Annotated in this window: 60 protein-coding genes, 2 pseudogenes and 3 riboswitches (2 of these 65 cut by a window edge); of the genes and pseudogenes, 20 read left to right on the forward strand and 42 right to left on the reverse strand. The window is 43.7% G+C overall.

The genetic code is table 11. From position 1 onward, the window contains the following. From thrS to helD, 6 genes are all read right to left on the reverse strand, one after another. A protein-coding gene (thrS, locus tag ACFO0S_RS11135) for a threonine--tRNA ligase (protein ID WP_378142222.1) crosses the window boundary here: on the reverse strand, positions 1-643 show its start. 1,274 nt of this gene lie to the left of the window's left edge; the window shows 643 of its 1,917 coding nt (coding positions 1-643); it begins with the start codon at positions 641-643; the stop codon falls past the left edge of the window. Positions 644-1,256: 613 nt separating this feature from the next. Beyond that, a complete protein-coding gene (locus ACFO0S_RS11140) occupies positions 1,257-2,078 on the reverse strand; it encodes a GNAT family N-acetyltransferase (protein ID WP_378142135.1) in 822 nt (273 codons plus the stop codon). Next, entirely contained in the window at positions 2,079-2,624 is a 546-nt protein-coding gene (locus ACFO0S_RS11145) for an NUDIX domain-containing protein (protein WP_378142138.1), read from the reverse strand. It abuts the gene before it with no gap. A gap of 381 nt (positions 2,625-3,005) precedes the next feature. After that, on the reverse strand, positions 3,006-3,410 hold the full coding sequence (locus ACFO0S_RS11150) for a GNAT family N-acetyltransferase (protein ID WP_378142139.1): 405 nt from the start codon (positions 3,408-3,410) through the stop codon (positions 3,006-3,008). A 181-nt stretch (positions 3,411-3,591) separates the two neighbouring features. Next, a complete protein-coding gene (locus ACFO0S_RS11155; RefSeq protein ID WP_378142140.1) occupies positions 3,592-3,969 on the reverse strand; it encodes a nuclear transport factor 2 family protein in 378 nt (125 codons plus the stop codon). A gap of 117 nt (positions 3,970-4,086) precedes the next feature. Beyond that, positions 4,087-6,390 (reverse strand): RNA polymerase recycling motor HelD, encoded by a 2,304-nt coding sequence (gene helD / locus ACFO0S_RS11160; RefSeq protein WP_378142142.1) that lies wholly within the window; start codon positions 6,388-6,390, stop codon positions 4,087-4,089. A gap of 245 nt (positions 6,391-6,635) precedes the next feature. Between helD and ACFO0S_RS11165 the strand changes: the two genes are divergently transcribed. Beyond that, a complete protein-coding gene (locus ACFO0S_RS11165) occupies positions 6,636-7,418 on the forward strand; it encodes an SDR family NAD(P)-dependent oxidoreductase (protein ID WP_378142143.1) in 783 nt (260 codons plus the stop codon). Between the two features lie 71 nt (positions 7,419-7,489). On the opposite strand, the gene ACFO0S_RS11170 is transcribed toward ACFO0S_RS11165, so the two are convergent. The 5 genes from ACFO0S_RS11170 to ACFO0S_RS11190 all read right to left on the reverse strand — a co-directional run bounded on the left by ACFO0S_RS11170 (position 7,490) and on the right by ACFO0S_RS11190 (position 10,832). Next, on the reverse strand, positions 7,490-8,233 hold the full coding sequence (locus ACFO0S_RS11170; protein ID WP_378142144.1) for an ABC transporter permease: 744 nt from the start codon (positions 8,231-8,233) through the stop codon (positions 7,490-7,492). Then, positions 8,230-9,159 (reverse strand): ABC transporter ATP-binding protein, encoded by a 930-nt coding sequence (locus ACFO0S_RS11175; protein ID WP_378142145.1) that lies wholly within the window; start codon positions 9,157-9,159, stop codon positions 8,230-8,232. Before ACFO0S_RS11175 ends, ACFO0S_RS11170 begins: the two co-directional genes overlap by 4 nt. Before the next feature lie 17 nt (positions 9,160-9,176). After that, positions 9,177-9,590, reverse strand: coding sequence for a DUF3021 domain-containing protein (locus ACFO0S_RS11180; protein ID WP_378142146.1), 414 nt, complete (start codon positions 9,588-9,590; stop codon positions 9,177-9,179). Then, positions 9,580-10,059: a LytTR family DNA-binding domain-containing protein gene (locus tag ACFO0S_RS11185; protein WP_378142147.1), complete on the reverse strand. Its 480-nt coding sequence runs from the start codon at positions 10,057-10,059 to the stop codon at positions 9,580-9,582. The genes ACFO0S_RS11180 and ACFO0S_RS11185 overlap by 11 nt, the downstream gene beginning before the upstream one ends. A gap of 359 nt (positions 10,060-10,418) precedes the next feature. Beyond that, positions 10,419-10,832: an Ohr family peroxiredoxin gene (locus ACFO0S_RS11190; RefSeq protein ID WP_378142149.1), complete on the reverse strand. Its 414-nt coding sequence runs from the start codon at positions 10,830-10,832 to the stop codon at positions 10,419-10,421. 103 nt (positions 10,833-10,935) lie between these two features. Here ACFO0S_RS11190 and ACFO0S_RS11195 point away from each other — a divergent pair, with 103 nt between their 5' ends. From ACFO0S_RS11195 to ACFO0S_RS11210, 4 genes are all read left to right on the forward strand, one after another. Continuing rightward, positions 10,936-11,382 (forward strand): MarR family winged helix-turn-helix transcriptional regulator, encoded by a 447-nt coding sequence (locus tag ACFO0S_RS11195; RefSeq protein ID WP_378142150.1) that lies wholly within the window; start codon positions 10,936-10,938, stop codon positions 11,380-11,382. Between the two features lie 143 nt (positions 11,383-11,525). Beyond that, positions 11,526-12,107 (forward strand): transposase, encoded by a 582-nt coding sequence (locus ACFO0S_RS11200; RefSeq protein WP_378142151.1) that lies wholly within the window; start codon positions 11,526-11,528, stop codon positions 12,105-12,107. A gap of 235 nt (positions 12,108-12,342) precedes the next feature. Then, the gene (locus tag ACFO0S_RS11205) at positions 12,343-15,111 is read left to right on the forward strand and encodes an EAL domain-containing protein (protein WP_378142152.1); all 2,769 of its coding nucleotides are present in this window, start codon (positions 12,343-12,345) and stop codon (positions 15,109-15,111) included. 16 nt (positions 15,112-15,127) lie between these two features. Continuing rightward, the gene (locus ACFO0S_RS11210) at positions 15,128-16,774 is read left to right on the forward strand and encodes a thiamine pyrophosphate-binding protein (protein ID WP_378142153.1); all 1,647 of its coding nucleotides are present in this window, start codon (positions 15,128-15,130) and stop codon (positions 16,772-16,774) included. Between the two features lie 50 nt (positions 16,775-16,824). Here ACFO0S_RS11210 and ACFO0S_RS11215 read toward each other — a convergent pair whose 3' ends face one another. The 9 genes from ACFO0S_RS11215 to ACFO0S_RS11255 all read right to left on the reverse strand — a co-directional run bounded on the left by ACFO0S_RS11215 (position 16,825) and on the right by ACFO0S_RS11255 (position 23,881). Next, positions 16,825-17,403, reverse strand: a complete 579-nt coding sequence (locus ACFO0S_RS11215; RefSeq protein ID WP_378142154.1) for a hypothetical protein — start codon at positions 17,401-17,403, stop codon at positions 16,825-16,827. Between the two features lie 90 nt (positions 17,404-17,493). Next, the gene (locus ACFO0S_RS11220; RefSeq protein WP_378142155.1) at positions 17,494-18,054 is read right to left on the reverse strand and encodes a DUF4256 domain-containing protein; all 561 of its coding nucleotides are present in this window, start codon (positions 18,052-18,054) and stop codon (positions 17,494-17,496) included. 296 nt (positions 18,055-18,350) lie between these two features. Next, positions 18,351-19,541, reverse strand: a complete 1,191-nt coding sequence (locus ACFO0S_RS11225) for an MFS transporter (RefSeq protein WP_378142157.1) — start codon at positions 19,539-19,541, stop codon at positions 18,351-18,353. A 139-nt stretch (positions 19,542-19,680) separates the two neighbouring features. Then, positions 19,681-19,887, reverse strand: coding sequence for a hypothetical protein (locus ACFO0S_RS11230; RefSeq protein WP_378142158.1), 207 nt, complete (start codon positions 19,885-19,887; stop codon positions 19,681-19,683). Positions 19,888-20,032: 145 nt separating this feature from the next. Further along, complete coding sequence (locus ACFO0S_RS11235) at positions 20,033-20,911, reverse strand: MetQ/NlpA family ABC transporter substrate-binding protein (protein WP_378142160.1); 879 nt, start codon at positions 20,909-20,911, stop codon at positions 20,033-20,035. 12 nt (positions 20,912-20,923) lie between these two features. Beyond that, positions 20,924-21,586 carry a methionine ABC transporter permease gene (locus tag ACFO0S_RS11240; protein WP_342527255.1) on the reverse strand — a complete coding sequence of 221 codons (663 nt, stop codon included), beginning with the start codon at positions 21,584-21,586 and terminating at the stop codon, positions 20,924-20,926. Beyond that, positions 21,576-22,601 carry a methionine ABC transporter ATP-binding protein gene (locus ACFO0S_RS11245; RefSeq protein WP_342527256.1) on the reverse strand — a complete coding sequence of 342 codons (1,026 nt, stop codon included), beginning with the start codon at positions 22,599-22,601 and terminating at the stop codon, positions 21,576-21,578. The genes ACFO0S_RS11240 and ACFO0S_RS11245 overlap by 11 nt, the downstream gene beginning before the upstream one ends. A gap of 94 nt (positions 22,602-22,695) precedes the next feature. Continuing rightward, a riboswitch (SAM riboswitch) is annotated at positions 22,696-22,798 on the reverse strand. A gap of 261 nt (positions 22,799-23,059) precedes the next feature. Beyond that, complete coding sequence (locus tag ACFO0S_RS11250) at positions 23,060-23,545, reverse strand: peptide-methionine (S)-S-oxide reductase (protein ID WP_342527257.1); 486 nt, start codon at positions 23,543-23,545, stop codon at positions 23,060-23,062. A gap of 162 nt (positions 23,546-23,707) precedes the next feature. Next, the gene (locus ACFO0S_RS11255) at positions 23,708-23,881 is read right to left on the reverse strand and encodes a hypothetical protein (protein WP_342527258.1); all 174 of its coding nucleotides are present in this window, start codon (positions 23,879-23,881) and stop codon (positions 23,708-23,710) included. A 357-nt stretch (positions 23,882-24,238) separates the two neighbouring features. Between ACFO0S_RS11255 and ACFO0S_RS11260 the strand changes: the two genes are divergently transcribed. The 3 genes from ACFO0S_RS11260 (at position 24,239) to ACFO0S_RS11270 (ending at position 26,882) form a co-directional block, all read left to right on the forward strand. Then, positions 24,239-25,564 (forward strand): alkaline phosphatase, encoded by a 1,326-nt coding sequence (locus ACFO0S_RS11260; RefSeq protein ID WP_342527259.1) that lies wholly within the window; start codon positions 24,239-24,241, stop codon positions 25,562-25,564. A 225-nt stretch (positions 25,565-25,789) separates the two neighbouring features. Next, positions 25,790-25,990 (forward strand): cold-shock protein, encoded by a 201-nt coding sequence (locus ACFO0S_RS11265; RefSeq protein WP_204589995.1) that lies wholly within the window; start codon positions 25,790-25,792, stop codon positions 25,988-25,990. A gap of 379 nt (positions 25,991-26,369) precedes the next feature. Next, complete coding sequence (locus tag ACFO0S_RS11270; protein ID WP_378142162.1) at positions 26,370-26,882, forward strand: GNAT family N-acetyltransferase; 513 nt, start codon at positions 26,370-26,372, stop codon at positions 26,880-26,882. A gap of 220 nt (positions 26,883-27,102) precedes the next feature. Here the strand turns inward: ACFO0S_RS11270 and ACFO0S_RS11275 are convergent, their stop codons facing one another. Both ACFO0S_RS11275 and argS read right to left on the reverse strand, forming a co-directional pair. Next, positions 27,103-27,519 (reverse strand): GNAT family N-acetyltransferase, encoded by a 417-nt coding sequence (locus ACFO0S_RS11275; RefSeq protein ID WP_378142163.1) that lies wholly within the window; start codon positions 27,517-27,519, stop codon positions 27,103-27,105. Positions 27,520-27,650: 131 nt separating this feature from the next. Beyond that, positions 27,651-29,339 (reverse strand): arginine--tRNA ligase, encoded by a 1,689-nt coding sequence (argS, locus tag ACFO0S_RS11280; protein ID WP_378142165.1) that lies wholly within the window; start codon positions 29,337-29,339, stop codon positions 27,651-27,653. 450 nt (positions 29,340-29,789) lie between these two features. Between argS and ACFO0S_RS11285 the strand changes: the two genes are divergently transcribed. The 6 genes from ACFO0S_RS11285 to ACFO0S_RS11310 all read left to right on the forward strand — a co-directional run bounded on the left by ACFO0S_RS11285 (position 29,790) and on the right by ACFO0S_RS11310 (position 34,356). Continuing rightward, entirely contained in the window at positions 29,790-31,235 is a 1,446-nt protein-coding gene (locus ACFO0S_RS11285) for a DEAD/DEAH box helicase (RefSeq protein WP_378142166.1), read from the forward strand. 65 nt (positions 31,236-31,300) lie between these two features. Next, entirely contained in the window at positions 31,301-31,786 is a 486-nt protein-coding gene (locus ACFO0S_RS11290; protein WP_378142167.1) for an HIT family protein, read from the forward strand. Positions 31,787-31,819: 33 nt separating this feature from the next. Next, on the forward strand, positions 31,820-32,248 hold the full coding sequence (gene hepT, locus ACFO0S_RS11295; protein WP_378142168.1) for a type VII toxin-antitoxin system HepT family RNase toxin: 429 nt from the start codon (positions 31,820-31,822) through the stop codon (positions 32,246-32,248). A 199-nt stretch (positions 32,249-32,447) separates the two neighbouring features. Next, entirely contained in the window at positions 32,448-32,825 is a 378-nt protein-coding gene (locus ACFO0S_RS11300; RefSeq protein WP_378142170.1) for a hypothetical protein, read from the forward strand. 165 nt (positions 32,826-32,990) lie between these two features. Further along, positions 32,991-33,515 (forward strand): RNA polymerase sigma factor, encoded by a 525-nt coding sequence (locus ACFO0S_RS11305; protein ID WP_378142171.1) that lies wholly within the window; start codon positions 32,991-32,993, stop codon positions 33,513-33,515. Continuing rightward, the gene (locus ACFO0S_RS11310; RefSeq protein WP_378142172.1) at positions 33,505-34,356 is read left to right on the forward strand and encodes a hypothetical protein; all 852 of its coding nucleotides are present in this window, start codon (positions 33,505-33,507) and stop codon (positions 34,354-34,356) included. The genes ACFO0S_RS11305 and ACFO0S_RS11310 overlap by 11 nt, the downstream gene beginning before the upstream one ends. A gap of 118 nt (positions 34,357-34,474) precedes the next feature. Here ACFO0S_RS11310 and ACFO0S_RS11315 read toward each other — a convergent pair whose 3' ends face one another. The 3 genes and pseudogenes from ACFO0S_RS11315 to ACFO0S_RS11325 all read right to left on the reverse strand — a co-directional run. Next, the gene (locus tag ACFO0S_RS11315) at positions 34,475-35,407 is read right to left on the reverse strand and encodes an aldo/keto reductase (RefSeq protein ID WP_378142174.1); all 933 of its coding nucleotides are present in this window, start codon (positions 35,405-35,407) and stop codon (positions 34,475-34,477) included. Between the two features lie 7 nt (positions 35,408-35,414). Beyond that, entirely contained in the window at positions 35,415-36,131 is a 717-nt protein-coding gene (locus ACFO0S_RS11320; RefSeq protein ID WP_378142176.1) for an SDR family oxidoreductase, read from the reverse strand. Between the two features lie 84 nt (positions 36,132-36,215). Beyond that, positions 36,216-36,497, reverse strand: a pseudogene (locus ACFO0S_RS11325) (DJ-1/PfpI family protein); the annotation flags it as partial. 57 nt (positions 36,498-36,554) lie between these two features. Here ACFO0S_RS11325 and ACFO0S_RS11330 point away from each other — a divergent pair. The 4 genes and pseudogenes from ACFO0S_RS11330 to ACFO0S_RS11345 all read left to right on the forward strand — a co-directional run. Next, a pseudogene (locus ACFO0S_RS11330) lies at positions 36,555-36,779 on the forward strand (winged helix-turn-helix transcriptional regulator); the annotation flags it as partial. A gap of 212 nt (positions 36,780-36,991) precedes the next feature. Continuing rightward, entirely contained in the window at positions 36,992-38,467 is a 1,476-nt protein-coding gene (locus ACFO0S_RS11335) for a spore germination protein (protein ID WP_378142177.1), read from the forward strand. A 4-nt stretch (positions 38,468-38,471) separates the two neighbouring features. Then, on the forward strand, positions 38,472-39,602 hold the full coding sequence (locus ACFO0S_RS11340) for a GerAB/ArcD/ProY family transporter (RefSeq protein ID WP_378142179.1): 1,131 nt from the start codon (positions 38,472-38,474) through the stop codon (positions 39,600-39,602). Continuing rightward, positions 39,589-40,677 (forward strand): Ger(x)C family spore germination protein, encoded by a 1,089-nt coding sequence (locus ACFO0S_RS11345; RefSeq protein WP_378142181.1) that lies wholly within the window; start codon positions 39,589-39,591, stop codon positions 40,675-40,677. The genes ACFO0S_RS11340 and ACFO0S_RS11345 overlap by 14 nt, the downstream gene beginning before the upstream one ends. Positions 40,678-41,148: 471 nt before the next feature. Here ACFO0S_RS11345 and ACFO0S_RS11350 read toward each other — a convergent pair whose 3' ends face one another. The 12 genes from ACFO0S_RS11350 to ACFO0S_RS11405 form a co-directional block, all read right to left on the reverse strand. Next, complete coding sequence (locus ACFO0S_RS11350) at positions 41,149-41,883, reverse strand: Fic family protein (RefSeq protein ID WP_378142182.1); 735 nt, start codon at positions 41,881-41,883, stop codon at positions 41,149-41,151. A gap of 122 nt (positions 41,884-42,005) precedes the next feature. Further along, positions 42,006-42,170, reverse strand: coding sequence for a hypothetical protein (locus ACFO0S_RS11355; protein ID WP_378142184.1), 165 nt, complete (start codon positions 42,168-42,170; stop codon positions 42,006-42,008). A 170-nt stretch (positions 42,171-42,340) separates the two neighbouring features. Further along, the gene (locus ACFO0S_RS11360) at positions 42,341-43,993 is read right to left on the reverse strand and encodes a b(o/a)3-type cytochrome-c oxidase subunit 1 (RefSeq protein ID WP_378142186.1); all 1,653 of its coding nucleotides are present in this window, start codon (positions 43,991-43,993) and stop codon (positions 42,341-42,343) included. Then, the gene (locus tag ACFO0S_RS11365) at positions 43,990-44,466 is read right to left on the reverse strand and encodes a cytochrome c oxidase subunit II (RefSeq protein WP_378142187.1); all 477 of its coding nucleotides are present in this window, start codon (positions 44,464-44,466) and stop codon (positions 43,990-43,992) included. The genes ACFO0S_RS11360 and ACFO0S_RS11365 overlap by 4 nt, the downstream gene beginning before the upstream one ends. A gap of 18 nt (positions 44,467-44,484) precedes the next feature. Then, positions 44,485-44,607: a cytochrome C oxidase subunit II gene (locus ACFO0S_RS11370; RefSeq protein WP_378142189.1), complete on the reverse strand. Its 123-nt coding sequence runs from the start codon at positions 44,605-44,607 to the stop codon at positions 44,485-44,487. A gap of 413 nt (positions 44,608-45,020) precedes the next feature. Then, positions 45,021-45,716, reverse strand: coding sequence for a Crp/Fnr family transcriptional regulator (locus ACFO0S_RS11375; protein WP_378142190.1), 696 nt, complete (start codon positions 45,714-45,716; stop codon positions 45,021-45,023). 168 nt (positions 45,717-45,884) lie between these two features. After that, entirely contained in the window at positions 45,885-46,352 is a 468-nt protein-coding gene (locus ACFO0S_RS11380; protein WP_378142191.1) for an RNase adapter RapZ, read from the reverse strand. A 9-nt stretch (positions 46,353-46,361) separates the two neighbouring features. After that, positions 46,362-46,751 (reverse strand): hypothetical protein, encoded by a 390-nt coding sequence (locus tag ACFO0S_RS11385; protein ID WP_378142193.1) that lies wholly within the window; start codon positions 46,749-46,751, stop codon positions 46,362-46,364. 38 nt (positions 46,752-46,789) lie between these two features. Next, positions 46,790-47,497, reverse strand: coding sequence for a hypothetical protein (locus ACFO0S_RS11390; RefSeq protein WP_378142194.1), 708 nt, complete (start codon positions 47,495-47,497; stop codon positions 46,790-46,792). A gap of 35 nt (positions 47,498-47,532) precedes the next feature. Beyond that, positions 47,533-48,015 (reverse strand): GNAT family N-acetyltransferase, encoded by a 483-nt coding sequence (locus ACFO0S_RS11395; protein ID WP_378142196.1) that lies wholly within the window; start codon positions 48,013-48,015, stop codon positions 47,533-47,535. A 106-nt stretch (positions 48,016-48,121) separates the two neighbouring features. Then, positions 48,122-48,691, reverse strand: a complete 570-nt coding sequence (locus tag ACFO0S_RS11400) for a VanZ family protein (RefSeq protein ID WP_378142197.1) — start codon at positions 48,689-48,691, stop codon at positions 48,122-48,124. A gap of 359 nt (positions 48,692-49,050) precedes the next feature. Continuing rightward, the gene (locus ACFO0S_RS11405) at positions 49,051-49,770 is read right to left on the reverse strand and encodes a VCBS repeat-containing protein (RefSeq protein ID WP_378142198.1); all 720 of its coding nucleotides are present in this window, start codon (positions 49,768-49,770) and stop codon (positions 49,051-49,053) included. A 160-nt stretch (positions 49,771-49,930) separates the two neighbouring features. On the opposite strand from ACFO0S_RS11405, the gene ACFO0S_RS11410 reads away from it, so the two are divergent. Then, the gene (locus ACFO0S_RS11410; RefSeq protein ID WP_378142199.1) at positions 49,931-50,995 is read left to right on the forward strand and encodes a DmpA family aminopeptidase; all 1,065 of its coding nucleotides are present in this window, start codon (positions 49,931-49,933) and stop codon (positions 50,993-50,995) included. 122 nt (positions 50,996-51,117) lie between these two features. Here the strand turns inward: ACFO0S_RS11410 and queC are convergent, their stop codons facing one another. The 5 genes from queC to ACFO0S_RS11435 all read right to left on the reverse strand — a co-directional run bounded on the left by queC (position 51,118) and on the right by ACFO0S_RS11435 (position 55,477). Further along, on the reverse strand, positions 51,118-51,771 hold the full coding sequence (gene queC, locus ACFO0S_RS11415; RefSeq protein ID WP_378142200.1) for a 7-cyano-7-deazaguanine synthase QueC: 654 nt from the start codon (positions 51,769-51,771) through the stop codon (positions 51,118-51,120). A gap of 122 nt (positions 51,772-51,893) precedes the next feature. Beyond that, entirely contained in the window at positions 51,894-52,394 is a 501-nt protein-coding gene (queF, locus tag ACFO0S_RS11420) for a preQ(1) synthase (protein WP_378142201.1), read from the reverse strand. A 120-nt stretch (positions 52,395-52,514) separates the two neighbouring features. Next, positions 52,515-52,561: riboswitch (PreQ1 riboswitch) on the reverse strand. 151 nt (positions 52,562-52,712) lie between these two features. After that, the gene (queE, locus tag ACFO0S_RS11425) at positions 52,713-53,441 is read right to left on the reverse strand and encodes a 7-carboxy-7-deazaguanine synthase QueE (protein WP_378142223.1); all 729 of its coding nucleotides are present in this window, start codon (positions 53,439-53,441) and stop codon (positions 52,713-52,715) included. Continuing rightward, positions 53,434-53,904, reverse strand: coding sequence for a 6-carboxytetrahydropterin synthase QueD (gene queD / locus ACFO0S_RS11430; RefSeq protein ID WP_378142202.1), 471 nt, complete (start codon positions 53,902-53,904; stop codon positions 53,434-53,436). Before queD ends, queE begins: the two co-directional genes overlap by 8 nt. 151 nt (positions 53,905-54,055) lie before the next feature. Next, positions 54,056-54,102: riboswitch (PreQ1 riboswitch) on the reverse strand. Between the two features lie 277 nt (positions 54,103-54,379). Continuing rightward, entirely contained in the window at positions 54,380-55,477 is a 1,098-nt protein-coding gene (locus ACFO0S_RS11435; RefSeq protein ID WP_378142203.1) for an L-dopachrome tautomerase-related protein, read from the reverse strand. A 203-nt stretch (positions 55,478-55,680) separates the two neighbouring features. Here ACFO0S_RS11435 and ACFO0S_RS11440 point away from each other — a divergent pair, with 203 nt between their 5' ends. Continuing rightward, positions 55,681-55,972, forward strand: partial view of a hypothetical protein gene (locus ACFO0S_RS11440; RefSeq protein WP_378142204.1) — the 5' portion only. Its footprint extends 53 nt past the window's final position; 292 of the gene's 345 nt are visible here — the first part of the coding sequence; its start codon is at positions 55,681-55,683; its stop codon lies off the right edge, out of view.

A 55,972-nucleotide genomic window follows, 5' to 3' on the forward strand; every position in this document is an offset into this window, starting at 1 on the left:
TTTGATTTTGACTATCGCCTCGCCAGTAAGCACCGGACACGTGCGTCAGCTTGAAGGCTTTCAAGAAATGTGTGGAAGGCACATGGGGTCCTCGGCATAAATCCATGAATTCACCTTGATGATACACGGAGAGAACCATTTCTTCCGGAAGGCCCTGAATCAATTCCTGTTTCAGCGGGTCCTTAGCAAATCGACGGTTGGCTTCTTCTCGTGAGATCTCCTCCCGGCGAAATGCGAGATTCTCTGAAACGATCTTGTTCATCTCTTTTTCAAGTCGTTCGAGGTCTTTTTCTGTCAAAGAAACTTCTACATCCACGTCATAATAAAAACCGTGTTCAATGACCGGACCGACACCGAACGAAGCGTCCGGATACAGGCGTTGGATGGCCTGCGCGAGGATGTGCGCAGCGGAATGCCGCATGACGTGAAGACCTTCTGCTGAATCTAGATCGTAAAGGATCAGGTCTGCATCTTCTACGACAGGTTTCTCAAGATCGACGAGGACGCCATTCAATTTCGCTACGACGCTTCGTTTCTTCAGGCCCGGACTGATGGCTCCTGCAATTTCTTTGATTGTACTGCCAAGTGCAAACGATTTGTGCTCTCCGTTTGGCAAGTTTACTTCGATTTCTTGTTGGTTGATCATCTTTCCCACTCCTCGAGTAATTAAAATAGACACACGCATCCCAATAAGGGACGAGTGTGTCTTTTACCCGTGGTTCCACCCAGCTTCCCGTCATCATGACGGCTCTGTTCCGCTTTATCGCAGCGTCTACGGTACTCATTACTATACCTTCACAAGTACACCTCAGAGGTGGTAAATGGTTCGTCAGTGTTAGGAAGCTCGCAGCATTCGCTTCCCTCTCTGAAACCTGGTCAGAACCATTCTTGTCCTCATCTTCGTCTTCTTTATTCGATTCCATACAAAAAGACACACGCATCCCAATAAGGGACGAGTGTGTCTTTTACCCGTGGTTCCACCCAGCTTCCCGTCGCAATGACGGCTCTGTTCCGCTTTATCGCAGCGCCTACGGTACTTATTACTCTACATTCACAAGTACTACTCAAAGGTGGTAAATCTCTCCGCAGCGTTAGGAAGCTCTCAGCTTATACTTCCTTCTCTGGAAACCTGGTCAGAAACATTCATGTCCTTCTCTTCGCATCTCAAATTGCTTTCCGTTACTATATAGTTTTTTTGACGGTGTTGTCAATTACCTTTTTCATTTTCAGAGAGTTCAATCCTTTGATCTGTGTGGTTAAGCTGTGTAGGTGTAATAATCCTGCGCATGGTGCACTTCAAATCCGACCGATTCATAAAGGCGAAGGGCATGGGCGTTCGTCGCTTCGACTTCGAGGTGAACGGAATAGCCAGCTGCACTTTGTTCTTTGACGATGCGCTGCAGCACCTTGCGTCCGATGCCTTTTCCCTGATACTCGGGTAAAATGGCGAAGCCATAGATCCACGCCTGTCCGTCCTCCCGCTTCACACGCAACTTCCCTACAGGTACCTCTTCTACTTCAATCATCCATAGATCCGTATCAGGTTCTGCTGTAATACGACCTTCTGTTGCGATGGAGTCTTCTCGTGTCAGACCGAAGGCTTCGACATCGAGCTGGATGCGCAGTTCATTATCTTTCGTTTCGGCAGGCCGGAGTAAAAAGCCGCTTGCTTCTTCCAGTTCTCGTGAGCGCCACTTCATCTGATGTTCTGAAAAGGCATAGTCAGCTCCCTGTTTCTTAAGGAACTGTTTCGCTGCTTCTGAACTTGCCGGAGCATTTAAGAGAATCTTCGTAAATCCGAGTTCGTGAACGGTTGCCATTCCGTCCTGAAACACTTTCGTGAAGTGCCCTTTCCATCGTTCAGACGGTTTCACCATTCCCGTCACTTCCACCGTCGAACCAAATCCATAGAGACCAAGGAACGCCACCAGTTCGTCTCCTTCGTAATGAAAGAAATCCATCCGGTCTGACTCCCTCTCCCGGAGCATCTCCCAGTTTAGTTTTATCTCCAATCCGTCATGGTCTTCGACTTCTTTTTGTAAGTGTTCAATGGCTTTTAAATGCGTATCGAGTAACATCTATTTCTCCTTTAGAACGTGTATCGTTCGTTGTTTAATGATTTCCGCCATGACCCGGTTTTCGCGTTCAATATAAAAATTCATGTTTGGGTCGAGCGGAATCGTCTCATTGATAGCGATCGCCTCTTCCGGGCGGATCCAGACGGCATGAAACCCTTGATCAATCTCTTCTTCCGTCAATGCTATGGGTTGCTGTTTCTGTGTGGGAAGCGATACATAATAATACGGCGAAGTCTGGCAGTACCAAGCCCCTTTTTGAACCCGGTCCGGATGAGACTGGATGACCGTTCCGGCAAGCTCCCCGATGGTTGCATCGACATAGCCGGTTTCTTCAAGCACTTCCCGCTTGAGTGCCGTGCGTTCATCTTCCCCAGCTTCCATCCCCCCTCCCGGAAACTTATAGTCCCCACGGATAGACTTCATCATCAATAGCTCTTCCCCGGATTCCATAATGGCGCGGACACCTGTACGTGTGATAACAGGAACACCATCTGGCACAGGCTCTCCTAGATGGATATAAAACGGTTCCTGAATTCGTTGTGACACGATGATCCCCTCTTTCTTATGACCTGTTCCTAAGTTCCACGGGGAACACGGGTTAGTCTTGTTCATTAGCTCGCGGAACATTTAAAATTTTCACAAGCTGTTCCCTCTTCTGCCCACTCATTGTATTCATCAGCAGACAAACCCTTATTTTTTGATGATTGCGACATTTCTTTCCCCTAGTATACTTTTTGTTGAACGGGTGTTCAATAATGGTCTGTGAATAGGATTAGGGTAGACTCATAGGCCTCCACACGACAAAGAAGCACCGTCTTTTATTCCCTCGGTTCCTCGTTTGGTGCCCCTAGTTGAATATGGGAACTACTTCATTCCCGACCGTATAAAAAAGCACCGAATCATTGACGATTCGGCGCTTATCTATTCTTATTCTCCCGCTTGGCGGTCGTAATTGCGGAAAATCATGCTGTTTCCGCGAACCATGCCGAACTTTTCGTAGTACGCGACCAGGTCATCGTCACACGCAAGGTCGATCATGTAGAGATGACGAAGCTCTGCGAACATTCGCTTCACAAGTTCGGTACCAATCCCTTGTCCTTTGTAGGACGGAACCACTTCCAAGAACGGAATGTAGGCGGACAATACCCCGTCACTGACTGCCGTGATAAAACCAATTACGCGATTTGTTTCCGGTTCGATGGCTACCACCACATGGCTACTGTTCTTTAAGAGTTTCAAGTGCGTTTCCGGGCTAGGCGGGTTGGGCCAGCCGTCAAAGAATTCCGTGAGCTGGGCAGGTGTGATGTCGTCTACTGTATTTTGATAGTGCATAGATAATCTCTCCTTTTCATGTGATTTTGAAAAAGAGAGAAACTCAATTGTACAACAACATGGGCAAAACCCTTTCTATGGCTATGTCGATATTGGTTTGATACGTTTCTACATCCTCTTGCTACGTGTGTAGACTAGGATGCCTCATTTTTCCTTATGTTACCACAACATACGAATCAATCTAAAACATGCCTTCCTCATTCACCATCTCATCGCCTTCTGGAACAGCCTGTCCAACGTCCCATAGTTCAGCAATCCGGCCATCTTTGAATCGAAAGAAATGCACAACCGCGTAGCCTGAATGGTTTTCATCTGGCTTCACATGAGAATAGACAGATACGTGATTGCCTTCCTCTACGGCAAGCTGTACTTCTAGGCTCTTTGTCGGATTCATCGCGGACGCTTCTTTCATGCCTTCTTTAAGAGACGTCGCGTCTCCTTTGTAATACGGGTTATGGTGACGAAACCCTTCTGCGACGTAAGTTTTATACACTTCTTCTACATTCCCTGTTGCTGCTCCTTGCAAGAAGGCAATGGCTTTGTCTTTTAATGAATTCATATTGAGGTCCCCTTTCCCGTTTCCTACTTTAAGCAATCGACCTATTCTCTTCACTGTGCCACGAATCCGTACGTCCGGCAACCTTTAGAAGGTATCTTCTTAAGAGCACCCCATCGCCTAGATTCCGTTATTCGCAAGCAAGTGGGTCGGCTCTCCCACGGAAAACAAGGTGAGTTCATGCATCGCACGTGTACACACCGTGTAAAACGTACGTCTGTGGAATTCATCCGAATACACGTCAGCACTGGCATTGTAGACAATGACCGCCTCGTATTCCATTCCTTTCGCAAGATACGACGGGATGATGACGACACCAGGTTCTGCCGCGGTCGACGTCGTCGTTATAAGCTGAGCTCCACATGCCTCTCCGATAGCCTCAAAAGCTGCAGAGCTTTCTCCTGCAGACAAGCAAATGATGGCGATGGTCGTGTAACCCTGGGCTTGATAGCGTTCCACTTGGTGCGTAATTTGGGTATGCAAGTCTTTCACGTTCTCTACTTGAACGAGTTGGGGCTCGCTTCCGGACCGGTCGAACGGAATGATCTGATCACCGTTTGGCACAAGCTTGCGGGTGAATTCAACGATTTGGCGGGTCGAACGATAGCTTCGTGCCAAATAGTACACACGAGTCTCTTCCGGACCGTAAAGTGTTGTCACGCCTTCAAAGTCTTCCGTCGTACGGGCATGAGCAAAAATAGCCTGATTGAAGTCTCCAAGAATCGTGAGCTGGGCGTTTGGATAGAGCTGTTTGATCATCTCAAACTGGAACGCGGAATAGTCTTGTGCCTCATCAATGACGACTTGGCGAATCGCTCGGTTCGCATCGATTCCGAGGATATGCTGCTTGATGTAGATGTACGGCGTCGCATCTTCATAAAAGAGGTGGCCGCGGTCCAACGTCTCTAACGTCATGGCGCAGATTTCCTTCCACTCTTCTGGGCCGTCTGCAGTGGATTGTTCAAACAGTTGACGGTAGAGGGCGACGGTATCGACGAAAGCGAACTTTCGAATCGCTTTCGCTACTGCCGTCAGTTGTTGCCGGACGATGAACTGCGCGAGCGCTTTTGGCGTCATGTCAAAATCCGCCGCCTCACTGCGGGTGAAGCCTGCTCGTTTCGCGAGTGTCTGATGGGCTTTGTGATACTGCTCGTCAGTTAACAAGTCCATCTTCTCCTGCACCCAATCGGCCTTCCACTCGCCGGTCAGTTTCTGTTTCACTGACTTGACCAATTCTTCCGCGAGCCATTCCAGACGATTGGCAATCGACTGAGACCGAAAAGAGGCTTCCGTATAAAAATGGTTTGCGATGTCTTCTGCGGTGATCAAGACGTCCCCCCGGAAGCGAATCGGACGAAACACCATTCCCTGCGCTTTCAACTCATTCAAGTAGGCGGTGATGCGTTTCATGAAGGAAGTCGTCGCTTTCCACTCAATGCCCTGCAGGCGTGCTCGGTACCCGCCTGCTTGTTGTTGCGTATACACGTACTCCAGCTGTTCAAATGGAGTCTCCGACGTCAGTTCTGGATGGAGATGTTCATTCACATATTGTTGGAATGTCACTTGGCGCATATTTTCTTCCCCGAGTTCCGGAAGTACGTTAGCTACATAATGCGCGAATAAGGCGTTGGGAGAAAATAGCAGGATCTGGTCGCTCGTTAGTGTGTCGCGGTAATGGTAAAGCAAATACGCGATGCGCTGCATGGCCACTGACGTCTTCCCGCTTCCCGCGGCCCCATGCACAACCAGGACTTTTCCGCCGTCATGGCGAACGACTTGGTTTTGTTCCTGCTGGATGGTCGCAACAATCGAACCCATTTGTTCGTTCGGCCCGTGCCCGAGCACTTGCTGAAGGACTTCGTCGCCAATCGTCAAGCCGGTATCAAAGACGGATTCAAGTTCCCCGTTCTTGATCACATATTGCCATTTCTTCTCGAGCGTCCCGTCGACTTTCCCACCTGGCGTCTGGTAATGGGCCTCTCCAGGTTGGTAGTCATAGTAGACACTTGAGATCGGTGCGCGCCAGTCGTAGACGAGAAAGTCTTCACCTGAATCGTCCCGCAATGTGCCAATGCCTATATAGACGACAGCTGTTTGGTCCGAACCGGACTCCCGGAAATCAATTCGCCCGAAATACGGTCTGCCTTGCATCCGGTCGAGGACGCGCAGACGTTTCGCCGCTTGGCCGTGAAGGGTCTGATTGACTGCCAGTTCCTGCGCTTCTTGGCGAAGCCCAATGATCGTCTCGAGATAATCGTCAAATGAATCGGTGTTGACGCGTACTTCGTCCCAGAAATGCCGACGGATGCGCACCACTTCATCTTTTAAACGTGTCGCGTCCCCGTCGAGTAAAAAGCGTTCTTTGGCTATGGCTTCTTGCACCTCTTGTAATCGTTGTTGTTCGTGCTGCATTTGCTGCTCCATCGAATCGCCCCTTTTCTGAAGTAAAAATGCTTGACACTTGCCAAATGAATATAGTATGATTAATATAAGGAAAAATATATTCATTTAATTAATCAAGCGTATCTTTCTAATTTTAGCACGAGGACGCTTGTTTGTCACGTCGATGCCTGAGGTCTTTTCCAGACTTCAGGCATTTTTTATGTCCTCATAACTTTCAGTCTGCTATAGTATTATCTAAGTAATCAAACAATTTCAGGAGGTTGGACATGAACTTAGGACTTGAAAACAAAGTGGCATTGATCACAGGCGGTAGCAAAGGAATTGGATTCCAAACAGCGATGGATCTTTCACGTGAAGGAGCATCGGTAGCAATTGTGGCACGTAATCAGGATGCGCTTAATGAAGCGAAAGAACAGATTCGCCAAGAGACAGGAAAAGAAGTTCTCGCGATTTCTGCAGACGTCTCAAAGGAAAGTGAATGTAAGCGAATTGTAGAGGAAACGGTAGCGCACTTTGGAAAACTACATATTTTGGTGAACAATGCGGGGACGGCAGCGGCCAACTCGTTTGAAGACGTCGACGGCGAAGCGTGGCAAAAAGACCTTGACCTGAAGCTCGGCGGGACGATCCATACCTCTCGCTACGCGATTCCTCATATGAAAGAACAAGGTGGTGGTTCAATCGTCAACTTGGCGGCAGTTGTCGCCAAGACACCACCTGCAAACAGCCTCCCTTCTTCCGTGAGCCGCTCTGCAGGACTGGCTTTGACGCAAGCGATGAGCAAAGACCTTGGAAAGCATAACATCCGTGTCAATGCGGTATGTATCGGCCTGATTCGCAGTGATCAAATCGAGAAGATGTGGCAGAACAAACGCCCAGACCTGACGTGGGACGAGTTCTCTGCAGAAACCGGAAAAGGGATTCCACTCGGACGCATCGGAGATACACACGAAGCTTCGAATGTCATCACATTCCTCGTTTCAGATGCCGCTTCTTATGTAACGGGTACTTCCGTCAATATTGATGGCGGTTCAGGAAACGCCTTGTAAAAAGTGAAACCCCAGGGGTTGTTCCAATATCAAGTTAACTTGGTATTTGGAATAACCCCTGGGGTTTAGTTTTAACTTTTAGCCTGGCGCAAGTAGCGTGGGTAAAGGACGAGCGCAAGTATGATGCATGCAGCACCAAAGGCAACCAACACTGCAAGTGAGGACCATACATCTAGGAGTGTCCCTTGTTCAAGCAGCACGGTCTTGTATCCTTCAAGCGCCCAGTAGTGCGGCAAGAAATGGGCAATGTTCTGCATCACTCCCGGCATGAATTCGACGGGCATCCACAGACCACCGAGCATCGCGCCACCGAGGGCAATGACTTGTGTGAGGGCGATTCCCATGTTTTCCGTCTTCGCGAGCACCGCCATCGCCATCCCGCATCCGGTTGCGACAAACGCGAGACCGATCGAGAGGACAGCAAGAGCCACTGGGTCTCCTAGAGGCAAGTCGTAGGCGACGACCCCAAACCCGAAGAGAACAATGATTTGCAGTAAGACGACGGCAACAAACGGTAGCCACTTGCCGAGGAAGTACTGCATGCGAGACAACGGCGTACTTGCCATGCGGGCCGTCATTCCGCTATCGCGGTCTTTAATAAACGCAATGACGATGGAAATCATGATATAGAATGAGAACATGACGGTGTAACCCGGTACAATTTGGACGACGAGCTGTTCCGGGTCTGCGCCCATACTCTCTCCAAACAAGGAAAGGAAGCCAACGATAAAAATGATCGGCAACAGGAACGTCCAAAACCATAATCCCTTGTCTTGTGTCTTCTTTTTCAGTTCCAATAAGGCAACAGCGCTCATTGAATCCCCTCCTGTCTCGTGTCACGTAGAGGACTTCCGGTCAGTTTAAAGAAAATATCTTCGAGCTTCGCTTGGCTGAGTTCAAGGCGTTCCGGCACGATGGCTTCGGCTGCGAACTGATTTGCCAAACGTTCGAGGAGACGCAAAGGTTCTGCACTTTCAATCACAAATCCTTTATCACGCACGGTGACCCCCTCGTATCCATTCAACCTTTCGCGCGTCACCTGTTGACCTTCCAAGTAAATTGCAGCGTGACGATGTTTCGTCAGAACCTCTTGCATTGTGCCGCACTCTACAACATTTCCTTGATCAATGAAGCCAATGGTGTCACACAATTGCTCGACTTCTTCCATATAGTGGCTGGAATATAAGATGGTTTTGTCCTGTGCTTTCAAGTCGTGAATCAGTTTAAAGATGGCGCGGCGTGACTGGGGATCGACACCGACTGTCGGTTCATCCAACACAATGATGTCCGGGTCATGCAGCAAGGCACAGCCAATGTTCAACCTACGCTTCATACCTCCGGAGAATGTTTTGACCAGTGTTTTCTCCCGGTCTTCCAATCCAATCAATGCCAACACTTGTTGCATGCGCTGCCGAAGCTTTGCTCCTTTTAAGCCATACAACCTACCGAAGAAAAGCAAATTGTCACGTGCCGTCAACGTTTCTTCTAGACAGATATCTTGTGGTACATAACCGATTCGACGCTTGATAGCGAGTACATTATGCTTGAACGGCGCGCCGTGAACGAGGACCTCTCCTTCATAGTCTTCCACCACACCAACTAAAATCTTCATGAGCGTTGACTTCCCCGCTCCGTTCGGTCCGACTAACCCGAAACAGCTCCCTCTTGGAATGTCGAGACGCACCGATTCGAGAGCTTGTCGTTTTCCATAGGTCTTCCGGACATCTTGGATTTGAATCATGCTGTTTCCTCCTTCCGTTAGTTTCTTTGTTTTAAAGAGGCATTCATTCGTTTTTCCATTTGTTTAAAATACGTAAACCAGCCGAGCCAGTTGATGACGTAGGTTCCTGTAAAAAAGAGCAGTCCGATCAACAGTGAATGTGGGTTCAGCGGTACCCATCCTGTCAGTAGTGTAAATACCGGAAACAATACGATAAGCGACAGGGTATAGTGAATCAGCGTCTGCTTCAACATACTCCATTCTTCGATTTCGAAAAGCAAAGCCGACACACTGAAATACCCGCCGATCAACATGCTGCCGAGTAAGTTAAGCGCAATCAGGTGGGCAGAAACGGTATCCCCATTGTCATTGAATAGGACCAAGGCAAGAAGAGTCACGACTGCTCCAACGCCAAATCCTCCAAAAATTCGTATCACCAGTTTACTCACCACGTCCTCCACCTCCTTCAACTAACTGTTTCCGCAAGTGCTGCACATAACTGCGCGTCACGTATTCTTTGTTGCCCGATTTGAAAAAAACACACAAATTCCCGTTAAAGGACAGTTCGAAACGGACGATACGGTCCATGTTGCCAATGACTGATTTGGAAAAGCGAATAAAACTGTGGTTCGCTAAAAACTCTTCCAGTTCGTAGAGTTTTAACTTGAGCTCAAGAGATTTAGTTTGCGTCTGCGCATAGACTTTACGGTTCGCCGAATACACAAAATCAATCTCGTTTGGCTGCAAGATGACCGAACCCTCTCCTTCCACCGCCACGAGTCGCTTCGGTGCAGCTTCTGCTTTCTCAAGTTCTTTTAAATGGCGCACAATCGCCTCTACTTCTTCATTCCAATCGTTTGCCTGAATGGTCACCACTGGGGTGTCCGCATGGGTAGGGTCAATATCAATTTTGATTTTCATGGGGCCTCCCTTTCTTCTTCTACAGTATGTAGGAAGACATACGTTTTATTGTGTGTTTATGTATAAGTTGCTGAATATGGGGTGTTAGTTGTTGGTTTTAGTGATTAAGGGGTTCTCCTATTATTTCGCTACCCGTGATGGATGTCCTGCATATTGATGAGATGTGGTACTTACATGCGAAGTTCGAAGAAAATGGGATGGACTATAATATAAAGAAGATTTCCGCATACTAGAAGTGTGTAACCCGGAAGATATTGAAAAGCGTTTGATCAAGCGAAACAAAAAGAGAAAAGCCCAGAACTTATTCCACTTCCAAGTATACTTGGATGACGGAATGAGTTCTGGGCTTCACGTTTTAATTACGCAGTTTTCACTGTGAAATCAACATTTACGTTGTTACGGATGGCATTTGAGAATGGACAAATTTTATGCGCTTCTTCAACCAGCATTTCCCCCGTCTCTTGATCCACACCTTGAATCGTCACGATCATTTCAACGGAGATTTCATAGGACTCTCCTTTATTTAAAGACACATGGGACGTGATCTCAGAGCCTGTAACTCCTGCTTTCTTTTGCATGGCGACAATACTTAATGCGGAATCAAAGCACGCTGAATATGCACCAGCAAATAGCTCTTCCGGAGTCGTCTTCCCTGTCATATCGACCCCTGGCATAGGCATCCCTAAGTTTAAATCGTACGTCCCGCTTTCTGAAACAACGCGACCCTGACGTCCTCCGACCACTGTTGCTGAAGATGTAAATAGTTTTTGCATGATAGTTCCTCCTCTAAAAATATGCTATAATTAAGTTGTATACAATTTAATTTTACACAATAAAAATAGAGATGCAACGAATATGCCTAAGGAGGTCATTTTCATGGAAGTACTTCACGTCTCCAATCAATTGTGTTTTCCGTTTTATGCGATTTCAAAAGAAATTACGAAACGGTACCGACCGCTCCTCGAACCCTTGCACCTGACGTACCCGCAATACCTGGTCATGCTTGTTTTATGGGAAACCGATCAGCTTGCACTAAAAGAAATCGGCAAAAGACTGCGTCTTGATTCAGGTACCCTAACTCCCTTGATTAATAAACTTATTTCGACCGGCTACATTGAAAAAGCGAGGAACCCGGCAGACGAACGTCAATTGATCGTGCAGTTGACACCAGCGGGTCGTCTGCTTGAAGAGAAAGCTGCCTCTATCCCAGAACAACTCGTGGAGCTGCTCGGTCTTACAGAAGCAGAATATATGACCTATCAAAAATTGCTCACGGAAATGTCTGTTAAGCTCGGATTAGTTGGCGACAAGACGTGTAAATAAAAGTGCAACCCCAGGGGTTATTCCATAAACAAGTTTACTTGGATATTGGAATAACCCTGGGGTTGAAATTTCCCTTAAAGTTGAAAATAAATTATGATGAAACAGACGATGTGGGAGTGGTAGAAAGGAAGCACTCATTCATTATGACCAAACCACGTGTTTTACTGAAAGACAATTTTTATCACGTCACGATTCATGGACACAACGAACTTGCGATCTTTGCAAACTATGAAAACAAAGCTGCGTTTCTTCGCATCTTAAGTAAAGTCCATTTAAAGTACAAATTTACGTTGCTGGCTTACTGCATAATGTCCAATCACTATCATCTTTTGATTAAGTCCGTGGAAGTACCCTTATCGATGGTGGTAGGTTCCATTAATCTAAGATACAGTCTTTGGTACAAGAGGCGCCACGGTCACAAAGGAACTTTGTACGACGCTCGTTTTTTTGCAGAGACGAGGAATTCAGCCCAATCGCTCATTACTACGAGTGTATACATCCATTGCAATCCAGTGCACACGCTAACCCCCATTGTGCTCAGTGCTGAACTTTATGAATTCAGTTCATACAAATACTATTTTTATGAACTAACTACTCCACCCTATTTAAACACCGCTCTTCTTTACTCTCACTTACCTTTTAGTTTCACCTCAGACAAACTTAATTATCAAAACCTTATTTCAACAGCACGCCGTAATCCGAATAAAAAGTCTCGTAAAAAGTAGTGCAACCCCAGGGGTTATTCCATAAACAAGTTTACTTGGATATTGGAAAAACCCCTGGGGTTTAAAAAATCCCACCCTACCATTTATAACAAACTACCTAATCTTTTTCACAAATTGTTTCAATTTTTCTCTAGATACCTGTTACTATGAATATATAAGATTACCCTTTCCTCCACCAACCCAAAAATAATCTCAGATATACCATAAAATTTCCATAAAAAGGAGGAGACATGTCATGTCACCCGACCACTCGAGATATTCCCGTCTCGCCCACATCACTCAGATGATCAACATGAAACTAGATTTGCGCGAGGTCATGGAACAAGTCACACTCGCCATCTCCGAAGAAATCGTCCAATGCGATTCTGTCGGTATCTATTTACCTCAAGAAGACGGTTCATTCCGCGGCTACGTAGGCAAACCGGAAGTCATCAATGGCCGCACACTCGACATGCACGTCGTCGATACCGAATACGATCTGCTTGCAAAAGAGGTCATTGAAACCAAAAAGACCATCTACATACCGGATACATCGAAAGATTCGCGACCGGATCCTCGTGCCGTGGAAGCATTCCAGATCAAATCTCTCCTCGTCATTCCTATTTCCTTTGAAGAAGAACTCTTTGGACTGGTCTTCCTATTTGATTACGGGATTCCAATGAACTTAACTCAAGACGAGATTCAAGCCGTGGAAGCCTACGTGAACATGGCGGCCGTCGCTATTCAGAACACCACCAACTTGAAAAACAAAGAACTGCTCCTTACTGAAAAACAGCTGCTCCTCGACGTGTCCCGTGACATCTCGATGTACACTACCCTTCAGGAGTGTTTTGATAGCTGTTTCTTCTACCTGCAAAAAGTGCTCGACAACCCGAACATCGGCGTCCATCTACTGGATCCGATCGTCGCCAAGCGTATTAAGCCCGCAAAGCTTAGTAAAAACAGCGAGTGGACCGAGGAAAAATGGTTGGAAACCCATGAAGTCAATAACTTCGACGAGACGCAAGATCCATTAGTCCAAGAAGTCATCCGGACGAAAAAGTACATCTACTGTCCGGACGTCTTTGAAGACGACCGCCCGAACCATGACCTATGCAGTCAGTTCGGCATTAAAAGCATGGTCATTTTTCCACTTGTGACGATGGGGGAAGTCCTTGGCCAGATTTCTGTCGTGACACTCGAAGACAATGCGCCACTCTTTAATGAGACACAGCTTCAGCTCGCTCAGTCCATCATCGATACGACAGCGTCCGCCCTTTCCCACTTGATGTACATGGAACGGCAAGAAATGATCATCGAAGAGCGTACATCCGAAGTCCTCGAGAAGAATAAGGAACTTGAGGAAGTCGTAGCGGAACTGAAACATTTGAGTCGTGAAAAAGAATTGATTCTGAACTCGGCAGGAGAAGGCATTTTCGGCCTTGACCTTCACCGCAACATTACGTTCTGTAATCCGGCTGGGGCGGAAATGCTCGGCTATCTATCGGAAAACGAATTGATTGGGAACTCTGTTCACGTCATCATGCAGGGCAATTCCGAAGAGGTGCTGGCAGATGTCACTTCTTCTGATAGTTATTTTGAGGATTACAAATTGTTCTACCGGAAAGACAGGACTACTTTCCCTGTCGAATATGTGACTTCCTTTATTAAAGAAAAGGACCAGATCGTCGGAGAAGTAGTCACCTTCAAGGATATTACGCAGCGCAAACTGCTCGAAGAGAAAATCAAATACTACGCGTACTTTGACAGTCTGACCGATCTACCGAACCGCATCCTTTTAATGGACCGACTGACGCAGGGCTTAAAGTATGCGAAGAAGAACGAAGAACTAGCGGCTGTCCTATATCTCGATCTCGACCGGTTTAAAGTGGTCAATGACTCGCTGGGTCACAGTTATGGAGATGCATTGCTTAAAGAAGTCGCTCAGCGTCTGATGACTTGTGTTCCGGAAGGGGCCACCGTTTCTCGCCAAGGTGGCGATGAGTTTACCATATTCCTTCCGAGCATCCGAGGGACGAACGATATTCTAAAAGTGGTCACTTGTATTGATGAAACCTTTACCCATTCATTTGAAGTACTCGAACATGAGATGTACATGAAGACCAGCATTGGAATTAGCCTGTTCCCGGAAAACGGGGAAACAGCAGAGATTCTTATTAAAAATGCGGATACCGCGATGTATATCGCAAAAGAACGTCCGGGTACGAGCTTCCACTTCTTTAGTGAAGAAATGGATATTCGCTCATTTGAATCCATCAAACTCGAAAATGACTTATATAAAGCCATCGAGCGCGATGAATTTTTGATTCATTATCAGCCCCAATTCAACTATAAAGACGGTAAGATCACTGGGGTAGAGGCCCTTCTTCGCTGGGATCATCCGGAACAGGGGTTGATTCCACCGGACCAATTTATTCCTCTTGCAGAAGAGACCGGCTTGATTGTCACGATTGGGGAATGGATTTTGCGCAAGGCATGCACGCAGATGAAAGACTGGCATGAAAGAGGGTTTGCGCTTGGCACGATGTCGGTCAACCTGTCGGTACATCAGTTCGAGCAGAAAAACCTATTTGAAATTATCCAGCAGATCCTCAAAGAAACAGAACTTGCCCCTTCGTACCTGGAACTTGAGCTGACAGAGAATCTGATTGTGAAGAACAAAGACCTGACGATGCAGACGATGAAAGAATTGAAAGCACTCGGCATCAAACTCGCCATCGATGATTTTGGTACGGGATACTCGTCTCTTGGGTACCTGCAAAACCTGCCGATTTCCAAACTAAAAATAGATAAATCCTTTATTGATCAGATGTTAGATGACCGGTCTGCCATCACCAATACGATCATTACACTGGGTCAAAACCTGAATCTTGAAGTCATTGCAGAAGGTGTAGAAACGAAAGAACAAGCCGACAATCTACTGGCTCAAAACTGTACGCTAATGCAGGGCTATTACTTTAGTACGCCGAAAGAAGCGGACGAAATCTTCAACCAATACGCGTAAATAAGGAGAAATCACAATGAAAGCAGCACGTCTTGTACTTGATCACTTGAAAAATAATGGTATTCAGCACATTTTCGGTATTCCAGCAGGCTCGGTCAATGCGTTTTTTGACGAGTTGACGCAAATGGAGGACATCACACCGATTGTCACGAAACATGAAGGGGCCGCAGGGTACATGGCAGCGGCCTACGCCAAGTATTCGAATCATTTAAGTGTCTGTATTGCTTGCAGCGGACCTGGGGGTACGAACCTGGTGACCGGTGCAGCCAACGCGATGCGCGAACATTTACCTGTCCTTTTTATCACTGGTGCAGTCCCGGTCAACACGATTGGTCTGAATGCCTCTCAAGAACTAGATGCTGAACCGATTTTCCGTCCGGTCACGAAATACAGCATGACGGTCAAAGACGTCAACAACGTGCGCGATGAAATTGTAAAAGCAACGCAAATCGCCCTCTCCGGAGTACCAGGACCGGTACACATCGCCATTCCGATTGATGTCCAGCACCAACAAGTGCCTGACGCTACCCTTCCAGCACCTGCGAAACGTGCACTCGTTGAACCAAACGCGATGGATGTCCGCCGCGTGGCAGAAGAATTGATTGAGCGGAAGACGGGGTATATCTTGGCGGGTCAAGGGATACGTTCCGCAGTCGATTCTATTGTAGAACTCGCAGAACTTCTGGACTGGCCAATAGTGACGACACCTCAAGCAAAAGGCTATATTCCGGAAGCACATCCGCAACTCGTCGGGGTTTACGGATTTGCCGGACACGAAGCAGCCTCTGAACTTGTTGCGTCTGATGAGCATGAGGTTGCCTTGATCATCGGGTCAAGTCTTGGAGAGACGGCAACAAATAACTACAATGCCAACATCACGAAGAATCGGTACACGATCCAGCTTGATTTTGACGCGTCTGTTTTCAACCGGAAATACGAAGTCGACATTGCGCTTCTTGGTGATATTTCACTTAGTATCCCTCAGCTTGTGGAAGAAGTCCGTGCTCTTAAAGGTACGGGGTATGCACAAAGTTATGCTGCGGCCCAAGAAGTTGCTGCGACAACGCTTGAATCACGAGAGTACACGACAAAGAACGTGCTTCTTTCCTTGCAGCAGATGTTGCCGACGTCCACTCGCTACACAGTGGATATTGGAGAATTCATGTCGTATGTCATTCACCACATGAGCGTTGTCGATTCAGAGAGCTATGAAATCAACGTCCATTTCGGGGCGATGGGAAGTGGAATCGGTTCAGCGATCGGTTCGAAGCTTGCTAATCCGGAACGTCCGGTCGTCTGTTTCACAGGAGATGGCTGCTTCTTCATGCACGGTATGGAACTTTTGACGGCAAAAGAACACAATTTGCCGATCTTGTTCGTCGTGATGAACAATGCTCGTCTTGGTATGGTGTATCACGGGCACAACCTTCAGTTCAAGCGGACTCATGCGTCGTTTGAGCAGGAGCCTGTCAACATCAGTGCGATGGCGGCTGCAATGGGACTCAAAACAGTGCGTGTCGACAGCATGGACGACCTGACAGAAGAAAACGTCAACGAGTTACTTGCTCACCAAGGTCCGACGGTGCTAGAAGTGTTCTTACAAGACAACAGCACACCACCAATGGGTGACCGCGTGAAATTCTTGTCGTCGTTCGGTAAATAACAAAGAAAAGTCATCAAAAGCAGGATTTCTCCTCGCTCTTGATGACTTTTTTAATGAACGGGGGTCGGGATAGCTGCAATCGCTTGGCGAAGCGCGCCAATGGTTTGTCCCTTAAAGGCATCCGGTACGGGTCTATCGTCAGCCGTCTGATAGACAAACTGGCTTCCAGTTGCGTCACTTATGTACCCCATGTTTACTAGCGCATTTCGCAGCCCTTCAGGTGCTGACGAGCTTCCGTTTTGCTCTGTGTAGTACGGCGTGGTAAAGACTCTCGCCACGCGGTCGCCGTCTCCAGAAAACACGACAAAGAAATCATCCGCGGATGTAAGGACCCACTTGCCTTTCGCAAACAAGGAAAGCTGCGCGCCTTCCAGTGCACACAGTGCTTCTAGATTCACACCATACAATTGATTCACAATTCGGCAGATATTCTGCCTCGTATAGCTTCCATCTAACTGCTCAAGGTACTCATCACACGCACTTCTTTGCGATTCATGCCCTTCTATAAGAAGCGGCACACGGTCGAGGTCAAAGCCAAAGATCTCGTGGACAATATGAAAAACTTCTGCGCTGCTGAGCGAGCTTCCGTATGCAGCTAAATACTGCTCGAGTTGTTGTGATTTTTTCACAAGGTCACCTTCTTTTAATAAAATGAGAACTGGTCTGTCAGGGGATGTTGAGTCCTGTTTTGACCGACCTAGTTCAAACCGGTTCTTGAATTACACGACTAATATCCCGCGCCATCCGCGGGAAGCATAATAGGAATCCGCTCCGTTGTGATAGGTAAATACGGTATTATATCGGCGATCCCCAAATAGTGCCCCGCCAAGAGCACGGATGTCATCCGGTGCAACGATCCAGCTAGACGTTTTCAAATCGAATTCTCCGAGCGTTTGTAGGTAGCGATACTGTTCTTCATTCAGGAGTTGCACACCCGTCTCCTGTGCCATTTCGACTGCCGAGGTCTCCGGCGGAAACTTTTTGCGCCCTTCGCGAGCCTCTTGATCGTAGCAGCAACTGCGGCGGCCTTTCGGACTTTCTTTGACACAATCATAGAAGTGATAGCTGTCGGTCCGTGAATCATATCCGACAACATCCGGCTCGCCTCCCGTCCGTTCCATTTCATGAAGACTCCAGACAGCTTCCGGATTTTCTTGAAGCCTGACGGCAACTGCTTCCCACGTTATTCCTTCATGGCGCTGCATGTTCTTCTTAAAGCGATTCTCTAATGTTTCTAGTAACTCTTGCTTCTCTTCTTCCGTTACTTGTTTTGTGCTCATGTATGTCCCTCCTTACCTATTTTTCGAACATTCCATCTACTTTTCATTATATAACAAAAGCAGCCCTCCGCGGAGAGCTGCTTTGTTACTGCATAATGATTTCAGAAAATGTGTATGGTAAGGACTTCGTCGTTTCGTTCTGGAGAAAAATTTGAATGTCCTCCGTGGCGATGTCCTATGGAATAATCTCTGTACCATCTATCAAAAACGCCTGATAAGATTCTTGTCGTCGTTGGTAGGACTGGATTTGTGCACAAAAAGGTCGACATATCCAAGAAGGACCATGCCGACCATTTTTATACGACTTCATGAAAGTTGCTTCGTAGCATAAATACAAAAATAGCGATGACGATTCCGGCTGAAATGAGAAACAGGTAGGGAATTGGTAAAACTTCCGCCCAGATGCCTCCGATAAATAATCCAATCGGCAGCGCAAGTTTCATGAACATCGAAGACGTTCCCGCAACGCGACCGAGCAAATGGTTCGGTGTGGATTCCTGACGGATGGCAAGATAGATAATATTGGTCATGACGGTCGTACAGGTCCGGACAGCAAGCAATAGACCGAGCTGCCACCACGAGTCTGCGAAGAAGAACAAGACAAGCGCACATGCATCGATCAAATGAAGCGCAATGAAGATCGTCCCGCGGTTCCATTTTTTTCGGAGCGGCTTGATGAGTTGTGCACCTAGCAGTCCCCCGACAGCTCCGATCGAATACATGAGTCCAAGCTGCTCTTGAGACTCTCCCAATACATCAATGACGTAAAAGACCAACACCCCAATAATCAGACTGGTCGCCAAGTTGATGAACAAGATGGCGATTGTCGGGATGAGAAGTTGAGCATTGCCGAATAGTTCGCGAAGCCCCTCCTTGATATCTTGAGCAATGGATTGCGGTTTCGGTCGTTCCGGTGTGGCTGTGGCATCTAAAAAGGTGCTCATCACCCAGACACAAAACAACGACAATGTATAGACAAACAGGAGTTGTTCATACGCCACAAGAAGAAGCAATGCCCCGGCTATAGAAGGTCCAATAATGGTGATGAGTGTATTCACAAATGAAAATTTTGCTTGAATATCTGTCATCTGCTCACGGTGAAAGAGTTGCGGGATGATGGCATGACTCGCGTTGCCAACGGTATATCCCACCGTGGATATGAAAAATCCGAGTATGTATAAATGCCAGAGCTCTACGTCTCCAGAGAAAATAATAAAGGTCATGAGACAGGACAAGATGAATTTAATCAGTCCCCCATAGCGAATCATCACATTACGGTTGATGCGGTCGACAAACACACCGGCAAGCACTCCGAGTAGAACATTCGGAAGAAAGTCCATAATACGCATCGTACTCATCGCAAGCGCTGATTGAGACAATTCATAGATAATAAGAGGCAATACAAACGTGTAGACGACGGTTCCAAATGTCGAGAGAATGGTAATGAAGTAAAGAAGAAGGAAATTTCGGTTTGCAAATAATGTCATGAGGCACCCCCTGAACTAGTGTAAACTACTAGAAATAAAATATTTAGAGGATGTGTGGGAATTTTGGAAAAATTGAAGAAACAACTAGATGCGTATTTTCAGGGGTGGCACGAGGGATGTAAAAAACAGGACGGGGAAATCATTCGTTCATTTTTATCAAATGACTTTGTTGGGTACTGGCCCACTCTTCGATTCTTGAGCCAACTCCTAATTTCCATTCGTATGACTTACAGGACGTCGTCGAACAGATGGTTGGCAGCAAACGCCACTTCACGATACGGGATGACGCGCGTAAACGGTGTGATGTGCGTATAGCTTGGAGGTCATGTAGCAATAAAGCTTTCATAAACTACCTCCTTGTGAGTTTCTACTATAGGAAGAATACGCCTGTCGCTCAGCTCTTACAAGTAATCGAACTTCTTTCTTTACAACGTCCATAAAAAACCCCACTGCAGCATAGGGGGTCTTAAAGCTGCAGTGGGTGGGTGCCCTTATTTATAGAACGTCTTCATTTTCTCAAACATCTCCGCAGTCTCTTCTGCTGACTTGCGGATGATGAACATGCTACCTTTGAATTCTTTATTAATTGCTTCTTCTACCTCTGGGTGCTGATACAGTTCAACAATCTTCAAGTAGTTCTCATTGTCCGCTTCATCTGCACGAGATGCGATGATGTTGATATACGGTTCAATCGACTCAGATTCTGTATCTTCGTAAACGACGGCATCTTCAGCAGGCGTCAGACCTGCTTGCACGGCCACCCCATTGTTGATGAGGGCAATGGCCACGTCCGGAAGAACACGTGCCGTCTGTTGTGGTTCCATTGCGACAAATTCAAGCTCTAATGGGTTCGACGTGATTTTGTCTAAGTCCCCAGTGATGCCAAAATCGTCAGCCAGTTCAATCACACCTGCTTCTTGTAAAAGGTTTAGTGCGCGTGGAAGTGTGGATGCATCATTTGGAATCGCCACTTGATCACCTTTTTGCAGTTCATCTAGTGACTCGATTTTATCGGAATACACACCAAGCGGCGCAAATACTGTTGTACCGACAGGAGCTAGGTCTTCACCAGACTCTGCAACAAAGTTCGAGAAGAATGAAATTGTCTGGAAAGCGTTCAAATCAATATCTCCAGCTGCAAGTGCTTTATTTGGCATGATGTAATCCGTGAATTCCACCACTTCCAAATTAATACCTTCTTCTTTCGCAAGTTCCACAATAACTGGCCATTGCGGGCTGTCTGCACCATTTACCCCAATTTTAATCGTTTCTTCTGAACCATCGGCTGCTGAGTTACCATCGGCTGAGTTACATGCTGCAAGTGTTAGAGCAGCAGTTGCAGCAAGAGCTGCGAGTTTAAGTCGTTTCATGAATGTAGTCTCCTATCGTCTCATAATTTTTTTTGATAATGTATTGCCAAGCCATTGGGCGAGTTGCACAAGAATAATCAAGATAATTACTGTCACGACCATGACGCTCGTATCGAAGCGCTGATAACCGTATGTAATCGCAATATGACCGAGACCGCCACCACCGACATACCCAGCAACTGCTGAGAAATCGATTAAGCTGACTGTCACAAACGTCAGACCTAGAATCAGAGGTCCGAGCGCTTCCGGAATCAAAACGGTAAAGACGATTTGGAACGGGCTGGCTCCCATAGCTTTGGCTGCTTCAATTACACCAGGGTCAATGCTCATCAAGTTTTGTTCAACAATCCGTGCCACACTGAACGTTGCCATGATGGCCATTGGGAACACGGCAGCTCCAACCCCAATCGTTGTTCCCATCACGATTCGCGTTACAGGCATTAAGAAAACCAAGAACACGATGAACGGAATCGGTCGGATGACGTTTATCAGCAAGTTGAGAAGGCCATATAAAAAGCGGTTCTCTAAAATATTGCCCTGGCGGGAAACGAATAGTGCGAGTCCGACTAAAACGCCTAAAATCGAGCCTAGGATGAGGGTCAGGATGACCATCATAATCGTCTCGCCGGTCGCTTCTATGATGCGTTGGTAAAATGTACTCCACTCAACTTTCATGGATAATCACCTCCTTGATGTCGACGACTTGTTGAAGTTCTTGAATGGCATTCTTAATGTCTTCTACCTCCCCTTTAAAGGACACTACCAAATTGCCCAGTAGCTGATTTTGAATCTCGCGAACCGCTCCGTACACAACATTGAAATGCACATTGTGCTGTTGGGTGATCTTCGATAACAGCGGCTGACTCGTGGCACTTCCCGTAAAGGTGACTTGGTAGATATGCTGGTCACCAGCAGCGTGCCATTCTTTCAATAGACTTTGAGAGGGCAAGTCTTTATTCACCGATTGAATGAAACGCTTTGTTGTCGGGTGTGACGGGTTTGTGAAGACATCGAATACTTCGCCGTGCTCGATGACGTGCCCATTCTCCATAATGGCAACGCGGTTACAAATGGTGGAGATGACGTTCATCTCGTGTGTGATGAGGAGAACGGTGATGCCAAACTCTTGATTGACGCGCTTTAAAAGCTTCAAGATATCTTCCGTCGTTTCCGGATCAAGTGCTGAAGTGGCTTCGTCACAAATCAGAATCTCTGGGTTCGTCGCAAGAGCCCTAGCGATCCCAACACGCTGCTTCTGTCCTCCCGAAAGTTGCTCGGGGTAGTTATCTACTTTATCTGAGAGGCCAACGAATTCCAGCAACTCTTTGGTGCGCCGCGTGATTTCCGCTTTCGGCGTTCCCTCAAGCTTCAGCGGGTAGGCTACGTTTCCTGCGACAGTGCGGGAAGTGAACAAATTAAAGTTCTGGAAGATCATCCCGATACGTCGGCGTTGCAAGCGAAGTTGTTTGGCTTTAAGCGATGTGATGTCGGTGTCATTGATTTTGATAACACCACTTGTTGGCTTTTCAAGAAGGTTCACTAAGCGAAGAAGCGTACTCTTTCCGGCTCCGCTAAACCCGATGATGCCGAAGATGTCGCCTTTTTGGACATCGAGTGTGACATTCTGAACTGCGTGCACATCACGCTTTCCGACTTTGAATGTCTTGGATACGTTTTGGAATGTAATCATGGTGGACTTCCCTACTTTCTGACTAGAGTGCATAAAAAAAGACCTTCATCTCTTAAGAACATAAGAAATGAAAGCCATGAAAAAACGCCTCTCATTCTTATCTCTCAAGTGATGGACACTTGCAGGATTTGGCACTGACGCTTTTGCGCTTTGCCGAGACTTCACAGGGCCTGTCCCTCTGTCTCTCGTGATAAGAATTGGTGATATGTAGTTTTGAATTTAGTTCGTCTTGCTAACTGTTTCACAGTCTAAAGCATCAAAGTTTTCTCGTCAATAGTAATTTTACTAATTTTTTTAGTAGTCTGACTATGTAAGCGGTTGCTTTGTTGGTACGACGCGGATAGTTTTTTATTAGTTTTATTAAAAATTCTTTAAAAAGCATTATTTTGATTTCCTAGAAATGAACAAGCTATCCAATAAAAAAAGCTTCCTTTCTAAATACAGAAACGAGGCTCGTCTCATGTAAGCACGTTTGATTTGTATTTTGTAAGCAATTGCTGTGGGATATGGCAGTAATCATCCGGACAGCGAGCAAGACGGTCTTGGTGTTCTTCTGCACTTCGTACATAATTGGTAAGCGGCAGAACTTCTACAGCAATTCGGTCCTCATCTTCACGTTTCTTGATGAACGCCTTGGCCTGCTCTACATGTTTTGGGTCTATACTATACACCCCAGTTCGATACTTCTCCCCGACGTCTTCTCCTTGTTTGTTGATACTGTATGGATCGATGATTTCAAAAAGATAGCCCATCAACTCGTCGACAGATACCACATCTGGATGAAAAGTCGTTTTTACACATTCCGCATATCCGTCATATTCCCCGTCTAACGTTTGAGAAGTTCCATTTGCTCTTCCCGCTTCAGTCGAGACAATCCCTGGCAACGTCTTCACAAATGCCTGCACGCCCCATAGGCATCCCCCTGCTAAATAAATCGTCTGCATGCAAAATCTCCCCTTGTACTTAAAATTAAATAAAGACCGAAATCGATCGAAATCAATTCAGGTCTGTAGATGAAGTGTATTTAAAAAAATCCTTTTAAGTTCTGTTGAGTCTGATGTTGCTTATCTCAATAAAGTAGCAAATAAGATTCATCAGAACCAAAATTATACTTTTCCATCTCTAATTACAGCCTTAATCAAATTGGAAGTTAACCTTTGATTCGTATTAACTGCTTCTATAGCTCTCAAAGCAATTTGTTTATTGATTTTAAACTCTTCTAACGAAAGGCTCTTTTCTACTAAACGATATTCTTTTGAGTCTAAAGATAGTCTAGTCAAACATTTTCCCTCCAATTCAATAAAATGAATTTGCTTAATTTAAGTATACTTTATTATCTCATATTTTGTGCTTAAATGAACGTAAGTTGCAGCAGTATCTTCCACTTTCAAATTGGTATTTTTCTGACAAACCATCTAGAGTCTTTCCCCTCGAAGTCGAACTCGATAACGGAACATCCGTCAAAATGACTGCAAACGGAACGGTCCAAATAGCTACAAAAAATTAAATGGTTTTCAGGTTTCCTATGACTAAAAACCGATTTTCCCTGTGTTACGTAAGCTTTTACATTGACGTCACATTTCCTTTACATTCAGTTGATATCGTTGCCGTGTACCAAACAAAAGGAGGAAATGTGTATGAAAAAACAGCTTGTAACAGCCGCTTTGGTGGGAGGACTTGTCGTATCCGGGATCAGTGTCAATGTGACAATGGATCACGCAGAAGCACGGAATGATAACGCTCATAATGGGAAAGTCAAAAATGTAATTTATATGATTCCTGACGGCTACAGTGCCGCCTATGCAACGAACTACCGTTGGTTCAAAGGCGAAGACTCTTCTTTTGATCCGTATGTAAAAGGTCTAATCAAAACCTATTCAGCAGATACAGAAGTGACGGACTCAGCTGCTGCTGGGACGGCGATGGCAACAGGTGTAAAAACGAATAACGGGATGGTCGGTGTTACACCCGATGGCAAAGAAGTCGACTCTATCTTAGATGCGGCAGAAGCTGCGAAGAAATCTACAGGACTAGTTGCCACTTCTACAATCACACACGCGACGCCAGCTGTGTTCGGCGCAAGTGTCGCATCACGCGGCGATGAATCGTCGATTGCCCCGCAATATTTTGAGAACGATGTGGACGTGCTCCTCGGAGGAGGCCGTGACTACTTCGTTTCACTAGAAGAAGGTGGTAAACAACCTGCCGGAAACTTAGTGGAAGCTGCTCAGAATGATGGCTATGAGTATGTGACCTCTCGTGAAGAGTTACTAAAAGCGAAGAGTGGAAAACTACTCGGTTTATTTGCAGACGACGCAATGGCTCCTGAACTGGAGCGCGGTGAAACGCATCAGCCAAGTCTGGCCGAGATGACGGATGTCGCAATCCAAGCATTGAAAAAAGACAAAGACGGTTTCTTCTTAATGATAGAAGGCTCACAAATTGACTGGGCGGGTCATGCACATGATGCAGCTTGGGCGATGACAGACTCCCAAGCATTCGATGAAGCTGTTGCTGCTGCTCTTGAATTTGCGAAAAAAGATGGCAATACACTTGTCGTCGTTGCAGGGGATCATGAAACAGGCGGCATGTCCGTTGGTTCGAACAGTGTGTACGATGTAAAAACGGAAGTACTTCATGACGTTACAGCTACTGGTGACTTTATGGCTGCTCAGTTAAATGAAACGCGTAACAATGTGGAGGAAGTCGTAGAAGCGCACACAGGGTTTGATTTAACCGCTGAAGAAATTGAAGCCATTGCTTCTGCCGAAAATCCTGCACGTGCTATCAACACAGTTGTCAGCGACCGCGCGTTGATCGGCTGGACAACAGGTGCACACACCGGGACGGATCTTCCAATCTACGCATATGGCCCTCAATCTGACTTGTTCACAGGTCTTTTGGACAACACAGATATTCCAAAACATATGGCGAAAGCAATGAAAATAAAGTTCGGCAATTAAGTTTCGTACCTAGAGCAGCCTCACTTTTGTGGGGTTGTTTTTGTTTTAGTAGACAAACCAGATTTTGTGTTGTATACTAGGTTTAATAAGTTCATGAAGTACAACACATTTAATTCACCTATTACAAAAAGTATCTGTGTATTATTTCCGTACTTTTTGTAATACGTGAATTTTTTTATTGCAGAAAAATGATCTTATTAATAATTTATAATGGAGGTCATTTATATGACACAAGGTACAGTAAAATGGTTTAACGCAGAAAAAGGTTTCGGATTCATCGAAGTTGAAGGCGGAGCAGACGTATTCGCTCACTTCTCAGCAATCCAAGGTGAAGGATTCAAATCTTTAGACGAAGGTCAAAAAGTTGAATTCAACATCGAAGAAGGTCAACGCGGACCACAAGCTACAAACATCGTAAAACTTTAATTTTATGATTCGAAAAGCATCCCTCTGGGGTGCTTTTTTTGTTGTGTCAGGGTGGGGTGGGGGCTGGGTGGATGTTTAGTTTTAGACAAATGGTTTCCATAATACGAGGAATGTTCTAATGACTTAAATTAATGTACGAATCACTGAAATTAATGTACGAATCAGCCAATTTAATGTACGAATCAGCCAATTTAATGTACGAATCACGAACAGAAATACCAGAATCTCGACGATTACTCTTTAAACCATCACCATCATTCCGCGAATCCACCTCCCTCTTCCCCATTCCACAAAAAACATCTTCTTTTTCAGCGATTTCTGCTACACTAGGACTATTCAAATTTGATCCTGGAACACCCACCATGAAAGGAAGAACCCAATGATCCGACAAGCCACCCCGTCTGACTTAGAAGCTATCTTAACTATTTACAACGATGCCATTGTCAACACCACTGCCGTCTATTCCTACCACGCGCAAACACTCGAGGACCGCAAAGTCTGGTTTGTTCAAAAACAAACCGACGGGTATCCTGTCATTGTCTATGAAGTCGAAGGAAATGTCGCGGGCTTTGCCACATTTGGTCCTTTCCGGGCGTGGCCAGCATATAAATATTCGATTGAACACTCGGTGTATGTCAGCTCCGACTTCCGGAAGCGAGGCATTGGTCGTGCGCTTCTTCAAGAGCTGATTCGTCTAGCGAGAGCGGACGAATACAAAACTCTTGTGGCCGGCATCGATGCGACCAATGAACAGAGCATCCTGCTCCACAAAAATCTAGGCTTCACCCATTCAGGTACAATCCGAAACGCCGGATATAAGTTCGAACGCTGGCTCGACCTCGCTTTTTATCAACTTGATTTAGAAGGGCCGAAGAATCCGGAAGAAGGATGACGAAATACTTGAACAACTAATAGGAAAACATACTATGAGTTTAGCTACCTACATCGGCCGCAATCATCCATTACGGAGGGCCGAAGAAGTGCCTGAACAGGGCGGGCAACACAGCCAAACGGGTCTGGTACAACCCACAAACGGCGCGCACAAAAAAGCCATGAACCTATCTGTTCATGGCCTCACCAATCATCGCTGTTCTGTGGAAGCTTATAAAACTTTATATCAAGAAGCCCATCTCGATACGCACTTCTTTATTCTGCACATCTGTATTGGTATAAGACATTGTGTTGAACCCAATAAGCTCAAATCCGTTCTTCAAGTAAAATTGAATGGCCGGGTAATTGGACGTCTGGGTCTCGAGCGTGAGTGCGCGTGCCCCCAGTTCGTGCGCTCTTTCTTTAGCCCGTTCAATCAGTCGAGAACCCAGTCCCTGCTTACTGTACGCAGCATCTACATACAAATCATGAATCAACAGCGTCTTATTCCATTCCATGTACTGAATAGTAAGAATCGCCGCTTCTTTCCCGTCTATTTCTGCAACGTATACTTCTGAACCTTCTTTGTAGGATTCAAAAATCTCTTCTACTAGATGCTTCACAAAAGGCTCTTCTCGGACAGCTTCTGTTAACGACATCGTCCATCAGCTAGCTTCTTTCTTCACTTTCACATCATAGTACCGGTCGGTCGAATATGTGTAGAGCACTTTTTTTCCTGCTGGATAGTCTTCTAGATGAATCTGACGAATTATCATGTGTTCTTATCCCCTTACATTTCTTTTGGCGCGGTCATCCCTAAAAGACGCAGCCCTTCACTTAACACAATCTGTACCGCCTTGACCACATCCAGGCGCGCATGTTTGTGAGTGGCGTCATCCAGAATGCGGACAGACCCGTAATATTTATTAAACGCGCGTGACAACTCTAGTAGATACTTCGCAATTTGGGACGGATCATAGCTTTCGTACGCCCGTCTGATTGCTTCCGGAAACTCCCCTAAGAGCTTGATGGTCGCCCACGCTTCCGCGTCCACAAATGACTGACTGGATTGCCCTTCTGCGTACGCTCCTTTTTTCAATAACGTCGAAGCTCGTGCATGCGAGTATTGCACGTAAGGTCCCGTCTCCCCTTCGACTTTCAGCATGTCTTCAAGCGAAAATTCAATATCATTCATACGGAAGTTTTTTAAATCATGGAACAAGACAGCCCCTACGCCCACTTGGCGTGCCACTACTTCCGAATCGCGAAGGGTCGGGTTCTTCTCGGCAATATTTTTCTCAGCTAGCGCGATGGCGTCGTTCAAGACGTCTTCAAGCAGCACGACTTTTCCTTTTCGTGTCGACATCTTCTTGCCGTTTTGAAGCATCATACCAAACGGTACATGGGTCATCCCTTCGTGCCATGTGTAGCCCATCTTTTCAATCACCCGGAAAACTTGCTTAAAGTGAAGCGTCTGCTCATTCCCAACCACATACAGTGACTTAACAAAAGCGTACGTCTTCTGACGGTAAAGGGCGGCCGCAAGATCCCGCGTCGCATACAGGGTGGTTCCGTCCTTCTTCTTGATCAGGCAAGGCGGCACATCGTCTCCCACCTGCACGACCTGTGCACCCTCCGACGCCTCTAGCAGATTCTTTTCTTCCAATAGCTGAACGACACGGTCCATCTTGTCGTTGTAAAAGGCTTCCCCGTTTGTGGAATCAAAGCGAATCGACATCAATTCATAAATCTTTGAAAACTCCTGCAGAGACTCTTCTCGGAACCATGTCCACAAGCTGCGCGCTTCCGCGTTTCCTTCTTCAAGTTTCTTAAACCAAAGGCGTGCTTCATCATTGAGCGACTCGTCCTGCTCGGCCTCTTCATGGAACCGCACATAAAGTTTCAACAACTCCTGAATCGGACGCTGTTTCACATCTTGTTCCTTGCCCCACAACCGGTAGGCCACCATGAGTTTGCCGAACTGCGTGCCCCAGTCTCCTAAGTGATTAATCCGGACAGCGGTGTAACCGCACTTTTCCATAATGTAAGCGAGCGAATTGCCGATAACCGTTGACCGTAGATGTCCCATCGAAAACGGCTTGGCAATGTTTGGGGATGAGAAGTCGATGGTGACGGCTTCTTGGTTCCCGATGGCCAAATCACCATAATGAGCTTGCTTCGTCAGGACCTCTTTCAAAATGTGTGCTGCAACGAGTTCCTTATTGAAAAATACATTGACGTAGCCACTCACTGCTTCCGCACGGTCGATGAGAGGTACATCCACTAGCTTACTCACAATGTTCTCCGCAATCGTCTGCGGTGACTGGCGATACACTTTCGCTAGTTCAAAGCATGGCAATGCCAAGTCACCCATTTCTGCGTATTTTGGCGGACTGATGCGCGCAAGCACGTCCTCCATACTCCAGTGTTCTTTCACTTGCTCCTGTATGGCTATCGCCACAATCTCTTTGATTTCCATCTGCTTTCCCTCCATAGAAAAAACCCCCGCCTCTTTTCGTTATGAAAAGAGACGGGAGTTTGAATTCACCCGCGGTACCACTCTACTTGTCTGTTCGACCCCTCTGGTTGGTAACGAGGAGCTTCCCCGGCGTTCCCTACTCGTCTTCAGGAACGCATCTACAAAGTGCGTTTCATCTCGTGTGTTCGACCCGGCTTCCACCACTTCCGGATTCGCTTGCTCCCCGCACTAGATTACTCTCTTTGTCGTCGACGTTGTTTTGTATTTCTGTTTAGTATAGCCAATTGATTGGAAAATACAAGCTCTTTTTTGAGATTCCGGAAGTGGTCTGAAAGAAAATCCAATAAAATGCTCTATTTTCACGTATAATGAATCATATTGACATATGTACGGAACTGAATGTGGAAACGATTCTAACCTATGACGAAAAACTTAAAAATGAGGGATTCTATGACAACAAACAAATTTACAGACTTTCCAATCAGCGATGACATCCGCCGCGCCTTAACCATTTTGAAATACGACACACCGACCGAAGTTCAACAAAAAGTTCTACCACTTGCTTATGAAAGCCTAGACCTGGTCGTGAAATCTCAGACCGGAAGCGGAAAGACAGCAGCATTCGGTATTCCCATTGCGGACCAGCTGGAGTGGGAAGAGAAAAAGCCGCAAGTGTTGATTTTGACGCCGACACGCGAGCTAGCTGTACAGGTTCGTGAAGACATCACAAACATCGGCCGCTTCAAGCGTGTGAAAGCTGTGGCATTATACGGGAAAGAGCCGTTTTCGAAACAACGTGAAGAATTAAAACAGAAGACACATGTGGTCGTTGGAACACCAGGTCGCGTTTTGGATCACATCGAACGTGGCACGCTCGACTTAGAGAAAATCACGCACTTAATTATCGACGAGGCAGATGAAATGCTGAACCGAGGCTTTATCGAGCAAGTCGAAGACATCATTCGTGAAGTACCGGACAACCGCGTCACGATGGTGTTCTCCGCTACGCTTCCGAAAGATATTGAGAGCTTATGCCACGCGTACATGAAAGACCCAACGTATATTGAAATTGAGTCGACTGGTGTGACGGCAAGTACGATTGAGCACGCCTTGATTGAAGTGAAAGAAGAAGACAAGATTGCGCTTCTTAAAGATATTACGGTTATCGAGAATCCGAATAGCTGCTTGATTTTCTGCCGCACGAAAGAAAATGTAGATAGCGTCTATAGTGAACTCGAAGAAGCTGGGTATCCGGTTGAGAAGCTTCACGGAGGCATCGTCCAAGAAGACCGCTTTTCTGTCATGGAAGGCTTTAAACTTGGAAACTTCCGTTACCTTGTCGCAACAGATGTTGCTGCGCGCGGAATTGATATCGACAACGTCAACTTGGTCATCAACTATGACGTGCCGATGGAAAAAGAAAGCTATGTTCACCGTACGGGTCGTACAGGTCGTGCTGGAGCTGCAGGAAAAGCAATCATGTTTGCGACGCCGTATGAAACGAAATTCGTGCGCTCGATTGAACGCTATATCGGCTTCGAGTTACCGAAAACGGAAGCTCCTGACCCAGGTGACGTGGCACGTGCCCGTCGTGACTTTGACGAGAAGCTCGCAAGCCGCCGTGTGGTTCGTAACAACAAAACAGCCCGCATCAACCAAGACATCATGAAGCTCCATTTCAGTGGCGGGAAAAAGAAAAAGATTCGCGCTGTTGACCTGGTCGGTACGATTGCTAACATTCCAGGAGTATCTGCAGAAGATATTGGCATCATTACGGTTCAAGATCAAATGTCCTATGTCGACATCCTGAATGGCAAAGGTTCCCTTGTGCTGCAAGCGATGGAGAACACGACGGTTAAAGGGAAGAAATTAAAAGTGAGTAAAGCGCTGAAATAAGAGTCTGTCCCCTTCACGGTAAGTGAGGGGGATTTTTATAAAGGAAAAGGAATGGAGGCGATTTTTTGAGAACCATTACGTTGTCCAACGGAAAAACAGTAGAAGTCGAGTGCTTGAGCTGTGCCTTAACGAGCGGTTTAATAGAACCAGATGGTGGTATCGTAGTGGAGACAGAGCACTTTCATGCACATCAAGATGTGGCCTATCCAATCAAAGGCTTGATCATCTTAGCCTCCAAACGACATGTCACCTGCCTAGATGAATTAACGGAAATGGAAAAACTAGATTACATACATGTTCTCTCCAAAATTCGAAAAGCACAAAGAGATGTCTTAGGTATTGAACATGTGTACTATTTCTATAATGAAGACACCACTCACCACTTCCATACGTGGATGGTCCCCCGATATGACTGGATGTATGTATTTGGGCGATCCATTGAGTCGGTGCGTCCGGTACTTCTTCACGCCCGAAAGGAAATGAATGATGCGAAGAATTTGGAAGACGTGATGGGGGCTCTCTCACTCTTAACTGACGAGTTGAATACGTAGGGGATAGAATTTTTCTAGAGAAAGGAAGTGGATATGAATATGCAGGATGTTCTTGTAAATAAAATCTCTACAATTGAACGGTGCGTGAAGCGCATCCATCAAGAATATAATCATACTCCCGAAAACCTAATAGACCTTACGAAGCAAGATAGTATTGTTATGAACATCCAACGTGCATATGAAGCCACCATCGATTTATCTGTGCATATGATTAGCGAACGAAAACTGGGTTTTCCAAAGTTGCGCATGGATGCATTCAGTTTGTTGTACGAAGATGGGATTATCGATGCAAAATTGGCTACGTCGTTGCTCCGTATAGGAGAGTTTCTCAGCACAGCCTTAAAGAAAGATACAGTCGAAGAAATCGATATTTTGGAGTCGATCCTAACTGATGATATTGATGCCTTTTTAAAATTCACTCTCCTTATCAACTACCGATTCGCTTCATCATTTAGCTACTGATGCTCTTCCTATCCCCTTAGCAAAACGAAAGAATTTTTGTAGAAACAAAAGAATTTTACCGTTTTTTAGCAAATTTTACAAAGAACGATAATCACGGTGATAGAAAGGTTGCGACATAGTGGAAACCAAGCAAGCATTTTTAGACGATTTTAATGCTCATTTGTAGGAACAATATAAGGCGACTTCGTATGCGGTATGGATGGCCGAGACGACTGGAGACGAAGAATGGGCGAACAAATTCGCCGAAGAAGAAACGAAATTCAAACTCTTGCTTTCTTCAAAAGAAAAGTATGACAAAGGGCAACAGTTTTTAGCTGCAGGAGAAGGAAGTGAATTGGAGAAGCGTCAGCTGGAGCTCTTGGTGAATGAAATGAAAAGCAATCAACTTCCGGAAGAGGTTATTGCGGACCTGGCCAAACGCGGTGCAGATCTCAACTGCAGCGCCACATCGAGACCAAGATTTCACCTGATTTCTTTACCCCGGAAGCTGGCGACATGCACATCAACGATTTCTTCAAACCCGCCGCTCTTTACGACTGGAATGAGAAGATTGAGCGCATCACGGGTGAGAAGCTGAATCCGAAGCACTTTGTGGAGATGTATTGTACAAAATAAATAAGATAGCGTGGCCTTTTAAAGGCTGCGCTATTTTTCTATATGATTTAAAACTTTTCATCGCTTTTTGACACACAACCAGTTTAAATTCGTCTAATAAGCAAAGACATGCATCGGAGGAACTTATATGCCGAATGAGCGAGAGACGCTCTCAGAATGGTTTTATCTTTACAGCCAAGACGTATTCAATTTTTTAGTGTACTATTCCGGTACTCTCGATGTAGAGGATCTGGTTCAGGAAGTGTTCATCAAAGCTGCGAAAGGATTAGACTCTTATCAGAGCCAGGCGTCTCCGAAAACGTGGCTTTTTAGCATCGCACGTAATCTAGCGATTGATAAGGGACGAAGGAAAGAAACGAAAATGAGCCGGTCGAATCAGCCTTTTGAAGAGAGTACATCGAACCGGAAAACGGGTGAGTCTCCAGAACAAATACTCATCGGACATGAAGAGAAACAGGAACTCTATCGTGTCATCAACCAGCAAAAGAAAAAGTACCGGGACGTTTTAATTTTGCGAGGCATTCAAGGATTGACTGTCAGTGAAACGGCACAAATATTAGGGTGGAAAGAAACCGCTGTCCGGACCAACTATCACCGAGCTATCAAGGCACTGCAAAATGAACCGAACTGGAGGGAATCGTATGAAGGATAATCAAAAACAGGCTGAGGAACAATTGCATGACTTCCCTTCTTTCCGCATGAGTGAGTCAACGCAAGATCATCTTCATCAACAACTAATGAATTCTCTTAAAGATGCTGAGATGCAATCAAAGCGAAATCGAATGCTCATGAACAAAGTAAGAATCGGACTTCTCACAGCTGCCGCCCTTCTTATTTTCAGCATCCTATCGGTGAACCTTCTAAACACCAATTTCAATTCTGGCAATGAAGAGAACCCCGTCCCGATTGACCAGGAAGTGGAGCCGGAAGATGACTCGGAAGTTGATTCGGAAATAGTGCCGCAGCCTGACGATAGTGCGAACGAAAACTTATTTAATCCAGTCCAGCTCGAACAACAAGCAAACGAAATTCTCCAAGCTATCCATAACCGAGATATGGATGTACTCGCAAGTCACGTGCATCCAGAGGAAAGCTTACTGATGTCCCCTTACTATTCCGTCATGGACCACACTGTACGGTTTGAAAAGGACGACATCGCGGCACTAATGGAAGATACCACCGAGTATTTATGGGGCTATGGCGAAGCAAATACCGAAATTCGCCTGACACCAAGCGCCTATTGGGAGAATCACTTACAAGTCGAACGATTTTTCACACCGGATGAAGTTTTCGTAGACCAACAAAATGAACAAGTGGAGACTGGCAACTACCTTCAAACCGTCTTTCCCGACGCCAAAATCGTCGAGTATTATCATGCAGGTACCGAGCAGTACAGTAATTTAGACTGGAGAAGTCTAAGCCTGGTCTTCGAACAAGCCGCGAACAATGAATGGAAACTTGTAGCGATCATTAACAATCTTTTCACGCCTTAACTTATAAAGTTCACATAAAACAAGCCACCAAACTAGGAATTCGACTAGTTCGCTGGCTTGTTTATGCTTTGCATGGGATAAGAATAGAAGCTAATCTTCATACGAGAAGTTGTAATTTCTATATAATATCCAAAGGCATTTTTCGAGTCGGGTAAGGAAATACCTCATCAAGTCTATTTAAATCCTCTTTTGTTAATTCGATCATAGCAGCTTTCGCATTTGCTCGTACATGTTCTTCTTGAACTGCTTTTGGAATAGCTAGACAATCGTTCGAACGGATTGTCCAAGCGAGGACGATTTGTAAGGGTTGTACAGCGTATTTTTCGGCAATCTCTTTAATGGTTGGATCCGTTAACAATTGTTGTCTTAATGATCCTCCTTGGGCGAGCGGGCTATAAGCCATGATAGGCATGTGATGTTCTCGCTGCCATGGGAAGAGATCATAATCGATACCCCTTGAACCAAGATGATATAACACTTGATTCGTCATACAATCTTTTCCGTTCGTGGTGTTCCATAACTCTTTCATATCATCGGTATCAAAATTGGAGACTCCCCACCTTGCTATTTTTCCTTCCTTGCGAAGCTTTTCCATTCCTTCAATGGTTTCTGCTAATGGCACACGTCCTCGCCAGTGTAAAAGGTACAAGTCAAGATGATCGGTTCCCAACCTTTTAAGACTGTCTTCACACGCTTTGGCAATCTTATCTAATCCTGCATGATGAGGATACACCTTTGATACTAAAAAGACGTCATCTCTACGTCCTTTAATCGCTTCACCTACTAAGCGTTCAGAATCGCCATCCCCATACATTTCCGCGGTATCGATTACTTTCATTCCTAATTCAATTCCGAGTTGTAACGCTTTGATTTCCTTTTCTCTCATTTGAGGATTTTCTCCCATGTACCAAGTTCCTTGTCCTATTCTTGGCAGACAAGTTCCATCAGGCAATGTAACTACACGACTTTCAAGGGAATTTTTTATGTTTGTTACTAGATTTTCGTTCGACCTGTTGCTTGGTAGGGTGGTAACCTTCGGTTCAACATTCATTTAGGCATTATACTAAGTGAGCTCCACCAGCAACAAGAACAGCCGTCCCAGTAGTAAACCCATTTTTTGCAAGGTATACATAGGTTTCAGCTAGGTCTTCCGGCTGTGCAATCCGTCCAACAGGAAGCTCTTGTGCAATCCCATTGAACAGGGCTTGCCTCTGATCCTCTGACATTCCGGCATAGATTGGCGTGTCTACAATTCCAGGTGAAACCACGTTGACTCTAATAGGGGCCAGGTCTATGGAAAGTCCACGAACCAATCCTTCAATGGCTGAATTGATTGCCGCTAACGTAGTAGCGCCTTGAGGAGGACGAACGCCATATACACCAGAGGTTAGGGTGATTGAGCTCTCATTGTTTAAATAGGGAAGTGCTGAATGGACAGTAATATATTGCCCCCAGAACTTACTATCAAACGCCTCTTTCGCACTTGCCACAGGCAGTTCACTAAAGTGCCCCATTGTACCTTCACCTGCTGTTACGACAAGGTGGTCAAGTTTTCCAACCTCACTGAAAAATTCTGCTACTTTTTCTTCGCTACGAAAATCGATTTCAATGGCTTCTACATTGCCACCAAGAACTTGTTTTGCTTCATTTAATTTGGAAACAGAACGGCTGGCAATAATCACTTGCGCAGATTGATCTAGAAACGCTTGAGCAGTTGCTAAACCAATACCAGAAGTACCCCCTAAGACAACGACTCGTTTACCATTTAATGACATAGCAAAACCCTTCTTTCTCTAAACCTTTTTTGTATTACTCATTCATTATGAAATTTATTCGAAAACGAAACTATTCAGTAGTTATTATTTAGCCAATAATTTTAAGGATTCACGATTAAAGGCAGGAATATCATCCGGTACACGGCTTGTTACAATATTATTGCTTATCACTACTTCTTGATCTTTGTAGTTAGCACCTGCATTTTTGAGATCATTCCTTATTGATTTGAAACCTGTTATATCGACGCCTTTTAATAGATCTGTATCAATTAATACTTGTGGGCCATGGCAAATGGCAAAAACAGGTTTCCCTTCTTGTATAAATACTTTTGCGAATTCACCAAAACGGTCATCTTCCCGTAAGACGACCTCTTCATTCTACTGCTTGTTTTCTTCACTGTGAAGAGTGCACTTTTTTGTAACGAGGTTACCCACAGGTTACAATGGATTCAAATAAGAGAACTGATGGAAGATGGAATCGTTCATCGCGAGGTGTATCCAGAAGTTCCACCGAAAGTGGAATATTCCATGACAGAATTGGGGTGGACTCTGCTCCCTATCGTTGAAATGATGTATGAATGGGGAAAACATCGGATAGCAGAAATCATAAAAGAAATGGATAGTTCGGAATTGACCAATAAAGCATAAGCTTACATTTTTCAGTGTTGCTTTTCAAAACCTTTTCGATAAGATGCGCCTTCACTTAACTGGAAGGTGCATCTTTTTTGCCCTTTTGGGTCATTTATGGCTCTCTATATGTTTTGTATATTTTAATCTTAAAATGCTCACAATGTGTATGGATATAGATTTGTTACGTTTGACTAGACATGTTTTTTCTCAATAAAAGGGGTGGACTGTCCATGGTATGGAAAAAAAAACAAAATGGCAGTAATTTTGATGATCAATCATTAGCTGAATCCGAATTATCGATGGAAGCTCTGAAAAAAATCCTCGTTCAAATGGATGATGCCGAATTTGTGGAAATTGACATTTCCTATCTTCGAAAAATTCACCTTGTTTACATACGAACTGTCATTGACCAAGAAAAATTAAATGAAAGCATTATTAAACCTTTAACTCATTGTTCCAAACCCTCTATACAAGATTGCCTTATGAATTCCAAAATTATTCCCATTCCCAATTTTATAGAGGCAAAAAAGCAACTGCTTTTAGGGTCTGTCTTGTTGTTCGATTCTTCTCTAAACCTTTGGTTAGCTGTGCCATTAAGAAATCCAATCGGGCGTTCTATTGAAACATCTGATACAGAAACCATCCTTTTCGGAGCAAAGGACAGTTTCAGTGAACAAATCGAACAAAATATTACGCTTATTCGAAGACGTCTCCCGCAACATGAGTTGAAAACAGAGAAGTTCACAATCGGTCATTTGAGTGAAACAACTATAGTTTTAATGTACATAGAGGGGTTGACGAATCCAGAATATATTTCAACCGTCAAAGAGAAGATTTCAGAAATTAATTTTGATCTCTTCTTTGACTCCTCTCAAGTTGCGACATTCCTGGAGGAAAATCAACACAGTATTTTCCCTCAGTTTCAGCAAACTGACCGGCCTGATGTCGTTGCGTATTCTCTGGGAATAGGAAAAATCACTATTCTGGTAGACAATACACCATTTGTTCTCGTTGCCCCCGTTACCTTTTTTCATTTGTTCCAATCACCCGAGGACTATATTAATCGATGGGTAGTTGCCAGTTTTTTGCGCATCATCCGCTATGTCAGTTTTTTTATGTCTATCGTATTAATCCCTTTTTACGTGGCTTTAACATCACACCACTATCAAATGATTCCTTTACAAACACTTTGGGTCTTGTTCGACTCAAGGAGCAAGCTGCCTTTCACTCCTTTTTGGGAAGCATTTCTCTTATTAATTGTTATAGAAATCATAAGAGAAGCAAGTTTAAGGATGCCTACAAAAACCGGTCAAACACTTGGGGTTATTGGGGGTATTGTAATTGGCCAAGCGGCTGTTGAGGCTGGGTTCGCTAGCAAGGTATTAATTGTTCTGGTCGGGATCTCGACGATAGCTTCCTTTCTTGTTCCCAACTACCTTATGACAAAAGCAAATTCTTTAATTCAATTGATCCTGCTTGTGCTTTCTTCTTTACTTGGGTTAATTGGGATTGTACTTGGACTCATTGCTATTTTAGCCCATCTCAATAGCTTATCTTCACTCAAGCAACCCTATTTTTCACCCGTTACCCCTTTCTATAGAAGAGATTGGGTTGACTTATTCATTCGAGGGCCATTAGTCAAAATGATGGAGCGTCCAGAACATCTTAAACCTCTGAAAATGAAGAGATATAAAGCTAGGAGATGATTTGATGGAAACCCTCCAATTATTTAAAAAGAATGAAACGTATAATGCGTTCTATGCCATGTTATTGGTAAATCGCCTCCAAATGCTTTACTTTTTTTTAATCATGCCAAGTATCTTAATCTATCCTTATATGATTTGGGTACTTCTTGCTGTCGGATTATTATCCCAACTAAATCTTTTTCTTCTTTCTAAATGGTTTTCTACCCGTTTTTCTCAGAATGGATATAACGGATTTGTAAATTTATTCGGGAAAAAACTAATACGTTTTCTCTCTATCATCGGATTGTTCGTTATTCTGCTTAAAATTTCCGTGATTACTATTGGCTACAGTGAAATTGTTGAAATATATTTGTTTCCTTCTACAGATTCAAATTGGCTTATTTTCTTTATTCTGTTGTTTTGTTGCTATGTCGCAGGGAAAGGCATGGAAAAGACCATTCGTTTTGTCGTGATTTCATTTTTGTGTACATTTTGGATGATCTTCTTCTTTGTTCTTTTCTTCCTTCCTCCCATGGCGAATATCACTGATTTGTATCCTGTTATTCCAATGGGCTGGGATGAAATAAATTGGAAACCCCTATTGCTAATTTTATCTTCTTTTTCAGGACCAGAATTTCTCGTATTCTTGGGTCCATGGTTTAAAACCAGTACTAAAACTTTTCGTTATTTGTCTTATGGAAATGCTATAACCGTTGTTGAGTATGTAGGCTTATTTTTAGCATCTCTATTTTATTTCGGGTCCACTTATGTAAGTAAAAGTCAATTCCCAGTTATTAACATGACTCGTTATTTTCAAAATCCAATATTCGAACGTATTGATATGATCATGCTTTCCTTAGAATTATTTAACCTCGTTTTTGCCGTTTCTCTATTTCTACTATTATTTTATGGAGCATCTAAGATAGCGTTTGCTAAAGTCAACAAGCCGTCCAGTAGAAAAGGTTTTTTATTCAGTGTAGCCCTTATTTTTATTGGAATGATCCTTATGAATGAATTCTTTTGGAAGCCTCGAGATAAACAGCATTATTTATTTAACCTTCAACTTATAGCTGGAAGCATAAGTTATTTTCTTGTTCCACTGGTTCTTGTTTTAGTGATGAAAAAAAAGGGAGGGACTAAACATGCATCTACATAAAAAGAAATTGAAAAGATGGATCCTTCTTTTTATGGCTTTATGGTTATCCGGTTGTTCCCCTTTTACCGAAAATAACCTCATTGAGGAAATTTCGCCCATTACCTTTTTGTCAGTTAGTAAGGGGGAGACAGGGAAATTAAAAGTCAGTACAATTTTGCCTCCTCTAAGTCAAGAAAATAAACGTGTCATGTCGCAAGAAATCAGCTTATTAAAAGAGGGTGTACAAAAGTACAACTTAAACTTTTACCAGGAAATTAAATCCGGACAAATGCGAATGGTGGTCATCAGTGAAGAACTTGCAAGAGAAGGGATTATGTCTGTTATCAATGTATTATTGACTGATCCGGATGTCTCCTTACGAATCTATTTAATTATCGTAAAAGGAAATTTTGATGAGTACTTAGCAAGTCAATTGAACACTGACAAAAACTTTGATTACTCATTTTACCGCATGTTGAAGCCTTATGAGGATAGAAACCAAGGAGAATTAACTATTGTTAATCTTCATGAATTTAAAAATTTTCTATATACTCCTTATTCCGATCCTTTCATGCCCGTATTTATCATACAAGAGGATGGGGTCAACTATGAAGGTACGGCCTTGTTTCAAGATGACAAGCTAGTTGAAACGATTTCATCTTTCGATGATCGTATCTTCCAGCTGATAAACAACAATCACTTCTTAGAAGTTTTACCTATTCCAGAATTTGAAATTGTACTGGGGCATGTTAGAGCTAAAACAATTGTAGATATCGATAGCAGCTATTCAACATTGACTTATACCCTGACTGTTGACACAAGAATTGAAGAGTACCGCGGAGAAAAACAATTATTTGACCCAAAGGAATTAGAAAGTATGAAAAAAGATCTCGAAACCCATCTTGAAACTCACACACATGAACTCATTAAAAAGATGCAAGAGTTGAAAGTGGATCCATTACAACTTGGCATAGAAACAAAAAGGCCATTCTCAAAACCAATGGAAGAACAAAAATGGGAGGAACTTTTCGAGAAGATGGACATTCAAGTTAAATATATTCTTAATATTGAACCTTTAATGGATGCCAATTCATAATTGCAAGATCTTGATTTTTGAGGTATCTGCGCACTCAACTATTCTGGCGTTGTGTAAAAATGGCACCTAAATTAGTTAACAGACCTGTTGAATTCTGGCCGCTAATATATAGCCAGATGAACGTCAAAATGGATGTAGTAAAAGAAAACCCAATGCTAAAATTCTTAAGAATCTCGAAACCCTCCTTATTTTGGAACGTATAGATACTATAACTAATTCAAAGCGACAGAAAGAAAGAATCAGGCCGTCGTTGTTCAAAATATAGGGGGGCGAGAAAAATGCTAAAATCTCTACAGAAGGTGATATGTATCACATCACAGCAGACAATGGGGTATCTTTGGAATTCAAGAAAATTGGAGAAAGAATTGTCGTGGATGAAGAAGGTGAAGAGTACTTTACAAAGAATTACTCCAAGTAGAGAAGAATAAAGTAGCCAGATAAGTCGCTTCTCAACGACTCATCTGGCTCTTCTTATGTCATAGTTACAGCTGATAAATAGAGGCCTAGAGAAGCTTCGACTTCCTTCACCACTAGCTGTATAAATGCATGATACTCGTGTGTCGTATGAGCTTGATCAAGGGCACTGTAATACGCGAGACGATTCTCTACACGAATAATGACGGGTGGATAGCCCGATTTCATCAATTCTAAATTGAGGAGAAGGTGTGATGTACGCCCGTTTCCGTCAATAAACGGATGAATGCCTACAAATAGAGCGTGGAGCATGGCACCCCTCTCAACAGGATGCAATTGTTGTGCTTCTTCTTTGTACCACTGCATGAGCTTCTCCATCTGTTCGGGAATATGGACAGGCGATGGCGGAGTATGAACAGCTCCCGAAATAAATACTTGTTGATTTCGGTATACTCCAGCGTAGGCATCATCGATTCCTTTCAAAACCAGTCGATGCAGATTCTTGATTTGCCATTCGGATAGAGATTCCTGCGTTTGCACAATCTCTTCTACATACTGAATGGCTTTTTGATGGTTAATAATTTCTAAATGTTCTCGTAAGGTCTTTCCACCGACAGTAATTCCTTCAAGGACCACTTTCGTTTCTTGTAATGTCAGTGTATTTCCTTCAATCGCATTGGAATTGTAGGTCCATTCTAGAAATAGCTTCTCACGTAAACTCTGAACTGTGTATTTCGGGAGAGGCCGTTTGCTATCAAGCTGTTGTTTCTTTTCATTGATTTGTTCAAACATGTTCCTCATCCCTTCCGTTCACTCATTTATTTCAGTATATCCTATTCCAGTTCAATTCAAAAATTCTATTCCTGCAACTTCTTAGCCTGCCTTTAAAAATCTCTGCGGCCCGTTTGGGTCTCCTACCCGGTCCGTTCCAACCGTTTACCCGGTCCATTCGGAGAGTATGACACGTTCAATGTCGGCTTAGGGTCCGTTCGGTCGTCCAGCGGGGTCCGTTCAACGAGTTCAACAGGTCCGATTTTGCCTTGCACCCGGTCCGTTCCATTCGAATCCTCGTTTTTCATCCTACATTAAGTGCCATCTAACACTCAAAGCCACAATAAATCCCGACACCTCACATCGAGGCAGCGGGACCCTTCTACTCTTCTTCCGTCATGACTTCGACGAGAATGCCCGTTGACAACACAATCACGACAAACAGTGCAATCAAACCTAAAACCATTTCACTCAACTCCTACCATGTGATAAATCCTTTGGATCCTGGCGGTGCATGTTGAATCATTTGGAAAATCGGAATAGCGTAAGCAATAAGGATGAGCGCGAAGGCAATGCCAATCCACAGTTTCCAGTTTTCTAAGAATTTCGGTGTCGCAGAGGTATCACTTGCTGCGAGTGGGAACTCCACAAACTCATGCGCTTCCACTGCTTTTGGAGAAAGGAACGCACTCATGATGACGATGTAGAGAAGCAGCATCGCAGACAAGAACAAGATGCTTCCGCCTACGGCCATCGTCACATGATTCGTCAAAATGCCATCAAACCATTCCAGTGCGGACGGGTGATCATTATAGCCAGAGTATGCTGTCCGACGAGGCGCACCGAGAAGCCCTAAGATGTGTTGCGCGGTACTCATCAATAGCATCCCGACAGTCCACGTTCCGATCTGGATGAAGGCGAGCTTCTGCATGGCTTTCGAGAACTTTCGCCCGGTCAGGTACGGAATCATCCAAAACGTCAGCCCCATAAACGTCATCGCCACTGGTGTTCCAACTGTGATGTGGAAATGCCCCACGACCCAAAGCGTGTTATGAACGATTTCGTTTAGTTGGAAACTTGCGTTGACTATACCGCCTGCCCCGCCCGGAATGAAGAATGCCATCGCAATAAAGAGAGACGTGAAGCGGACGTCTTTCCACGGCAGTCTCGTGAACCACCCGAATAGTCCTTTTCCGCCATTCTTGCGGCCGGCGCGTTCAAAGTTCGCAAACATCGAGAACGCCGTCATGAGCGACGGGATGATGACCATGAACGTCAAGACAACCTGGAAGAACTTCCAGAAGTTCGAGATCCCTGGCTCCATCAACTGATGGTGGAAGCCGACCGGAATCGAGAACAGAATAAATAGAACGAAGGCAAATCGGGCAAGGGCGTCACTGAAGACTGGCACTCCGAGAATTTTTGGTACCACAACGTACCAAGCCATGTAGGCTGGTAGCAACCAGAAGTACACGAGTGGATGTCCGAAGTACCAGAACAATGTCCGGCTCAGCTCGACGTTGATTGTATCGACCCATCCAAATGCCCACGGGATGTACTGGAACAATACGGTCGCAACCACCCCAAGACACGCAATGATCCAGAGCACAATCGTTGATATGGTCATGAAAGCAAATAACGGACTCAGTTCACCGCGGTTGGCTTTACGCCATTTCATATAGTGGGCGACTAACGCAAAGCCCATAATCCACGTTCCGACCACAAACAGCGCAAGTCCTACATAGTACCAGCCGCTCGCTTTTAATGGCGCGTAAAAGGTATAGAGAACCGATGCTTTTCCGCTAATGATCATGACGGTCGCAAGGATGGTTCCAGCGAGCATGACGATGAATCCAATCCAGTTCCATAGAAGAACTTTCGGCCCGAAGGCTCCTACACTTTTACTCATACCGGTCACAAAGAAAGCAAAGATGAAAAAGGTCGTAAAGATAAGGGCAAGTAATACGCCATGCGCCGTTAAGATCTGATAATAGTCGAGCCATGCTGGGAGTGTCAGTGCATCATTGCGGATAAACACTTGCAGCAATCCTGCGAGTGTCCCAATCAAGAAGGCCGCATACGCCACTCCGATATTCCAAAGAGCTAATTTCCGTTCCCCTGCGCCGATCATTCTTCCGTCACCTCAATTTCTGTAAACATGTAATGATGCCCGGTACCACAGTATTCATTGCAGAGAATCAAATACTTCCCGGGTTTATCAAACGTGTACGATTTCGTCGTCACTTGACCCGGTACGACCATCATGTTGACGTTCGTGTTATCAATCGTAAAGCTGTGCACCACGTCGGTGCTCGCCACTTTGAAAATAATCTCTTTGCCTGCGGGGACTTTGAGGTCCTGCGGCTCGTAACCAAAGGCCATTGCGATGATGGTTGCCTGATAGGTGTCCTCATCAAGTTGTTTCACACCCGGTTCATTAAACGGTGCCGTCTCCCGTACCTTTTCCGGATCGATTTGCTGAATGCCGCCTGCTGGCGAGTGGTGATCATTGGTGAAGGCACTCACGCCCACGATGCTTAGGAAGACGACTAAGCACGTTACGCCAAAGATCAACCAAATTTTTTCGTATTTATGAAGATGCATGGGGATACTCCTTTCCTTCTACTGAGATAAATACATTCCGTAAACAGCGACCCACATCGCCACGATGACAAATCCAACAAAGAAGACGCTGATCAATGTGCCTTTTAAGTTCTCTTCGTGCACATCTTTCTTCTTGGCCATTCCACTTCACCTCACCTAGTTTTCGTCTTGAAATAAGCGTAAAGCAATGGGTCCGAGACCACTGTGACAAACATCACACCTGTGACAATAATCGGCGGGTTGTCGACATTCATTCATGATTTCGTCAAACTTTGTCTGTAACTAGAAAGGGCAGGATTAGAAATGCCAAGGTTTTGTGAAAGTGGGGTCAGTTGGAGTGCCCTGTTGGGTCGGTTCCAGGTTGAACTTGGGTCGGTTGGAGGCGTAACTTGGGTCTCAGGAGAAGTATGGCGGGAGGATAAGGCCAGGTTGGGTCGGTTAAAGGACCAGGTTGGGTCGGTTGGACCCCCCAACTTAGGCCGGCATGACACGGATGTCCAAACAATCAAGACAAAAAAAACGACCATCCTCTTCTTCAGAGAATCGTCGTTCGTTTAGTCAATGCGACAAAGTGCCAACGGGCAGTTTTCACATTGGATTTCATTTTTAAGGAAAGCAAGATTTCGCACAAGGATTTTCCCGTCACACGTCGAGATGACTTCTTGCCGCTTCAAGTCCGACAGCATCCGGTTGGTCACTTCCCGCGCCATCCCACAGAAGTTCGCAAGGTCCTGATTTGTCAGTTGTACATCAATTAAGATGCCGTCTGCTTTTTGAACTCCGTAGCTGTTTGTCAGCCGGATAAGCGTGGAATACAACGCCCCCTTCTTGCCGTTCAACAACAGGTCCCGGAAACGCGTCTGGGTCTTCTGCTGATTCAAACACATCCATTTCATGAAAGCCGCTGCGAGTCGCGCATTCTTCTGCAGTTCCGCCTCGAGTTCTGGAAGAGGAAACACGTGGCACTCCGCTTCTTCTTTCACTTTTGCGTCACACATATACGCAGCACCGGATGTGTACAAGTACACTTCACCAAGCAGCTGACCGGGACCACAAATTCGAAGAGTCAGCTCTCGGCCATCTGTCGTTACTTTATTTAACTGCACTTTCCCTTTCGTTAGGAAGTACAGGTATTGAATCGTGTCGCCTTCTTGAAACAAATAACTATCTTTCGCGTAACTCTTCACATGATGTGGCAAGGCAAGCAATTCTTTTAGATCTTCTGAAATGGTCTCTCGTTCCACATACATGGTGGTCACCTCCGATAGTAGTATACTCACCACCACTTTATACCATGAATGCAGGATTGGCTAGGCACTTTTGTGTCTGTTTTTCAATGATTTTGAGGAATTTACTAAGATTTCATAAATCCTACAAAAATCAAAATTAATTATGCTGGAGTTGTATTGGTAAAGATATTAAAGTAATGCCTCGAGCTGCCTGCATACTTCTTGAACGGACGCATGCGTCGTATCAATGATGACGTCTGCACTTCTTTCAAGAAGGGGTAAAACCGTTCGATGATTGTCTCGAATTTCTTCCCATTGGTGCGGCGTTTTTCCATATGGATTCGTGGTTCGTGTTTGAATTCGCTCGAGCATCGTCGGAAGTTCTGCTTTTAATAAGACGACTACATCGAACTCGTTATAAAACATCCCTTGATTGTCACAACACCCGGAAATAAAGAGATGATCGCTACCTACACTTCTCAGCAGTTGGGATATTTTTTCCTCAACCAAAAAATGGGCGGTCTCTTTATCAGTTACGACTTCTCTGACGTACCCGCCATAATCCGTATCTACCGTTCGGTACCCTCTACGATGTAATTCATCCAGTGCGCTGGTCGTTCCGACTCCGGATAACCCGGTGATGTATATGATGGTCATGACAACCTCCTATTTTTTTATCGCCCGAAAAAATTCGTTTTCTATTAATTCCTTCGCCGCTTCTAAACTTTTGGTATTCGTAAGTACTTCTAGCGGGATGTAGGCTTCATGATTTTTTCGCTTAAATTTTCGCATCTGCTGAATATCAAACCCCAGTGTCATTTGAATCGCATGCTGAACTGCTTCTCCCCTTGTGGAAGTTGGATTACCAGCATCTACATGGAGAATCAGGCATTGATGATTCTTTTCCCCATTCAGTGTAGCGAATTTTGCTACCTTTCCCACAAATCGCATGGGTGTAAATCCTACAGAAAATGTTTTCCCAGTCATTGAAATTCTCATAGGACCTAACGCGCCGAGAAATTTGTATAGATCCGTAAACACCATTAGTTCATTCATCTTGGTTCCTCCGTTTTTTTGTTGTTACTACAAGCCACCTATGGTTCTAGTAAATGAATCTCCCCGTTCTCATCCATTCGAATCTGATAGTTCCACTCTGTAGCTTGTTCATACTCTACATTTACATCTGCTATATACACGTCTTTAAGAACGTCATCTTCATAGTGATATTCTTCGTAATAGATTTCATCGAAATCTCCTTCAAAACCATAGGTATACATGTAACTAATTAGCTGTCCTTGATCAAACGTACATTTAGATATCGTGTTAAGTTCCTTATGGTGATTGAACCCAATACCCCAGACAACATTATCTTGGTAGAGAAGATATTCCTCATCAAAGAAATCCGTAGCCGTAGTAAATTCATGAACTTTTTTAACACAAACCAATTTATTCTCATTATTGAAGCCATACTCATAGTCATACTGGCTAAATTTAGGGGTGCGTTTATAAATCTTTCCTCTCTTCGCATTCCCCAAATATTTATCCTTAACTAGACTAGGGCAGTAATATCCTCGGTGAAGTACCTGGCCGCCTTTTGCATGTTCAATCCGCGAGACGTGCTTATCCGTTTGCTGTTTGAGAAGGTGTCGTTTGTTTTTATATTCCTCATACATCTCCTTCAAATGGTTTATCCGCTCTTTAAATATCACTAGTTCATGCGCATCCATACCCTCACCTTGTTCTTGAAGGTATTGCTTCATTTCTCGCTTCATTTGTTCAATGTCTAGTTCTATTTCTTCCATCAAGGCTCCTCCTTCTCGACAGTCTAAGCCGCTTTTTATAACACGTTTGGATCATGATTCAGCGTCTTCAACATATTCACACCTGCCACGTGAAAGCCAAGCTCTTCGTAAAGCTTGCGTGCGCCCGTATTGCTACCAAATACATGAAGTTTGAAATAGCTGATTTCTTTATCTTGAAGGAACGCTTCAAGCTGCTTCATCACCTCGGTGCCAATCCCTCGCCCACAGTACGCATCCACTAAGTAGATTTCATAAAGAAAAGCACTCTTCTTTTCTACTTCCATCTTCACCCACACGTAACCTGCTAATTGCCCCTCTACTTGAACTGTATATAAGTGATGGTGAGGAGTTGCCAGTCCCTCCGGAAGTAGATTGTTTAATTGCCTTTCCGCTTGCACAGACGGAGCTTCCCCTACTTCATGCACGTTTTCAGCCAAAACTTCTGTATATCGTTCTAATTTATCGCAAAAATAGCTTTCAAAATCTTTTGGAGTCATTTCTCTTAATTCAACCATCATGTACACCACCCTCTTTGTGTATAAATCCTTGTCTCACTTCTCAATCGCCATACATAGGGAGTCCTTGTTTACTGGGCTGCTTATGATAAGTGGATTATTAAACTAATCACAGTCCAAATGTCTTTTCAAGATAGGGTGTGAGTGTATTGTTAAATACCCACGCAATGAGGAACATCAGTAAAGTTAACCCCACAATGGTCAATCCCATAGACATCCAATATTTATTCAAAGTATCCATACGTTCACTGATTTTATATGCACAAAAGCCAATTGTTGCACCTATTGTATTTATAATAATATCCTCTATATCAAAGCTTCCTAAATAAGTTACTAATTGAACAATTTCCATACATAGAATAAGAGAGACAAACAAGGCAGTAAACTTAATATATGTTTTAAAGTGATGTTCAAATAGTTTAGGCACAAGTATACCAAACGGAATAAATGCCAGAAGATTACCAAGAGAAAAGACCCAAATTTTAATAATATCTATTGAAAATTGGTTAGGGAACCACAAGGGTATTCGAAGAAGTTTTAAAGAATATCGATATTCCTGGGATCCTACTAGATTCGGACGTCCAAATCCGAACAGCATAAAATATACTAATATCGCTAGGTAAACGCCTAAGAGTATAGATAGATATTTCTTTTTATTTTTTTGTTGTATCAATTGCACGTTACTTCTCCAGTCTGCGAATTTAAATTTTTTGAGCCGCACATCATATGAATGAATCGTCTTAAATTATATTTTAAAACAAGTAAACAGATAATCATAGCTCTCGAAATTCCATAATCTAGCACTTTTTTCGATACTATATATCTAAGTTCGAATCATATATTCTGGAGGTTCATCAATTTTAAATGAGCTGAACTCTTCTTCAAACAACAAAAGCTCCCTAAAATAATTAAACGACTAATTATTTCAGGGAGTTTAAATTTCTATAAATTACAAATAGCTCTTTCTTCACATTCCATTTACTTATGATAGGGCTCTCCGTGATGGAACTAATTGAGGTTTTTAATACACTTGATATCCTAATTCCCAAAAATAGCCACATACTGATCCTGCAAAACAAACCTGTTACCCGACCATGCTAAGGTGTTCAAAACATACCCTAAAGAATCAGCATTATATCTCCCTGCAATTTTCTGATAGGCCAATAGCTCATATCGGTTATTTGAGTCAAAATCTACAGGATACAAACCACTAAGAGGATTTACAAATCCAGTAATCGGACTCTTCAGTTTGCCATTTTTATCATAGATTTCATTTAAATACTCACTGCCTCTTGTTGAGATGTCTATAATGTACGTTTTATTATTTATTAAGCTAACAACTTCCACTTTGTAATAATCCTGATAAGTAACCTCATATTGGTACTGTTCATTGTATACATTAAAATCAAATAATAATTGTGCTCTATTTTCCAGAAAGGAATAGATGTAATGGTACATGATCCCACCACTACCACCTGTAGCAATGCTAATGAGAATATCATCTACTCCATTGCCAGTAAAATCCCCCAGGAATAGTGAAGGATTATAACCTGCATTTTCACGTAGCGAGACACTTGTTAGCTGGCCAGATCTTCCATCTTGAACGAGCAAGGTGATATTTTGGATAAATGGACTACCCGGAGTCATTATCCCGGTTAGATAGACATTATCAGGTATTCTATCCCCCGTTACATCTCCACGAGCAAACGAAACTACATTAGGAAGATTTATATCCATCCTAGGGTCATAATTATACATACCATGCTCCTTTGCATACTATCTACACCATTTCTCTGCGTTCTATAAATGTATGTTCCGGTTCCTTAATTTATATCTATTCGTACCATTCAATTTCATCCATTAACAGAAGTTGTATAATAAAGGTTAGAGATAGAAAAGAAAGCGAAAGGGCGATGACATGTTTAATCAAAAAAGAATAAGAGATTACGGGGTAGAAATTGGTCGATTAGAAACAGGTCCTTTTAACGCAATTACCGATGTAGAAGGAGTAACAGTTGGGCATGTGACGCTAAGCGATAACAATATGCAAACAGGGGTCACAGCCATTTTGCCGCATCAAGGCAATATCTTTAAAGAAAAACTAATTGCTTCCAGTCATGTGATTAACGGGTTCGGAAAAACGATGGGTACGATTCAAATGATGGAATTAGGTACTTTAGAGTCACCTATTCTATTAACAAATACATTAAGTGTCGGGTTAGCTGCAGATACATTAATTGATTACATGCTAGAAAAAAATCCTGAAATTGGACGCACAACTGGAACCGTGAATCCCGTAGTCGGGGAATGCAATGACATGTTTTTAAATGATATAAGGGCAAAGTTTGTGAAGCCGCACCATGTACTTCAAGCACTTGAAAGTACGTCGTCTGAATTCGAAGAAGGAACAGTTGGTGCAGGAACTGGAATGCTTTGTTATTCACTAAAAGGAGGAATTGGTTCTGCTTCTCGACTAATGGAAATGCAATCTGGAAAATACACAGTCGGGGTTTTGGTGTTGTCTAATTTCGGTATCTTAAGCGATTTGTTGGTGAAGGGTAAAGCTGTTGGTCAAGAATTGAAGGAAGCCATGCTCGCATCTTATAAAGAAGAGGATAAAGGGTCCATCATGATTATCGTTGCAACCGATCTTCCAGTGTCTGAGAGGCAATTGAATCGAATCATAAAAAGGTCCGTTACAGGCTTATCTAGAACGGGTTCAATCATTACAAATGGAAGTGGCGAGATCATCATAGGATTCTCAACGGCCACCAAGATTCCGCATGAAAAACCAGAGCATTGTTTGACAGTCCCTCAAATTCATGAAGAAGATATGGATATGGCTTTTAGAGCTGTGGGAGAAGCGACGGAAGAAGCCGTTTTGAATTCACTAGTAACAGCAGAAGCCGTGATTGGACGAGATGGGAATGAAAGACCTGCATTTAAGGATTTAATACAGAAGTTCGGTATTCAGCTTAAGTGAATGTTACACATTGCAAAAGTTGATAGCAAGAAGGAGGTCGATAATCGATGGCATTGAGAGACATCGACCTCCATTTAGACTCACCTAAAATGACTGAGGGTATCCTGCTTGCTAAAATACGCCTATTTTAACGATTGTACATAAGCTTCCATTCCTTGCAGACGAAGTTTACATGCTGGGCACTCCCCGCATCCATCCGCAATGATTCCGTTATAACATGTCAATGTTTTTTGACGTACAAAGTCAAACGCACCTAGCTGATCCGCTAAAGCCCATGTCTCTTCTTTATTGATCCACATGAGTGGCGTATGTATAACAAATGATGTATCCATTGATAAATTTAATGTGACATTTAATGATTTTACAAAGATATCGCGACAATCTGGATAACCACTAAAATCGGTTTCACATACACCTGTCACAATATGCTTCGCGCCAATTTGGCTTGCTAAAATCCCTGCGAATGATAAAAAAACTAAATTACGACCTGGCACAAACGTAGATGGGAGCTCGCCTTCCTCTCCTTCTTTTATTTCGATATCGTCACGCGTTAACGCATTCGGTGCTAACTGATTCAAGAGCGACATATTTAAAATATGATGTCGTACGTTCAACTCCTGTGCAATTTGTTTCGCACACTCAATTTCGAGTGCATGTCGTTGTCCATAATCAAAAGTTATGACTTCTACCTCTTTAAAGTTTTTTATAGCCCAAAACAGACACGTTGTACTATCTTGCCCGCCACTAAATACAACAACGGCTTTATCCTGTTTCATTATTTTTTCTCCTCTCTTTGAAAACAAAAACAGTACTCAGATACAGTACTGTTTGATCTTAATTTTTTATAGAGAGTTGCTAATAACCTCTCTTTGCAAGCAACGTTTATTGAATTAAAAAATTACCGATTATCAATTTTTTCAGGATATAAATCATGATTCATTAAACGATAGTTTGCTATTTCTTCATACTTCGTACCTGGACGACCGTAGTTACACCATGGATCGATGGAAATACCTCCACGTGGCGTAAACTTGCCCCATACTTCAATATAGCGAGGATCTAAAAGTTTAATTAAATCATTCATAATAATATTTACACAATCTTCGTGGAAATCACCGTGGTTGCGGAAACTAAATAAATATAATTTTAACGACTTACTTTCCACAATTTTTTTATCTGGAATATAGGAAATATACATCGTTGCAAAATCCGGTTGCTGCGTAATCGGACAAAGACTTGTAAACTCTGGGCAATTAAATTTCACAAAATAATCACGGTCTACATGTAAATTGTCAACAGACTCTAATACTTCTGGTGCATAGGAAAATGTGTACTTCACATTTTGATTCCCTAATAATGTTAAATCCTCTAATCCTTCTGTTTGGTGACGACCAGACATAAAAAAACCTCCTTAAGCTAATACCGTAGTATTCCAAGGAGGGCTAACTATAACGACTATAAATAAACTAGTAGAGGCATAAAAAAAGCCACATCCGATATGGACATGGCGAATTGTCATGTATCCATAGTTTTTTATAGAGGGTATCAGCTATGAACCTCTCCTGAACAACTCAGGTATTTCATTATTTTTCATTGTATTATATCTATTGGTGACTGTAAATCAATTATTTCATTATGCTTTCCTAAAATAATTGGAATTCATTTCATACTTAATTCAAGCTTCCTTAACATTTACCTTACCTTTTACAGCCCAGAATTACACCCCTCTTTTATTTCCCCAGATGAGGGTATGCAGCTGTGGCAGTACTTTAACATCGTTTAATTGTTCATCCATCATCACTTGATCAATGAGCATTTCATACTTTGCCAATAGATGATTTGCTAATTGTCCAGTGTCTGAAGTGGTAATATCATCATTTCCGACTTGTAAATAAAGTGGGATGTCTGGGTATCGTTGATGTACATCTTTGGCATACTCATAATCCTCTTGATTAAAGATAACGATTTTTAGAGACATGTGCTGATCACCATTACGTATTTTCAACTTCTCTAAAATAGTAGACAGCATCGAAAAATCTGTGGTCATACCAGAGCTAGGTGGCTTTGGCGAAATTGTCAATTCATCGATGTCGTAAAGCCAATCCTGCCACTTACTTCCTTGCGTCTCTACCCCAATTTTAATTTTATTTTTTTTCAAAATCGCAACCAGTGCACCTAAGTTGGAAAGAAGCGCTGGGTTTCCTCCTGAAATGGTGACAAATGAAAACCTATTTCCACCAACACGTTTCAACTCAGTCCAAATATCCTCCGCCGTCATTTGCACGATTAAATGCTTGCCGCTGCCGTCCCATGTAAATGACGAATCACACCAAGAACAGGCATAATCACATCCCGCTGTGCGTACAAACATCGTTTTCTGACCTATTACCATGCCCTCGCCTTGCATTGTAGGACCGAAAATCTCAATTACAGGGACTTTACTCAACTTCCATCCATTCCCTTCTTGCTTCAGCATAGCTCGTAGGCGTTTCATATAGCCTAACAAACTCTACACGTGCGCCATCATACTGTTGCTCCTTTTGCAAAGCTTCACGTAACTTCTCATAAATCCAAACTACAATATTTTCAGCTGTTGTATTCATCGGTGGGAGCGTTTCATTGATATAATGATGGTCCAAATACGTTTCGATTTGCTTCCACATTTCCTTAATATCACCAAAATCAATCACCAATCCACGATCGTCCGTATAACCGCTTACGCCTAAAATCACACGATACGTATGTCCATGTAGATTTTTACACTTTCCCTCATAGTTATGTAAATGATGCGCAGCATCAAACGTAAACTCTTTACTCACAAGCACACGTTTTGCATGATACTTTAATTGATTTCTTTTAATATCTACATCGATTTTTTGTAGCTTATCGACAATTCTAAATTCAGGCATACGTTAAAATCTCCTTCAGCATATAAATATAAAAAACTCCCTCGTAAAATGTTTCCGACACTTTCCAAGAGAGGCGCTATGAATCGTTCTATTAAAACATAGGAATACAACATAAAAAGCCATGTCCTATATGGACATGGCAAATTGTCATGTTTCCATAGTTTTTTATAGAGGGTATTAGCTATGAACCTCTCCCGACTTACTTCGGGTGTAATTGTATAAGATTATCATATAGTAGTTTCAAGAGGATATCAAATGTAATTCCACTAAAACCGTGCTTACTTAGAAACTATAGGCTAATAGTAATTATTTCTAGCCAATATTAATAACGGGTATACTAATAAAGAAAGGGTGTGGTTCATTATGAATACAATGAAGGCGGTAGGCCCCTCTCTCTTTAACAGAGGACAGTTGCAGGAATATCTGAAAAAAAGGCAGCTCTCTGATTGGGGATAGCTACCTTCGTTTACGATTATTATGAAAAGGTAGGAGCAGGGAATTCATCAATTCTCATACGAAGTAAACTATATGGTTTTTCCCGCTGGTCTCTTCCATAATGAAATCTCGCCTGCCGATGTAATTGATTCACAATGACATATAAGTATTGATCGGGGCCAATTGAAAAAGTATCCGGCCATAAAATTCTCGGGTCATGTGCGATGGTTTCCATTGCGCCATTCGGCAATATCTTCCGGATACTATTGTTTTCATAGTCTCCCGCATATACGGTTCCTTTTGCACCGGTGATCATTCCATCAGACGCACCTTTTTCCCCCCAATACTGCACATATTGGGATAAATTCATGTCCTGTATCCTTCTGTCTCTTAGGGCTTCTGTTGAGATCGAGAACAACTGCCGGCTGGTTAGCGGAGCATAATATAATACCTTTCCATCAGGAGAAATCGCTAAACTATCGGAAGCCAATCTAAAGGGGGAAGTCAAGCCGTCCGGGTTTCGATTCATCAAAATTTCACCTTCTACTTTCGGAATAAAGCAGGGATCAGGTGAAGTTGATAGTGCCCCATTTAACCGTCTAAACGCGTTCCCATTTTCTAAATCTACGACGATAATAGCCCCTGGCCCCCTGGAAGAAGAATCTGTTATATAGGCATAGCCCGTTCTTCCAACCCGAAAATCCAAACGGACATCATTCAGATAAGTTGTTGGCAAGACAACATCTTTTGTAAAGGTATATACTCTCTTTATGGTATTCGTGCTTAAATCTACAGCAACTAATTTTGCTCCCCCTTGAATAGGTACAGAAAAATTTGGTGCCCCTGTATCTAGTACCCAAAGTGTTCCTCTTCCATCAGCAACGATACTTTGGACACTGACGAAAGACATCGTAATATTCTCAGCATTAACTAAATTGGTTTCTAAATTAGGATAAGGCTGCAATTCACCCTCTACAATTTCCGCCACAGTAAATGGAACGTCGTCTCCCCATTTCGGAAAGCACACAAAAATACGACCGGTTTCGGAAACGCTGACACCTGTAGGCATAGCCCCATAAAAAGCATGCACCAGTTCAATCTTCCCAAAATATTTTTCCCTAGGTAACATAGGTTGCATGTTATCCTCCTTATCAAATACGAACGGATATCACCTATATATGATTGAAATTATTTATAGTGCCTGGTTCTTGAAAAAATTTTCTTTTATCGTGATGGATAGAAATAAATTGAGTCTGCATTTTTTGGGTGACAGATACCTTTTGTAACATTTACTAACCAATAGGTGTCTAAATGAGAGTAAAGGAGAAAGGAGGATTACATATGCAAAAATCATACGTTTTTCAGATGTTAGGTTACCTACTCACCGCACTTACCTTATTCTCCCTCGTTCCGCTCATCTTCCCTTTTTTAGGTGAAGCTATTCAAACTATTTCTGCAGAGGCTTACCTTTTTCTATATGTCGATATGACAATATTTTATTGGGTTCTGCTAAGCCTGTTATGTGCTCTTCCTGCGTGGTATGTATTGAGCAATTTGATAGGAATGAAAACAAAACCTGGTTATGTACTGGGAGCACAATTCCTAATATGTTCAGTTCTGATTACTATCTATT

The organism is Chryseomicrobium palamuruense (genome assembly GCF_042649045.1).
Lineage (GTDB): Bacteria > Bacillota > Bacilli > Bacillales_A > Planococcaceae > Chryseomicrobium > Chryseomicrobium palamuruense.

What these genes read in the sequence shown, in the direction of transcription:
- ACFO0S_RS11175 (WP_378142145.1), bottom strand. Translation starts at nt 9,159, where the DNA reads ATGATTCAAATCCAAGATGTCCGGAAGACCTATGGAAAACGACAAGCT.
- ACFO0S_RS11170 (WP_378142144.1), bottom strand. Translation starts at nt 8,233, where the DNA reads ATGAGCGCTGTTGCCTTATTGGAACTGAAAAAGAAGACACAAGACAAG.
- queC (WP_378142200.1), bottom strand. Translation starts at nt 51,771, where the DNA reads ATGAAACAGGATAAAGCCGTTGTTGTATTTAGTGGCGGGCAAGATAGT.
- ACFO0S_RS11340 (WP_378142179.1), top strand. Translation starts at nt 38,472, where the DNA reads ATGGAAACCCTCCAATTATTTAAAAAGAATGAAACGTATAATGCGTTC.
- ACFO0S_RS11245 (WP_342527256.1), bottom strand. Translation starts at nt 22,601, where the DNA reads ATGATTACATTCCAAAACGTATCCAAGACATTCAAAGTCGGAAAGCGT.
- ACFO0S_RS11155 (WP_378142140.1), bottom strand. Translation starts at nt 3,969, where the DNA reads ATGAATTCATTAAAAGACAAAGCCATTGCCTTCTTGCAAGGAGCAGCA.
- ACFO0S_RS11140 (WP_378142135.1), bottom strand. Translation starts at nt 2,078, where the DNA reads ATGTTACTCGATACGCATTTAAAAGCCATTGAACACTTACAAAAAGAA.
- ACFO0S_RS11385 (WP_378142193.1), bottom strand. Translation starts at nt 46,751, where the DNA reads ATGAATGAACTAATGGTGTTTACGGATCTATACAAATTTCTCGGCGCG.
- ACFO0S_RS11360 (WP_378142186.1), bottom strand. Translation starts at nt 43,993, where the DNA reads ATGATCGGCGCAGGGGAACGGAAATTAGCTCTTTGGAATATCGGAGTG.
- ACFO0S_RS11240 (WP_342527255.1), bottom strand. Translation starts at nt 21,586, where the DNA reads ATGAAAGTTGAGTGGAGTACATTTTACCAACGCATCATAGAAGCGACC.
- ACFO0S_RS11405 (WP_378142198.1), bottom strand. Translation starts at nt 49,770, where the DNA reads ATGTATAATTATGACCCTAGGATGGATATAAATCTTCCTAATGTAGTT.
- ACFO0S_RS11225 (WP_378142157.1), bottom strand. Translation starts at nt 19,541, where the DNA reads ATGACATTATTTGCAAACCGAAATTTCCTTCTTCTTTACTTCATTACC.
- ACFO0S_RS11355 (WP_378142184.1), bottom strand. Translation starts at nt 42,170, where the DNA reads ATGAAAAACGAGGATTCGAATGGAACGGACCGGGTGCAAGGCAAAATC.
- ACFO0S_RS11315 (WP_378142174.1), bottom strand. Translation starts at nt 35,407, where the DNA reads ATGAATGTTGAACCGAAGGTTACCACCCTACCAAGCAACAGGTCGAAC.
- queF (WP_378142201.1), bottom strand. Translation starts at nt 52,394, where the DNA reads ATGTCTGGTCGTCACCAAACAGAAGGATTAGAGGATTTAACATTATTA.
- ACFO0S_RS11195 (WP_378142150.1), top strand. Translation starts at nt 10,936, where the DNA reads ATGGAAGTACTTCACGTCTCCAATCAATTGTGTTTTCCGTTTTATGCG.
- ACFO0S_RS11375 (WP_378142190.1), bottom strand. Translation starts at nt 45,716, where the DNA reads ATGTATGTGGAACGAGAGACCATTTCAGAAGATCTAAAAGAATTGCTT.
- ACFO0S_RS11350 (WP_378142182.1), bottom strand. Translation starts at nt 41,883, where the DNA reads ATGTTTGAACAAATCAATGAAAAGAAACAACAGCTTGATAGCAAACGG.
- ACFO0S_RS11310 (WP_378142172.1), top strand. Translation starts at nt 33,505, where the DNA reads ATGAAGGATAATCAAAAACAGGCTGAGGAACAATTGCATGACTTCCCT.
- ACFO0S_RS11260 (WP_342527259.1), top strand. Translation starts at nt 24,239, where the DNA reads ATGAAAAAACAGCTTGTAACAGCCGCTTTGGTGGGAGGACTTGTCGTA.
- ACFO0S_RS11220 (WP_378142155.1), bottom strand. Translation starts at nt 18,054, where the DNA reads ATGAGCACAAAACAAGTAACGGAAGAAGAGAAGCAAGAGTTACTAGAA.
- argS (WP_378142165.1), bottom strand. Translation starts at nt 29,339, where the DNA reads ATGGAAATCAAAGAGATTGTGGCGATAGCCATACAGGAGCAAGTGAAA.
- ACFO0S_RS11285 (WP_378142166.1), top strand. Translation starts at nt 29,790, where the DNA reads ATGACAACAAACAAATTTACAGACTTTCCAATCAGCGATGACATCCGC.
- ACFO0S_RS11380 (WP_378142191.1), bottom strand. Translation starts at nt 46,352, where the DNA reads ATGACCATCATATACATCACCGGGTTATCCGGAGTCGGAACGACCAGC.
- ACFO0S_RS11435 (WP_378142203.1), bottom strand. Translation starts at nt 55,477, where the DNA reads ATGCAACCTATGTTACCTAGGGAAAAATATTTTGGGAAGATTGAACTG.
- ACFO0S_RS11370 (WP_378142189.1), bottom strand. Translation starts at nt 44,607, where the DNA reads ATGGCCAAGAAGAAAGATGTGCACGAAGAGAACTTAAAAGGCACATTG.
- ACFO0S_RS11275 (WP_378142163.1), bottom strand. Translation starts at nt 27,519, where the DNA reads ATGTCGTTAACAGAAGCTGTCCGAGAAGAGCCTTTTGTGAAGCATCTA.
- ACFO0S_RS11185 (WP_378142147.1), bottom strand. Translation starts at nt 10,059, where the DNA reads ATGAAAATCAAAATTGATATTGACCCTACCCATGCGGACACCCCAGTG.
- ACFO0S_RS11345 (WP_378142181.1), top strand. Translation starts at nt 39,589, where the DNA reads ATGCATCTACATAAAAAGAAATTGAAAAGATGGATCCTTCTTTTTATG.
- helD (WP_378142142.1), bottom strand. Translation starts at nt 6,390, where the DNA reads ATGGAGCAGCAAATGCAGCACGAACAACAACGATTACAAGAGGTGCAA.
- ACFO0S_RS11190 (WP_378142149.1), bottom strand. Translation starts at nt 10,832, where the DNA reads ATGCAAAAACTATTTACATCTTCAGCAACAGTGGTCGGAGGACGTCAG.
- ACFO0S_RS11335 (WP_378142177.1), top strand. Translation starts at nt 36,992, where the DNA reads ATGGTATGGAAAAAAAAACAAAATGGCAGTAATTTTGATGATCAATCA.
- ACFO0S_RS11300 (WP_378142170.1), top strand. Translation starts at nt 32,448, where the DNA reads ATGGCCGAGACGACTGGAGACGAAGAATGGGCGAACAAATTCGCCGAA.
- ACFO0S_RS11235 (WP_378142160.1), bottom strand. Translation starts at nt 20,911, where the DNA reads ATGAAACGACTTAAACTCGCAGCTCTTGCTGCAACTGCTGCTCTAACA.
- ACFO0S_RS11305 (WP_378142171.1), top strand. Translation starts at nt 32,991, where the DNA reads ATGCCGAATGAGCGAGAGACGCTCTCAGAATGGTTTTATCTTTACAGC.
- ACFO0S_RS11320 (WP_378142176.1), bottom strand. Translation starts at nt 36,131, where the DNA reads ATGTCATTAAATGGTAAACGAGTCGTTGTCTTAGGGGGTACTTCTGGT.
- ACFO0S_RS11270 (WP_378142162.1), top strand. Translation starts at nt 26,370, where the DNA reads ATGATCCGACAAGCCACCCCGTCTGACTTAGAAGCTATCTTAACTATT.
- queD (WP_378142202.1), bottom strand. Translation starts at nt 53,904, where the DNA reads ATGCCTGAATTTAGAATTGTCGATAAGCTACAAAAAATCGATGTAGAT.
- hepT (WP_378142168.1), top strand. Translation starts at nt 31,820, where the DNA reads ATGAATATGCAGGATGTTCTTGTAAATAAAATCTCTACAATTGAACGG.
- ACFO0S_RS11250 (WP_342527257.1), bottom strand. Translation starts at nt 23,545, where the DNA reads ATGCAGACGATTTATTTAGCAGGGGGATGCCTATGGGGCGTGCAGGCA.
- ACFO0S_RS11165 (WP_378142143.1), top strand. Translation starts at nt 6,636, where the DNA reads ATGAACTTAGGACTTGAAAACAAAGTGGCATTGATCACAGGCGGTAGC.
- ACFO0S_RS11265 (WP_204589995.1), top strand. Translation starts at nt 25,790, where the DNA reads ATGACACAAGGTACAGTAAAATGGTTTAACGCAGAAAAAGGTTTCGGA.
- ACFO0S_RS11150 (WP_378142139.1), bottom strand. Translation starts at nt 3,410, where the DNA reads ATGCACTATCAAAATACAGTAGACGACATCACACCTGCCCAGCTCACG.
- ACFO0S_RS11230 (WP_378142158.1), bottom strand. Translation starts at nt 19,887, where the DNA reads ATGAAAGCTTTATTGCTACATGACCTCCAAGCTATACGCACATCACAC.
- ACFO0S_RS11205 (WP_378142152.1), top strand. Translation starts at nt 12,343, where the DNA reads ATGTCACCCGACCACTCGAGATATTCCCGTCTCGCCCACATCACTCAG.
- ACFO0S_RS11365 (WP_378142187.1), bottom strand. Translation starts at nt 44,466, where the DNA reads ATGCATCTTCATAAATACGAAAAAATTTGGTTGATCTTTGGCGTAACG.
- ACFO0S_RS11390 (WP_378142194.1), bottom strand. Translation starts at nt 47,497, where the DNA reads ATGGAAGAAATAGAACTAGACATTGAACAAATGAAGCGAGAAATGAAG.
- ACFO0S_RS11410 (WP_378142199.1), top strand. Translation starts at nt 49,931, where the DNA reads ATGTTTAATCAAAAAAGAATAAGAGATTACGGGGTAGAAATTGGTCGA.
- ACFO0S_RS11200 (WP_378142151.1), top strand. Translation starts at nt 11,526, where the DNA reads ATGACCAAACCACGTGTTTTACTGAAAGACAATTTTTATCACGTCACG.
- ACFO0S_RS11210 (WP_378142153.1), top strand. Translation starts at nt 15,128, where the DNA reads ATGAAAGCAGCACGTCTTGTACTTGATCACTTGAAAAATAATGGTATT.
- ACFO0S_RS11395 (WP_378142196.1), bottom strand. Translation starts at nt 48,015, where the DNA reads ATGATGGTTGAATTAAGAGAAATGACTCCAAAAGATTTTGAAAGCTAT.